Origin of the sequence: Nocardia inohanensis NBRC 100128 (assembly GCF_001612945.1) — a bacterium.
In the GTDB taxonomy this organism is placed as follows: domain Bacteria; phylum Actinomycetota; class Actinomycetes; order Mycobacteriales; family Mycobacteriaceae; genus Nocardia; species Nocardia inohanensis.
This window is the reverse complement of sequence record NZ_BDBK01000001.1, coordinates 1,245,129-1,301,771: the sequence shown is the minus strand read 5'-3', so window position 1 is coordinate 1,301,771 and position 56,643 is coordinate 1,245,129. Positions and strand designations below refer to the sequence as shown.

Below are 56,643 nucleotides of genomic sequence, written 5' to 3'. Positions count from 1 at the left end.
TCACACAACGGCAGCGACGACGGCGTCGCCTGCGACAGCCTGGATTGACGGTTCCACGCATGACCCCCCGCAGCACGGGGTCGGTGCTCATCGTCACCGAAGCCGAAGACCTGCATGGCGACGCGCTCGCCGCCACCCTGCGGAAACACCACGCGCACACCGCGATTCGCCTCGATATGCGCGACTTCCCGCGCGAGCACGGCACTTTCCGGCTCGGCCGCGACGGCACCGCCCGTTCCCTGTCCCATGTGCTGGGCCTGGACGACGTCACCTCGGTCTGGTGGCGGCGCCCCCATCCGTGTGTGGTCCCGGCGAGCGCGCGCGCCGAGGACGACGCCTACCGCCGCGCCGAATGCGACGGGTTCCTCCAGGGCCTGCTGTGGTCCATGCCGGCGCTGTGGGTCAACGATCCCGGGGCCGATCGCACCGCCAGCCGTAAGATCGTGCAGCTGGAGACGGCCCATCGCGCCGGTTTCGCGGTGCCGGAGACCCTCATCACCAATGATCCGGACGAGGCGCTGGGCTTCATCGAATCCCGGCCCGGCCCAGTGGTTTACAAGCGCACCGGTACCGGGCGCGGCGCGTTCACCGAGACGCGCATCGTGACGGCGGCGGATCTGCCCCGGTTGACGACGATCAGCGATTCGCCCACCATCTTCCAGGATTACGTGCACGCCGAATGCGATCTGCGCATCGTGTGGGTGGACGGCATCGAGTGGGTGGTGCGCATCGACTCGCAATCCGGTGTGGGGCGGGTGGATTCGCGCCTGGACACCACGGTGGCGTTCACCGCCGACCGCTTGCCCGCGTCGGTGAGCAAGTCCCTGACCACGCTGATGGGCGCGCTGGGGCTGGCTTTCGGCGTGCTGGATCTGCGGGTCGGCCGGGACGGCGAGTTCTGGTTCCTGGAGGTGAACCCGCAGGGCCAGTTCGCCTACCTGGAGATCAAGACCGGGCTGCCGATCTTCGAGAGCCTGTCGAACCTGCTGGTGTACGGCGACGGCACCGTCAACGGTCGCTGACCGGCGACGCAGCCGGGCCGGATGCTTGCGGGCGAACCGCAGCGCTACCGGCCGGAGCCGTACGAAATCGCAAGTGGTCGAGCGGCTTTCACCGCTCGACCGGCGACTATCACCCCCAGGTTATTTGCTGGTGGCCTTACCGGCTTTACGCCGATTCGCGCCACCCCGGCTCCGGAGTTGCACATGCGACTCCACTAGCACGTTGTGGATGAAGCCGTACGAACGCCCGGTTTCCCGAGCCAGCGAGCGAATACTCGCGCCCGCCTCGTACTGCTTCTTGAGCTGGGATTGCAAGCGGTCCCGAGACTTTCCGGTGACGCGCGTGCCCTTACCCAATGCGGCTTTACCCTGTGCGGGCCTGTCACTCATGACTTCCTCCGAGTCGCCGTGGGCGCCTCATTCCAGGTTAGAGACTCGAGCGGCCGTGATCAATGAATCGGTGTGATCGGAATCACGCAATCTCGACAGATCGGTCAATCCGCACCGAATTCGGCCGCGCGACAGACCGAACGGTCGAAACCTGTTGGGTATCAAACCGTCTGGAATGGCGCGTGGATCTCGTTGCGGGGCTTCGATTCCCGCGACTCGGAGGGAGCCGGACCGCGCTCAGGCCAGCTGGATGAGCTCCAGATAATCCTGCGACCAGTGATCTTCGGTGCCGTCCGGGAGCATGATGACGCGCTCGGGGTTCAGCGCCTCGGCCGCGCCGGGATCGTGCGTCACCAGCACGACAGCGCCGGCGTAGGACCGCAGCGCATCGAGGACCTGCTCGCGCGAGACCGGGTCCAGGTTGTTGGTCGGCTCGTCGAGCAGCAGCACGTTCGCCGCGGAGGACACCAGGCCGGCCAGCGCCAGACGGGTCTTCTCACCGCCGGAGAGCGTGCCCGCGGGCTGCTCCAGCTGCGGGCCGGAGAACATGAACGCGCCCAGCAGGCTGCGCAGCTCCTGCTCGCCGGCGTCGGGGGCGGCGTGGCGGATGTTCTCCCACACCGTCGCATTGTCGTCGAGGGTGTCGTGCTCCTGCGCGAAATAGCCGACCTTCAAACCGTATCCGGGTTCGATGCCGCCGGCGGTGAGCTGTTCGACACCGGCCAGCAGGCGCAGCAGCGTCGTCTTACCCGCGCCGTTGAGGCCGAGCACCACCACCCGACTGCCCTTGTCGATGGCCAGGTCCACGCCCGCGAAGATCTCCAGCGAGCCGTACATCTTGGTGAGGTTCTTGGCCATCAGCGGCGTCTTGCCGCAGGAGGCGGGCTCCGGGAAGCGGATCCGCGCCACCCGGTCCGACACGCGGATCTCGTCGACCTCCGACAGCATGCGCTCGGCTCGCTTGAGCATGTTCTGTGCCGCAACGGCTTTGGTGGCCTTGGCGCCCATCTTGGCGGCCTGCACCTTGAGCGCGCTCGCCTTCTTCTCGGCATTGGCGCGTTCGCGGCGGCGGCGCTGTTCGTCGGTGGCGCGGGCGTCGAGGTACTTGTGCCAGGTCATGTTGTAGATGTCGGCCTCGCCGCGCACCGCGTCCAGGAACCAGACCTTGTTCACCACGTCGGCCAGCAGGTCCACATCGTGCGAGATCACGATGAGCCCGCCGTCGTGGTTCTGGAGGAACCCGCGCAGCCAGGTGATGGAGTCGGCGTCGAGGTGGTTGGTGGGCTCGTCCAGCAGCAGCACGGTGTCGGATTTGCCGCCGCTGCCGTCGGAGGCCGCGAAAAGGATGCGCGCCAACTCGATTCGGCGCCGCTGACCGCCCGAGAGGGTGCGCAGCGCCTGCCCCAGCACCCGATCCGGCAGCCCCAGGCTGTTGCAGATGCGCGCCGCCTCGCTCTCGGCGACATACCCGCCCAGCGCCGAGAACCGATCCTCGAGCTGCCCGTACTTGCGGATCGCCTTGTCCCGGGCGGCCTCGTCGGCCACCTCGGCCATCAGCGCCTGCTGCTTCTCCATCTCCCGCAGCAGCGTGTCCAGTCCGCGCGCCGACAGCACCCGATCGCGCCCGAGTACGTCGAGATTGCCTTCCTTGGGATCCTGCGGCAAATACCCGATTTCCCCCGACCGGATGACCTTGCCCGCGTAAGGTTCACCCTCACCGGCCAGAATCCGCAACGTGGTGGTCTTGCCCGCGCCGTTCCGACCGACCAGCCCGATCCGGTCACCGGCCTGTACCCGCAACGCCGAACCGGGCGCCGTCAGCAGGGTGCGGACTCCGGCCCGGACCTCCAGGTCGGTCGCGGTGATCACAAAAGTCTCCTCGGTAAGAGCGGCTGCCAGGCAATAACTGAGCGATTGTGCGTCGCTGAACACACAAGAAGCACCGATTTTACTTCAACCCCCAGCGGACGCCGAGGTCAGGGGCGCAGGATCACACCCGGCCGCCGCACACCGAGCCGTCAGCGCCCCGCATCATTGAAACCGCGCCGACAGCCGGGGATGTTCCAGCACCACGCGAAACGCCCTGCTGTCACCCGAAAACGCCCGCACGCGCACCGGTCAGCGCCAGCTGGACGGCTTTCTCCGCGATCGTGCCGGTCAGCTGCTCGCGAGTTATCAAGGCACGGAAGTAGATCGGTGCGACAACGGCTTTCACCAGCTCGGCGGCATCGACGCCGGGCGGGAGTTCGCCCCGGTCCACCGCCCGCGCCACCACCGGCAGGGCCTGCCGGATGCGGTCGCGGAAGATGTGCCGCACGGCGTCCGGCGGCCGCGCGGACCCGGTGCGTTCCGCGAGCAGCACGGCCAGAACCGCCTGTCTCCCGGGGCTTTTCACCCATTCGACCAGCCCGCGCGCCAGTTCCCGCAGATCGTCTTCGATCGAACCGGTGTCGGGAATCCTCATATCCGCGGAGACGGTTTCGCCCAGGGCATCGGCGATCGACGCGTCGCGATCCGCCCCCTGGACGTCCGGTTCACCTTTCACACCGCTCTCATGCAGGTGAACGGACCGGTCATGCAAGCCCTCATGGCCCTGACCATCCTCAGCACCTCGGCCCTGGCGGTGCGGTCCACCGGCCAGGTACGGGCGCTGGCCGCCCTCGCCGTCGCCTCGTTCCTCATCACCCGTCTCGGCAATGTCCCCATCAACCAGCACATCAAGGTCTGGGCGGTGAGTGGCGCCCCGAGCGACTACGCCGAGATGCTGCGCCATTGGGAGCAGTTCCACTTCGCCCGAACCGCTTGCGCGCTGGCCGCTTTCCTGGCGGCGGTCATCGCCGTGATCCGGTCCGGGGATGCGGGCATCGGGCGCGGGGACGACTATCAGCCGGGCGAAGCCGCTGCGTGATCGGAGGACGGGCGGAGAATCGACGCCGCCACCGAATCGACATACCACTCTTCGAATTGGCTGGTGCTCCAACCGCGTTGCCGTACCAGCCAGTCGAAGTTGCGGAGGTCCATGGCCAGCCACAGGACGTCGACGACCATCTCCGACGAGTAGTCCTCGCGCAGTTCGCCGGTGGTGGCCAGTTCGGCGGCGAACATCGACATCCCGTTTCGCCGTTCGGTGACGTTCTTCTCCCAGATGGCGGCCGCGTCACGGTCCACGGCGGCCGCGCCGGCGACCGCGAGCATGACGTCGTGCTGGCGGGAAAGGGTGAGGACGAGATGGGACGCGTAACGCGCCAGCTTGGCGCGGGCGGTGCCGAGGGCCCGGATATCGGCTACGAACTGCCGCTGAGCCAGAGCGACCGGTTCGTCGTCGCCCGCGATGGTGAGATCCACCAATTCGGAGAGCAGGGTCTGCTTGTTTCCGAAGATCTTGTACACCGTCTGGACCGATACGCCCGCTTCGGCCGCGATCGCCGCGAGGGTGGTGCCGCCGTAACCGGACGCCACGAAGAGCTTTCGGGCCCCCTCAAGAACCGCCAGCCGGGTCTGTCGCGCCTGGTCCTGGCGGTGCACGGATTCATATCGCCTCTTGACAACCACTTCGGTAGTGTAATCATATATTGGATAGAGTTCTCCTCTACCGAAAGTAGGCCCTCGATGACGCGCGATTCTCTTGCCGAACGCGGCGCCCGCGTCGTATTCATTCCGCCTCCGCTGTACTACGCCGCCGCCCTGGCCGGCGGGGCGCTGCTCGACCAGGTCATCGCCCTGCCGGTCGGCGGTCGGCCCGCGACCGCGATCATCGGAGGCGTGGCGGCCGCGCTGGGATTGGCGTTCACCTTCTCCGGAGTCGCCGCGGTGATCCGCCACCGCACCACGATCGTTCCGCACCGACCGGTCGCGCATCTGATCACGACCGGCGTCTACCGCCTCTCCCGCAACCCGATGTACACCGGGCTGGCCGTCGCGGTCACCGGCTGCGCGCTACTGATGGGCACCTGGTGGCCGATACTGCTGCTACCGGTCACACTGGTACTGATCACTTTCCTGGTAATCCGGCCCGAAGAGCGTTACCTGACAGCACGATTCGACCGCGAGTACCTCGACTATCGCACTGCCGTCCGGCGCTGGATCTGACTCCGCCCCACCATGCTCATCGGTTTTCGAACTCGTCGCCGCCCGGCCGCCGCTTGTTGTACGCGTTCAATGCGCTGGCACCCAGTTTCCGGGCCGCCTGCTGTGCCTGCTTGCTGGCATCGGAGGCGGCCGCCTGCCGGGCCGCGGCCACGCCGCGCCGGCCCGCGTCCTGGGCGCGATCGAGCAGTTGCCTGGCCTGCTCGGACTCGCGCAACTGCTGCAATGCGGCCGGGTCGCCCAGTTGCGCCGCGGTGGAACGCATCGCCTGCGTGACCTGTTGCGCCTGTACGTATCCGGTCTGCGCGCGGTCGATCCCGCGCTGCACCACGGCATTGTCCTTGGCCGCCGCCCACGACCGCTCATACAGCCCGGCCGGCAGCACCACGGTTCCCGCGATCCGGTCCGACAGGGACCGGCCGCGAGCCAGCAGCACGGCGTTGACCAGCAGCACCACCACGGCGGCCAGCCACAGCACGAAGGAGAGTGCGAACTCCCCTTCCAGCAGCGCGATGCACGCCACCGAGTACAGCCCGACATCGATCACCGTGCTCACGGTGGCCCGCACCATCGAGCGCCGGATATCCAGTGCGCGTTCGGGTTCGAACCGCGGTCCTACTCGCAGATCGAGCAGCATCTGCCCCGCCGTCCGGTCCTTCCATGCCAGGCTCACGAAGCGGTACGCGCCGGCGATCAGGATCAGCGCCGCGAACGCCTCGATGACATCGGAGAGCACCTGATCGACGACGTCCCGACCGAACGCCTTCCCCGCGCCGCCCCAGTCGCCGTGCGCGCCGAGCACATCCCACGCGCCCGTCTGCGCCAGATCCGGGACGCTGGTCAGGTAGTCGGCGATCCGATAGTGCGTCACCCAGGTCAGGATCGCCGCCACGCCCAGCAGGATCGCGAAGTCGATTGCCCAGCCCGCCACCTGCCGGCCGAACGGCGCCGCTCCGAACGAATTTCGTGAATCAGCCATGGATCCGCACTCTCCCCTGTGGCCCCGGACGACCGAAAGCCGCTGCGGCCAGCCTAGATCCACCGGCGCGGGGATGGAACGGCTGTCATTCCCTCGGATGACAGCCGGGATGAGCACCCGGCCTCATCGGCTCGGTGTCACGGTGCGCCGTTCGACCTCACGCAGCAGGGCGTGAACGCGAGGGTCCGCGGTGAGGGCGGAATCCAGGACGGTATTGATCAGGCCGCGCAGCAGGGCGTAGGGCTGCCAGCCCGCGGGGGCGATGGTGCGGGCCGCGCGGCGTTCGATGCCGTCGGCGATGGTGCGGGCGGCCTGGGCGGCGGTGATGCGCAGGTTCAGCGGCCAGGGCAGCAGGTTGTCGAGGCGGCGGCCGATGTCGTTGTCGTCGAGGGTGTTCCGGGTCATGGCGGTGTCGACGATGCCGAAATAGGCGATGCCCGCCGTGGCGCTGTGCGGTGCGAGTTCCACTCGCAGGGCGCGGCCGAGTTGTTCCACACCGGCTTTGCTGATCATGTAGGGCGCGCCGCCCATGCCGGGAGCGAATGCGGCGCAGGAGGATACGACCACGACGTGGCCGCGGGCGCGGATCACGTGGTCGAGGGCGGGCTGCACGGTGTTGAAGACGCCGGTGAGGTTGATGTCGATGACCCGGTCGAAGGCGCGGGCGTCGATGGTGCGCAGGGTGGCCGGTGCGGGGACCACACCGGCGTTGGCGACCACGACGTCCAGTTGCCCGAATCGGTTGACGACCTGGTCGATGGCTGCCGACATCGCCGCGCGGTCGGCGACGTCGGCGGCGATCGCAAAAGCGCGCTCCCCCAGCTGTTTCGCGGCGGATTCGGCAGCGGCCGGGTCGATGTCGAGGACGGCGATCTCGGCTCCGCGCCGGTGCAACAGGCCGGCCAATTCGCGGCCGATGCCCTGGCCCGCGCCGGTGATGAGGACGACACGGTTCCGGATGGGGTAGGGCGGTTTCGTCATGCCCATCAGTTGCTCATTTCATAGGACGCGGCATCGAATCGCCTGGTGCGTCTGCGGTATTCGAAGCTCCAGTTGGGGTACAGCCCGGCATTGCGGCCGTCGGGGGTGGTGTAGTAGCTCTGGCAGCCGCCGGTGAGCCAGACGCTGGTGGAGCTGCGGCGCGCCATTTCGGACAAGAACGCGTCCTGGACCCGGCGGCGTAGTTCGATGCGGCGGGTTCCGTTGTCGCGCAGAGTTTTCACGGCATCCACGATGTAGGCGATCTGGGATTCGATCATGTAGATGGCGGATTGGTTACCGGCCGCGCCGAAGGGGCCGAGGGTGCAGAAGAAGTTGGGGAATCCGGCGATGGTCGCGCCGAGGTAGCTCTGCGGGTGTTCGCGGTACAGGTCGGCGATGGAGCGGCCGTGACGGCCTTTGAAGCGTTCGAAAGCGGTGGGGATGGCGGTGAAGCCGGTGCCGAAGATGATGGTGTCGACCTCGTGCTCGGTGCCGTCGCGCAGCAGGATCGAGTGCGCCCGGACCTCGGCGATGCCCTGCGTCACGACCTCGACATTGGGTTGATCCAGTGCGGGCAGGTACGCATCGGAGAAGATGGCGCGTTTGCACCCGATCACATAGTCCGGTGTCAGGGTGTCGCGCAGACGCGCATCGCGGACCTGACGTAGCAGCTGCCACCGTCCCAGCGCCTCGTAGGGGTGCCGGAAACGCTGGTCCACCAGGGAGATCAGGCCGAAGCCCTCGATCGCCGCGTACCAGCCGCCGCGGATCGCCTTCTGGGTGAGCGGGACCCGGCGCAGCAGGAATCGCTCCAGGCTGGAGGTGGCGCGGTCCAGGCGCGGCACGATCCAGGGCGCGGAGCGCTGGAACAACAGCAGGTTGCCGACCCGCGGCTGAATCTCGGGTACGAACTGCACCGCGGAGGCCCCGGTGCCGATCACCGCCACTCGTTCCCCGGTCAGGTCGTGCTCGTGGTCCCAGTGCAGGGAGTGAAAGCTCTTGCCTTGGAAGGACTCCAGGCCGGGCAGGTTCGGGTATTTCGCGTCGGCGAAGACTCCGGTCGCCGAGATCAGGATGTCGGCGGTGAGATGCCCGCCCGCATACTCGATCTCCCATACCGTTCGGTCGTCGTCCCAGTGGGCATCCAGGACCTCGGCTCCGAATCGAATGTGCCGCACCACATCGTGTTCGGTCGCCACCCGCCGCAGGTACGAAAGTATCTCGGGCTGCGTCCCGTACGTGCGCGACCAGTCCGGATTGGGCGCGAACGAGTAGCTGTACAGCTGTGACGGCACATCGCAGGCACACCCGGGGTAGGTGTTGGCCTGCCAGGTGCCGCCCAGATCGGCGGCGCGTTCCAGGATCACCAGATCGTGAAATCCGGCCTCGCGCAGCTTGATCGCGAGGCCGATGCCGCCGAATCCGGCGCCGACGACCACGATGTGGGCATGCTCGGTACTACCAGGCATCAGTCAGTTCTCCAGGGAATGATCAGAGATCGAGGACGAGGCCGTCGCCCGCGGCGCGGGACACGCAGATCAGCATCTGCTCGGCTCGTTCGGATTCGGTGAGCGCGCGATCGCGATGTTCGACGGCGCCCGCCAGCACCCGCACCTTGCAGGTACCGCAGAACCCCTGCTGGCAGGAGTATCCGATATCGGGCAGCCGCCGCCGGATCGCCGCGAGCGCGGTCTCCTCGGGTCCGACCCGGACGGTGGTCCCGCTGCGCGCGAGGGTGATGTCGAAGGCGGTCCCATCGGTCACCGGCGGCGCCGAGAACCGTTCGGTGTGCAGCGAACCGGTCGGATCCAGCCGGAACCGGCAGCGCTGCGCCGCCGCCAGCATGGGCGGAGGGCCGCAGACATACACGGCCGCACCGGGTTCCGCACTCGCGATCAGTTCGGCGATATCGCTGATCCCGTATTCGTCGTCGGGCCGGATCTCCGCGCCGGGCAGCTCGTGCAGGAACGGCATGGAGGCCCGCGATCGCCCCAGGTACACCAGCCGTCCGCGGGCCCCGGCGGCCTGCGCCATCGGCAGGATCGGCGTGATCCCGATGCCGCCCGCGAGGAACAGGTAGGACGGCGCGTCGACGAGGGCGAAGGCATTGCGCGGACCGCGAATTCGCAGCCGCTGCCCGGCCCGCACCGATTCGTGTATCTCACGTGACCCGATGCCGCCCGGGATCGCGCGCACCGCGATCCGGTACCGCCACTGGTTGGCCGGGTCGCCACAGAGCGAGTACTGCCGTTGCCGGCCCGACGGCAGGAACACATCGATATGCGCGCCGGGCCGCCATGCCGGCAGCACTCCGCCGGTCGCCGACCGCAGCGTCAGCGCGATCACGTCCGGCGCCACCCGATCGATCCGGCCGACGGTGACGAACAGTTCGAACCCGCTGTGCCGCACCGGGTTCGGCGGCGACAGCAGTCCGGCGGCGCGGCCGGAGACGAACACCCGCTTGTAGGCGTCCATCACCCCGCCGAGTACGCGCAAGCCGGCAGGCTGCTGCTCGACCACGCTCACTCTCCCGCCGCCCGTGCCGCGGGCGAATGCGCGAGATACCGCAATGCCTTGTCCATCGGGCCCAATTGCGAGGGATGGAATCCCGGCCGCAGGTACCGCGGCAATTCGCTGAAGAACACCGTCCAACTCGGAATCACCCCGCGCCGGGTGGCATCGAGGAACTGCGCGCCCCAGAACCGCCCCCTGTCGGCCGAGGGGTCCTTGCGGAACAGATGCGCCGTGGACACGATGAACAGCGGCAGCAGCGTCGCGCTGGCCAGCACCGCCGTCCGGGCCTTACGCGCGTATCCCCCATCGAGATACATGTACGCGTCGTAGACCACGCTGCGATGCTCGACCTCCTCCGCCCCGTGCCATCGCACCAGATCGAGCATGGCCGGATGCATCCCCTTGTGCTCCAGCACATCGGCATTCAGCAGCCATTCACCCAGTACAGCGGTGTAATGCTCCATCCCCGCGAACAATCCGAGCCGCTCCTTGAGCCACTGCTCGCGCGCCCGCCCGCTCAGCCCGTGATCCCCGAGAATCCGATCGACCAGCCACGCGACCCGGCTCACGTACCCCGCCACGTCCAGCCCGATCGCCTGCAAATGCTCGCGCGCCGCCTCATGACTGCCGGCATGCATGGATTCCTGCCCGATGAACCCGGTCACCTCCTCCCGCAGCCGCTCGTCCCGGATATACGGCAGCGCTTCCGAAAGCGCCTGCGCCATCGCCCGTTCCCCTTCGGGCAGCACCAGATGCATGACATTGACGATGTGGGTGGCCAGGACCTCGCCGGGAATGTAGTGCATGGGCACCGACGTGAAGTCGAACCGCACCGCTCGGGGATTGATCGCATGGGCTTCGTCGCTGTAGTGGCGCCTCGTCGCGCCGACCTTCTCAGCCATGAGCCGACCGTACAGCGCAACAAATCGCATTGCAATGTTGCAGACACAAATCAGGAGGATTTGTTGCAGAACACACCCGTGCTGCTAGCGTTGAGCCCGTGACCGCCGCCTCGAAACCCCCTGCGACCCGCACCGACGCGGCCGACGACATCGAGCACCGCATCCTCGACGCGGCCCTCGTCCAGTTCCAGAAGGTCGGCGTCAAGAAATCGACCATCGAGGATGTGGCCAAGCAGGCGGGCGTCGACCGGGTGACCGTCTACCGCCGCATCGGCTCCCGGGACGACCTCGTGCAGGCCGTGGTCCGCCGCGAAGTGGAACGCCTGTTGGGCGAGCTGGCCCCGATGCCCTCCCGCCACGCCGACATCGCAGACCTCATCGCCGAGGTCTTCACCACCGTCGTAACCCGCTGGCGCGCACACCCTCTGGTGGAACGCCTGCTCACCGTCGAACCCGAACGCGTGATCATGAAGCTCACCGCCGAGGACAACGGCACCTTCGCCCTCTCGGTAGCCGCCACCACCCAGATCCTCGCGGACGCGGCCGAGCGCGGACTGTTCACCGCCGCCGAAGACCTGCCCACCCGCACCGAAATGGCCTGCCGCGTGGTCCATTCGCTGATCCTGGTGCCGCGCGGCGCGATCGAGCTTCGAACCGATGCCGAACTGGCCGATTACGCGCGGAAATACGTCGTCCCGATAATCACCGGATAGACCGGCTCGAGACCGGCTCGAGCTCGGCCGCCTAGCCGCCGTAGTTTCGAGTGAAGTCCGCGCCGGGGTCGACAGCGGGCACCGTGTAGCCCGATGCGTCCCCGTCGATATGGGTTTCCTCGACGTAGTGCGCGGGTTCGGCGGGTAGCCGGCGCCACTTGGCGCGCGGGTCATCGGACTGCTCGGGCTGATCGTTCGACGACATGATGTCCCCCTCCGGATTCGCGTCATCCCAGACTACCCGGAGGGTGTGGCTCCGAGCGCCCGTAAAACCAAGGGCAGCAAGGCGTCTGCGGTGCGTTCGGCATCGGTGGCATCGAAGGCGTCCGGGGTCGAGGTAGTGAAGAAGAAGCGGCTCATCACGGGCCCGATCACGAGATCGCCGATCAGGTCGGGGGTTTCGACGGGGGCGATTTCGCCGCGGTCGGTAGCGCGGCGGACGGCCTCGGCCACCCGCTCGCGCACGGGCTGGAGGAATGCCCCCGCCAGCGCTTGCGCGAGGACCCCGTTGTGGGAAGCCTCGCCGATGAGGGCTCGCAGCAGCATGCCGCTCGGGCCGGTGGAGACAACCGCCTTGGCGCGCAGGATGGTTCGCAGATCACCTTCGAGGCTGCCGGTGTCGGGCGTGTCGCCGACGTGTGAGCCGTAGGTGGCGGCGGCCGCGACCACCAGGGCTTCCTTGGAGGACCAGCGGCGGTAGAGGGTGGCGGTGGAGACGCCGGCCCGGGTGGCCACGGCCGCGGTGGTGAGGCCGCCGTAGCCGGTTTCGGCGAGGACCGCGAGGGTCGCGTCCAGGATCGCTTGATCCCGCGCGGCGTCCCGGGGACGTCCGCGGCGCGCGGTGGCCTCTGCTGTCATGGCGTCAGCGTACTGCGTGGCCGGGACGGCAACGGAACCCTCATAATTACGAAACTAAATCCTTTCGTTTCGTATATGGTGGTCGGCATGACCGACATCGCAGTACTCGCCGAGACCGTGGACGCGGCGGGCACCGTTGCCCGCCTGCGCCGTACCTTCGACGATGGCCGAACCCGTCCGATCGAGTGGCGCAAGGCGCAGCTGGGCGCGTTGAAGCGCCTGCTGGTGGAGCGGGAGGACGAGTTCGCGGCCGCACTGCGAGCTGATCTCGGCAAGAGCGCCATCGAGGCGTACACCACCGAGATCGGCTTCACGATCAACGAGATCGACCATGCGGTAAAGCATCTGGATCGATGGCTGCGGCCGCGGCGCGCCCGGGTGCCGCAGGCGCTGGCCCCCGCTCGCGCCCGCACCGTGCTGGAACCGCTGGGCACGGTGCTGATCATCGCCCCGTGGAATTACCCGTTGCAGCTGGCCCTCGCACCGCTGGTCGGCGCGCTGGCCGCCGGGAACTGCGCGGTCCTCAAGCCCAGCGAACTCGCCCCGGCCACCGCGGCGGCGATCGCGAAATGGGTGCCGGAGTACCTCGACCGGGACGCGATCGCGGTTGTGGAGGGCGCGGTGCGGGAGACCACCGAACTGCTGGAACAGCGCTTCGACCACATCTTCTACACCGGCAACGGCACGGTCGGGCGCATTGTGATGACCGCCGCGGCCCGCCACCTGACGCCGGTCACCCTGGAGCTGGGCGGCAAGAGTCCCGCCGTCGTCGAACCCAGCGCCGATCTGGCGGCCACCGCGCGCCGCCTGGTCTGGGGCAAGTTCATGAACGCCGGGCAGACCTGCGTCGCGCCCGACTACGTGCTCGCCATCGGCGATACCGCGCGCGAGCTCGAACCGCTGCTCGCCCGGGCCGTGCAGGATATGTACGGCGAAAACCCGCGCCAGAGCGAGGATTACGGCCGGATCGTCAGCGAACGCCACTTCGATCGGCTCGCGGGCCTGCTGGCCGACGGCCGCATCGTCACCGGTGGCGACACCGATCGCGCGAGCCGCTACATCGCGCCGACCGTGCTCGCCGATGTGGATCCGGAGTCGCCGGTCATGCGCGAGGAGATCTTCGGCCCGATCCTGCCCATCGTGCGAGTCCGCGACCTGACCGAGGCGATCGCCTTCATCACCGCGCGCGACAAGCCGCTCGCCCTGTACGGCTTCCTCGCATCGGAGGCGTCCAAACAGCGCCTGTCCGCGGAAACATCCTCCGGCGCGCTGGCTTTCGGCGTCACGAACGCGCATCTCGCGGTGGCGGGATTGCCGTTCGGCGGAGTCGGCGAGAGTGGCATGGGCCGCTATCACGGCGCGTTCTCGATCGAAACCTTCAGTCACGCCAAGGCGGTGCTCGACAAGCCGCTGCGCCTGGATACCCTGCGCGTCGCCTATCCCCCGTTCACCGCGCTGAAGTCGCGTCTGCTGCGCCGGCTGCTGTAGTCGCGCGATCGAGACCGCCCGGACTCTTGACTTGTGGCTGCTCACAGCCCATCGTGTAATAGTTAGCGTAGCTAATCGGTAGTGAATGCCACTCCGGGCTGCGCCTTGCGATGAAGCAGGAGGGGCGGTTATGACCGAAGCTACCCGGGAGGACGCGCGCGCCGTCCGATACGCCGAGCTGCTGGCCGAATTGCTGGCCGACGAGCAACTCTCGGCGGCGCGGCCCGAACCCGAGGTAGCGGCGGCGGTTCGGCAGCCGGGATTGGGGCTGGCCGGGACGGTCGCCACGATCATGGAGCACTACGCCGACCGACCCGCCATCGGATGGCGGGCCGATGCGGTGGTGGCCGATGCCTCGGGGCGGCGAGCACGGCAGCTGCTGCCGGGGTTCGAGACCATCACCTACGGCGAGCTCTGGCGGCGTGCTGGTGAGCTCGCGGCGGCCTGGCTGCACGATCCCGAAACACCCATTCGCACCGGCGATTTCGTGGCCGTTCTCGGCTTCGCCGGGCTCGACACCACGATTCTCGATCTCGGCTGCATCCGATCGGGCGCGGTCGCGGTACCGCTTCAGGCGAGTGCCGCACCCGCGCAATGGCATTCGATCCTGGCGGAGACCGGATCCCGGGTGCTCGCGGTCAGCCTGGAGCTGCTGGATGCGGCGGTGGATTGTGTACTGGGCGGCGGACCGGTCGAGACCGTCCTGGTCTTCGACTACGAACCCGCCGACGACTACCAGTCCAAGAACTTCGACCAAGCACGGCAACGGCTTTCGGCGAGCGCGGTACGGCTCGAAACGCTCGGCGACGCGCTGGAACGCGGCCGGGCGCTGCCACCGGTCGCCACTCCGGTCACCGGCGGTGCGGAGGCGCTCGCCCTGCTCATCTACACCTCGGGCAGCACCGGCACCCCGAAGGGGGCCATGTACACCGAACGCTTGGTGACCAACATGTGGGCCGGGCCGACCGAGATCCCGGTCCCGGTGGTGAATGTCGGCTATATGCCGATGAGTCATGTGGCCGGGCGGCTGGTGCTGGCGGGTGCGCTGGCGCGCGGCGGCACCACCTACTTCACCGCCGAAAGCGATCTGTCGATGCTGTTCGCCGATATCGCGCAGGTACGGCCCACCGAGATCTTCTTCGTGCCGCGCCTGTGCGACATGGTTTTCCAGCATTATCAGCGGGAACTGCGGCGGCTGGTCGAGCACGGGACCGCACCGGCGGACGCCGAAGCCGCGGTGAAAACCGAACTGCGGCAGCGCTTCCTGGGTGGCCGGGTGGTGCGGGCGATGGTCGGCAGCGCGCCGGTGTCGGCGGAGATGAAGGCGTTCATCGAATCGGTGCTGGAGCAGGAGTTGCACGACGGCTACGGCTCGACCGAGGCCGGCGGCGGGCTCATCCTCGATGGCCAGGTGCGCCGGCCGCCGGTGCTGGATTATCGGCTGGCCGATGTGCCCGAGCTGGGCTACTTCACCACCGATCAACCGCATCCGCGCGGGGAACTCCTGGTCAAGACGACGCAGATGATTCCCGGGTACTTCAAACGGCCCGAAGTGACCGCGGAGATCTTCGATGCCGACGGGTTCTACCGGACCGGCGATATCGTGGCCGAGCTCGAACCCGACCGGCTGATCTATCTCGATCGCCGCAATAACGTGCTCAAGCTGTCGCAGGGTGAGTTCGTCGCGGTAGCCAAGCTGGAGGCGCTGTACGTCACGAGTCCGCTGATCCGGCAGATCTTCGTCTACGGCGCCAGTGAGCGGGCGTATTTGCTCGCGGTGATCGTCCCGACCGCGCGGGCACTGGAACTGGATGCGGCGGAATTGCCTGCGGCGCTGACCGATTCACTGCACGCCATCGCGAAGGACAATCAGCTGGAGTCCTACGAGGTGCCGCGCGGGTTCCTGATCGAACCGGAGCCGTTCACCGCGGCCAACGGACTGCTGTCCGGTATCGGAAAACTGCTGCGGCCCAAGCTGAAAGAGCATTTCGGCACCCGGCTGCACGCGCTCTACGACGAGCTGGAGCAACAGCAGCGCAGTGAGATGCGGGAGCTGTGGAGCGGGGCCGCCACCCGGCCCGTCGGTGAGACCGTGGTGCGGGCGGCGCGGGCGGTGCTCGGCGGCACGGTCGAACCGCCCCTCGACGCGCGCTTCATCGACCTGGGCGGGGATTCGCTGTCCGCGCTGTCGTTTTCGACCCTGTTGCAGGACTACTTCGAGGTGGAGGTGCCGGTCGGGTTGATCGTCGGCCCGGCCACCGAGCTGCGGGGGCTGGCCGAGTACATCGAGACCGAACGCCATCGCACCCGGCCCACCGCCGCCTCGGTGCACGCCGACCCGAGCGTGATCCGCGCATCGGAGTTGACCCTGGACAAGTTCATCGATGCCGAAACCCTGGACGCGGCAACATCATTGCCCGACGCCGCGCAGGAGCCGCGCACGGTGCTGCTGACCGGAGCCAACGGTTATCTGGGCCGATTCCTCTGCCTGGAATGGCTCGAACGCATGGACCAGGTCGACGGCCGGGTGATCTGCGTGGTGCGCGGCAGCGATGCCGAGGCCGCCCGCGCACGCCTGGACTCGGTCTTCGACAGCGGCGATCCGGAGCTGCTCGCGCACTACCGGGAGCTGGCCGCCCGCCGGCTGGAGGTGCTGGCCGGGGATATCGGGGAGCCGAATCTCGGTCTGAGCCAGGATGATTGGCGCCGCCTGGCCACCACCGTAGATCTCATCGTGCATCCGGCCGCGCTGGTCAACCACGTACTCCCCTACAACCAGCTCTTCGGCCCCAATGTGGTCGGCACCGCCGAGGTGATCCGGCTCGCCCTCACCGCTCGCCGCAAACCGGTCACCTATCTCTCGACGGTCGCGGTCGCCGCGCAGGTCAGCCCGGACGCCTTCGAAGAGGACGGCGATGTGCGCGAGTTCAGCGCCGTTCGCTCCGTCGACGACGGTTACGCCAATGGCTACGGCAACAGCAAATGGGCGGGCGAGGTGCTGCTGCGCGACGCCCACGACCGGTTCGGCCTGCCGGTGGCCGTCTTCCGTTCGGACATGATCCTGGCGCACAGCCGTTTCCGCGGCCAGTTCAATCTCCCCGATATGTTCACCCGCCTGATGCTCAGCCTGCTCGCCACCGGCATCGCCCCGAAATCGTTCTACGCCACCGATGCCCACGGCAACCGCCGTCCCGCGCATTACGACGGCCTGCCCGCCGACTTCACCGCCACCGCCATCACCGTGCTGGGTGCGAAATGCGCCGCCGGTTTCGCCACCTACGACGTGATCAACCCGCACCGCGACGGCATCTCCCTCGACACCTTCGTCGATTGGCTGATCGCGGCCGGTCACCCCATCGAACGCATCGACGACTACGCCGAATGGTTCGCCCGGTTCGAAACCGCCCTGCGCGCGCTCCCGGAACGCCGGCGCCGGCATTCGGTGCTGCCCCTGCTGCACGCCTACCGCCGCCCGGCAATGCCGTTACCGGGCGCGGCCCTGCCCGCCGAGCACTTCCAGGCCGCCGTGAAAGCGGCGCGGATCGGGCCCACCGGCACCATTCCGCACCTGTCGCGGGAGCTCATCGGCAAATACGTGGAGGATCTGCGCCTGCTCGATCTGCTGTGAATCCGGCGCGCGGGAAATATCCTGCGAACAGGATGTCCGGATCCCTCGGACGGTTTCGACGTTCCGGATGAAGGCGTCAACGGGACGCCCGAGCACGGAGGTGAGATCGATGAAATACATGATCCTGTCCTATGGCAGCCAGCGCGACTACGACGGCATGGCGGGCGCGGCCACGGGTGACGAGGCGTGGACGCCGGAGGATTTCGCGGCCATGACCGAGTTCATGCGCAAGTTCAGCGCCGAGCTGGAGGCGTCGGGCGAACTGGTGGACACCCAGGGGTTGCCCGCGCCGGTGCACACCCGCCGGGTCAGCGGCAGCAACCGGGCGGGGGTGCCGGTGGTGGTGACCGACGGGCCGTACGCCGAGACGCAGGAGGTGCTGGCCGGGTATTGGATCGTGGAGTGCGACAGTTTCGATCGCGCCACCGAGATCGCGATCCGGCTGGCCGATTGTCCGGCCCCGCGCGCCGTCGCCGCCCGCGCCTACGCGGATGTGCGGCCTGTCGGCGAGTGCGCGGACCAGCTGAACTCTTGATGCCCACCGCCGCCGAGGATCTGCTGCGCGCCCTCGCGCCGCAGGTGCTCGGCGCGCTGGTGCGCCGGTACGGGCACTTCGATACCGCCGAGGACGCGGTTCAGGAAGCACTGCTGGCCGCCGCCACGCAATGGCCGGAGCGCGGCATGCCGGAGGATCCGAAAGCCTGGCTGCTGACCGTGGCGGCCCGGCGGCTCACCGATATGCTGCGCGCCGAACAGGCCAGGCGGCGCCGCGAAGACACGGTGGCGCAGCAGGTTCCAGCCGATCGGTGGAGTTCGGGCGCACCGGCGGAGCGGGCCGCGGATGCCGACGACACCTTGATCCTGTTGTTCCTGTGCTGTCATCCGGCCCTGTCCCCCGCCTCGCAGATCGCACTGACGTTGCGTGCGGTCGGCGGCCTGACGACGGTGGAGATCGCGCGCGCGTTCCTGGTTCCCGAGGCCACCATGACCCGGCGCATCACCCGGGCCAAACAGGCGATCAAGGCCGCGGGCACGGCTTTTCGCATGCCCGGCCCCACCGAACGCGACGCCCGCACGGCAGCGGTGCTGCACGTGCTCTACCTGATCTTCACCGAGGGCTACGCCGCCACCACCGGCCCCGCTCTCTATCGCCGCGACCTGTCCGCCGAGGCGATCCGCTTGACCCGCATCATGTTCCGGCTGCTCCCCGAGGACGACGAGGTCGCCGGATTGCTCGCGCTCATGCTGCTCACCGATGCCCGCCGCCCCGCCCGCACCGGCCCCACCGGCGAGCTGATTCCCATGGCCGAACAGGACCGCACCCGCTGGGATACCGAACTCATCGCCGAGGGCATCGCATTGATCACCGCGGCCCTACCCCGCGGCGGCCCGCCCGGCCCATATCAACTGCAAGCCGCCATCGCCGCCGTTCACGACGAGGCGAGCCACGCCGAGGACACCGATTGGCCCCAGATCGCCGCGCTCTACACGGCGTTGACCACGCTCACCGACAATCCGGTGGTCGCCCTGAATCGCGCCGTGGCCATCGCCATGGCCGATCATCCGGCCGCCGGATTGGCTCGGCTGGCCGACCTGGCCCACGACGCCCGGCTCGCAACCGATCACCGCTTCTACGCCGTGCGAGCCCAACTTTCGGAGATGACCGGCGACCACACCGCAGCCCTCGCCGACTACCGGCGGGCAGCCGAACTCACAGGGAGCCTCCCGCAACGCCGCTATCTGACCGCCCGCGCCCAGCGCCTAGACAGCGCGTCTCCGGCCTAGCCGGTCAGCACTTGCTGCCGCGAGCGACTCGGCGCCGGCAATGCCAGGGGAAATGCGGTGCGAGTTACGCAGCGACGCGGAGTCGGCGGCCGTGTGAACCGCGGACGGTGTGCGCCCCGGCGCGGACGATCAAGCGGGTGAGGGCCGCGGCGATGCTTTCCGGCTCTTCGAGGATGACCGAATGGCCGGCGCCCTCGATCAGGACGAGGTCGGCGTAGTCGACGCCGGCGGCCATGGCGATCGAATGAGATTGCGGTGTCATCAGATCGGCGGATCCGCACAGCACCAGGGTGGGGATGCGGGAAAGCACGGCGAGCGCGGCGGTGCGGTCGTACTCGGCGAAAGCGCCGAGGAAGCTCGCCATGGTCACGATAGAGGTTTGATTGCGCATGGCGTTGGCGAGGGCCAGCACGCGTGGATTGACCTTGCGGTCACCGAATTCGGCGAGCCGGACCACCGGCGCGAACACTTTGCACGCCAGCAGTTTCGCGCGTTGCATGGTGTGCGGAGCGACACGCACTGCGGCTTGGAAGAGAGTGATCGCCGGATTGCGCAGCAACCGCCCGAACCCCGATTCGGTGAGACCGTTCGCGGCGGACGCGATCAGGGCGACCCCCAGGACCCGGGTACCGATCTCGTGCGGGTACCGGCCGGCGTAGGTCAATACCGCCATGCCGCCCATCGAATGCCCGGCCAGGATCACCGGACCGCTCGGGACGATCGCGTCGAGCACATCGTGCAGATCGTCGGCGAGCTGCTCCAGATGGTAGGTGTGCCGGGCAGCGCGGCCGGAAGCACCGTGCCCGCGATGGTCGTAGCAGACCACCCGCGCCTCGGGATATTGCCGGGTCAGCGCCTCGCGGACGTACACCCACGACTCCGTGTGCTGGCAATGCCCGTGCAACAACACGACGGTGAGCGCCGCGTCGCGGCGGCCGAATTCACGAACCGTCAGCTCCACGCCGTCCGCGGTGCGAACCGTCGTGCGCCGCCGCATCGAGTGGTCGAGGGTGCTGACGGTCATCGGATGCTCCGGGGTTCGGCGGGTTGGTGTTCTCAGTGTTCGCCACACCCGGGCCCGGCAGCAGAGCCCCGAGGAGTCGATCAACACCGCCCGAGGTGGTGCCGATCCCCACCAAGGTGTTACCCGCCCGCTACGACGGATTGTGCTCGCGCAGGGCGGCGATCCGGCCGGCGAACTCCCGCTCGTCGATCTCGCCACGCGCGAACCGCTGCGCGAGCAGCTGCTCGGCCGTCGGTCCGGGCGGCCACGGCGACCGGTCCCGGTCGCCCGCGACGAGCCGCACGACCAGCACCAGCCCGCCGATCAGCAGCGCCCAGAACACCACCATGCCAAGGCCCATCCAGGCGTATCCCCACCCGTTCATGCCGTGGTCGTACCAGAACATCACGGTCTTCCTCCTGACGATCGGTCCCCGCCGAGACGCGTTGCGGGGGTATACCGTCAGCGTGCGCCGGCGGGCCACCGCCGCGGCAGTGCCGATGGCCATCGGCGCCGATTACCAAGGGCACGCCGACCGCAGTCCCCCTGGCTCACCGGGGTTTCCGCAGACGCGACGGCAGCTGCTGATCGCCCAGATACTCGCGGATCACCGTGAACGGTGCGGCGGCCCGGGACAGGCTCGGCGCTCGCGTTTGGACCGGATGCGGTTGCGCGGCAGCGGCTTCGAACCGCCGGCCGACCTCACCCGCCCATTTGTCGATATCCGGCCAGCTCCGCAGATCCGCTACCGGCAATACGCGCAGCGGTGAAGCGGGCAGCTTATTGAGCCAGCGGTGCACACCGTCGAGGCCGTCGGGATCCCAGCGCCCGCCGAACATTCCGACGCTCACCGGATGCAGCCAGTCGTACCGCCGCAGCATCGTGTCGAGCTGACCGGTGATCTGCTCCACCGGTTGCCGCGCGTCGACCTGACCGGTGGCGAACAAGGCGACCTGCCGATGGACCAGGTCCGGGCCGAAGCGGCCCAGGAACCTGCGCGCGGCTCGCGGCCAGCGCCCGAAGTAGAACGGCGCACCGACCACGATCGCGCGATAGTCGCCGATCGAACGCACTTCGCGCATGGCGCGGCAGTCCACCTCGAAGCCCGACGCCCGCAGTTCGGCGGCGATGCGCTGGGCGACCTCCGCGGTCGAACCGTGCGGGCTTTCGTAGGCGACCAGAATCAAGCCCTTCATCATCGAATTCCTTTGCGACGGAGACTCGTACCCGCCGATGGTCGCGCGGGCGAGCGGGCGCGCGGCAGGGTCGCCGGATACCGGTCGAGGTGACTATGGGCCACGATCCGCGCCACCGCCCGGTCGGTATCTCATGCCCGGAGGGTGACGTAATGCCCTGTGAGCCGGTAGGAATGCCGCTATCAGCCCGGCGCGGCGGTGCGCACACTTCGGGTATGAACATCGACGGCGATGTGCGAACCGCCCACGTACCCGATCGCGCGACCATGGTGGAGGCGATGCGGCTGGCTGCCCGTGCGCCCTCGGTGCACAACACGCAGCCGTGGCTGTGGCGGTTCGCCGACGGGCGGCTGACCCTGACCCTGGATGCCGACCGGCTGTTGCCCTCGATCGATCCGGTGGGCCGGCAGATGGTGATCAGCTGCGGAGCGATGTTGCATCATGTGCGCACGGCTTTCGCCGGTCTGGGCTGGCATACCGACGTCGTACGGGTGCCGGATGCCAAACGTCCGGATACCTTGGCGGCGCTCACATTCCGGCCCTGGCTGTTGCCGCCGGAGTGGGTGCACGCGCGGGTGCGGGCGATCGTCGGCCGGTACAGCGACCGCCTGCCGTTCCGGGCCGCGCCGGGCCTGGACGCGCTGCTGCCCACGCTGTTCCAGAGCGCCGCCCGGCATCACACCGAACTCGATGTGCTCGCCGAATCGGCGCGCCCGCGACTGGCCGCCGCCTCCCGGGAGATCGCGGCCGTGCGCGGTCACGATCTGCTCCACGAGGCCGAGTTGCATTGGTGGGCGGGGCATTCCGGTGGCGTGGACGGTATTCCGGCGTCGGCTCTGGTGTCGGAGGCCGAATCGGCGCGCGTCGGCATCGGCCGCGCGTTCCCCACCATCGCGCCCTCCACCCGCCGCCCCGGACTCGCCGATCACGCCCGCCTGCTGATGCTCAGCACCGCGGCCGACTCGGTCCTCGACTGGCTGCGCACCGGCGAGGCGCTCTCGGAAGTGCTGCTCGAATGCACGACCGCGGGCCTGGCCACCTGCTCACTCACCCATCTCGCCGAAGTGCCCGCGGGCCGCGATCTGCTGGCCGCCTGCATCAACCGCACCGCGCTGCCACAGGTGCTGATCCGCGTCGGCACCGCACCGGCGGATCCGCACCGACCGCCACCCACACCCCGCCGGCCGATCGCTGACTTCTGCACCGGCCTGCACTGATTCCCGCATTCGACGCCACCGAGATCAGGACGTAAGGCCCTGGCGCGGAGTACCCGCGCCGCCGACGCTCGACATCATGAGATCCCTCGCCCAACATCTGCTCTGGCTGCTCCCGATGCTCTGGCTCGGCATGGTCTTGGCCATCTCGTTCCTGGAAGCGCCGCTCAAGTTCCGGGCGCCCGGCATCACCCTGCCCCTGGGTCTGGGTATCGGCCGCATCGTATTCCGCGCTTTGAACACCGTCGAGGTGATGCTCGCGGCCACCCTGCTGGCGGCCGCCGCCACGGCCGCGCCGGGCGCTGCCGCCTGGTGGTGGCTGGGCGCGGCGGCCGTCATCCTTGCCGTCCAACTCCTGGCGGTGCGCCCGCCGCTGACCCGGCGCTCCGATCGCGTACTCGCGGGTGAGGTGCTGCCGCGTTCGCACGCCCACTACTGGTATGTGGGCCTGGAAATCGCCAAAGTCATTGCCCTGCTCGGCCTCGCGCTCACGCTCGCACCGTGAATCGTGCGCCACTGCCGGCCATGGATGCGTCGATCGAGTGGACGATCAGCGGCCCGATGGGGACTTTCGGCTCTGAAGACCCGGCCCGCTCCGATGCCAGACTCCGGGAATGCCAGCACGACATGTCACGGAATCCGAATCCGTTCTGCAAATTTCGACCGGTCACCACGTCTCGGCCGGCGGACCCGAATATGCCCGCGAGAAGGTCGGGCGGGCGCTGGCCTTCGCTCCCGCACCGGTCCTCTCCGCGCGGGTGCGCCTGAGCGGGCATCGCGACCCGGCGGTCCGGAATCCGATTGTGGCCCAGGCGAATGTGCATATGGCCGGGCGCACGGTGCGGGTCCAGGTCGCCGCCCCGACCACCAGGGCGGCCGTCGATCTGCTCGAGGCCCGGTTGGAGACCAGGTTCGAGCGGCTGGCCCGGCATTGGGAGGCCGTGCGCGGTCGCTTCCCGGCGGCCGGACCGCACGAATGGCGGCGCGGCACCCCGCCACGGTCGGCACTGCCCTACTTCCCGCGGGTCACCGAACAGCGGGAAGTGGTGCGGCACAAGGCGTACGCGCTGGCCGAGGAGACCTGTGAGGAAGCCGCGTTCGATATGGAGCTGCTGGACTACGACTTCCACCTGTTCACCGAATCCGGCAGCGGTATCGACAGCGTGCTGTACCGGGAGTCCGGCGGATACCGGCTCGCGCAGTTGGAATCCCGGCCCGAAGCCGTGCTGCGGGGCAGCGTGCCCTTCACCATCAGCCCGGCCGCCGCGCCGGTGACGACGGTCGCGGGCGCGATCGAACGACTGGAATTGACCGGGTGGCCGTTCGTCTTCTTCCGCGACGGCGACCGCGGCCGCGTCCTCTACCACCGTTACGACGGGCATTACGGGCTGCTCACACCGGCGGCCTGAGGGCGCTCGCGCCGATCAGGCCGCCGCTGTTCACAACTCGCCGGCGCGGTGCTACTCCGCCGCGTCGAGGTACACCGGCAACGCGGTGTGGCCGTTGGAGATGAAGCTGCCGATCGGGGTCAGTTCGGCCGGGTCCGTGGCGAAACGGAGATTCGGGAACTTGGCGAACAGCGCGGGCAGGGCGATGGCAGCTTCCAGGCGGGCCAGCGGTGCGCCGATGCAGTGGTGCGCGCCGTGGCCGAAGGCCAGATGCTGGTCTTTGGTGGCGCGATGGATATCGAACTCGTCGGTGGTGTCGCCGTGCACCTTCGGGTCGCGGCTGGCACCGGCGTAGGACGCGAGGATGGCCTCGCCCTGGGGGATGCGATGGCCCGCGATCTCGATGTCCTCGACCGCGTAGCGCAGCGGCAGATGCGCGACCGGAGCCTGGTAGCGCAGCGCCTCCTCGATCACGTCGGACCACGGCACCTCTCCCCCGGCAACGGCTTTCAGCTGCTCGGGATGGGTGAGCAGCGCCGTCACGGCCTGATCGAGGAGGTTGACGGTGGTCTCGTGCCCGGCGTTGATGACGAGCATCAGGGTGTCGACGAGTTCGGCGTCGGTCAGCGCCGAACCGTCGTCGTCCCGCTCGGCGATGATCACGGTGGTGATGTCGTCACCGGGATTGTCGCGGCGGTAGGCCACGAGTTCACCGATCAGGCGGCCCATTTCGAGATAGTTGGCCATCGACTGCTCGGCGGTGAAGGATCCGTCGAAGAACCCGTCGACGCACTTGTGGATCGGCCCGTCGAGGTGTTCGGGAATGCCGATCAGCCCGCTGATCACCTGAATCGGCACGGGGTAGGCGAAACGCTGCCGCAGATCGACCGATTCGCCCGCCGGGGTGGCGGCCAGGTCCTCGAGCAGATCGCTGACGATCTTCTCGATGCGTTCGCGCATGGCGCCGGTGCGGCGCGCGGTGAAGGCCGGCGACACCAGCTTGCGCAGCCGGCGGTGGTCGGTTCCGTAGGCGGTGAACATGTTCTCCGCCACCACCCACGGCAGCAGCGGCCAAGTTTCGGTGATCTCGCCGTTGCGGAAGGCGTTCCAGTGCTGCCGCGGATCCTTCGACACGCGCGGATCGGCCAGCAGACTCTTGAGAATTGCCTGGTCGGTGACCGACCACGCGATCACGCCGCCGGGCAGCTCGACCGGCGTGACGGGTCCGCGTTCGCGAATTCGGGCCGATTCACCTTGGATGTCCGCACCGGAGGTGTCCAGTACGAGGGGTGTCTGTTCCATCTTGTAGCGCTCCTCTATACCGCGCGGGCTGGCGCGGAGCTTGCGGGGAAGACCACCGGCAGCGCCACCATGGCCCGGTGGAACGGCCCGGGCCGCCACGAGATCTCGCTCTTCGCCACACCCAGCCGCAGGTCGGGCAGGATATCCAGGAGCTGATCGATCGCGTTCTGCACCACCACGTACGCCACCGACCGCGCGGGGCAGGCGTGCGGGCCCGCGCTCCAGGCCAGATGCGAGCGATTGCCGGTACGGTCGCCGCCGGCGATGGCCGGGTCGTTGTTGCAGGCCGCCAGGCTGATCAGGACGGGCTGGTGCGCGGGCAGCCAGGCATTGTCGATCAGGATGGGCTGGCGCGGAAAGCTGATGGAGAAGTTGGCCATCGGCGGATCGTTGAAGAGCACTTCGTCGAGCGCGTCGCGGGTGGAGAGACTGCCGCCGAGCACATCGCCGCCGAAGCGATCGTCGGTGAGCATGAGCAGCAGCGTATTGCTGATCAGGTTCTGCATCGGCTCGATGCCCGCGCCGTAGAAGCTGACCAGCTGATACAGCATCTCCTCGTCGGTGAGCGCCGAGGAGTGGTGCGCCATCCGGGAGGTCACGTCGTCACCGGGCTGGGCGCGCCGCAGTGCGATCAGCTCCAGCAGCGCCTCGCTGAGCGTCTGCATGCCCCAGGCGGCGTTGACGGTGTCGAAGAGCGCGGCCATGCCGGTGGCGACGCGATGCCCCAATTCCGCCGAGCAGCCGACCATTTCATTGAGTACCTGGAACACCAGCGGCAGCGCGTACTGCGACACCAGGTCCGCGGAGCCCTCGGTGGCGAAGGCTTCGATGAGCGGGGCGGCGATCCGCTCGACCGTGGAATGCACCGCGTGCAAATCGATTCCGTCGATGGCCGCGGAGTACGCGCCCCGGTAGCGGGCGTGCGCGGCGCCGGAATTGCGCAGCGCGTTCGGGTACCACTGCATCATCGGCCGGACCGGCGAGTCCTCCGGAATGGTCTGCTGCCAGGCGCGCGGATCGGCCGGGAAATGGTCCGGATCATTGAGGATGCGCAGCGCCGTCTGGTAGTCGATGACCAGCGTGGCGGGCACGTCCGGCGCCAGCTCGATGGGCACCATGGACCCGTACCGGCGGCGCATCTCCCGATAGGCGGCGTGCGGGTCGGCGGCGAATTCCTCGGTGCCCAGCAGGATTCGGGGACCCTCCACGGAGTTCGGCGAAGCGTGTCGCACCGGGCAGCCGCCCAGTGCCGGTCCGGCGGACATCTGCGTGTTCATCCCCTGGGTCAACTGCCAACCTCACAATCCTTGTCCGACAGCCGGTTTCGAAGGCGGCGCGGCGGCGAGCGAACCCGGCCGGCGCGCTGCACCTCGGCGGCGGGGGCCAGATTAGCAGCACGCGGGCGGGTCGCCCACCTTTGCGGAAGGATTGCAGGTCACCGGACCGACTGGTTTACCGGAACCAGTTGCGTTGAGCCCGTGGGTATCACGCGCGTTCAGGCGGCGGGATCGGGCTCCGGCTCCGGCTCGGCGGGCGCCGGCGCGGTAGCGAGATCGATCTGCTCACTGACATAACGGAATACGACCGCGATGACCGCCACCACCGGCACCGCCAGGAACGCGCCCACGATCCCGTACAGCGAACCGCCGACGGTGATGGCCAGCAGCACGACCACCGCGTGCAACTGCATACTGCGGCTCTGCAATACCGGTTGCAGCACATTGCCTTCCAGTTGCTGCACCACCACGATGATGGCCAGCACGATGAGCGCGGTGGTGAGCCCCTTGGCCACCAGCGCGACCAGTACCGCCAGCGCGCCCGCCACGAACGCACCGACGATGGGCACGAAGCCGCCGAGGAAGGTCAGCACCGTCAGCACCGAGGCCAGCGGCACCCCTAGGATCACCAGCCCGCCGCCGATCAGCACCGCGTCGATCAAACTGACCAGCGCCTGGGTGCGGATGAAGCCGCCGAGGGTGACCCAGATCCGATTGAGCACCTCTTCGATATGGCGGCCGCTCGGGCTGCCGAGGTGGGTGTGCAGCCACGGCAGCAGCTTCGGCCCGTCCTTGACGAAGAAGAACGCCAGCATGAGCACCAGGAACAGGGTGACGATCGCCGAGGTGGCGGTGCTGACGCCGGTGAACACGCCGGTGGCGATGCGTTCGGCGCTGGACTGCAACCGGGTCACGATGGCATCGACCGCCGAATCCAATTGCTCCTGGCGGATGTTCAGCGGCGGCCCCTGCAACCAATCGCGGACCTGATTGACGCCCTTGGTGGATTGCGCCGCCAGATCCGGCGCCTGGTCCACCACCGACGGCACGATCAGCGCGATCACCCCGGCCAGGATGCCGAGCAGCCCGAGCGTGGTGATGGAGGCGGCCAGCGCGGGCCGCAACCCGTGCTGGGTCAGCCAGCGGGTCGGCGGCCACAGCACCGTGGCCACGACCAGTGCCAAGGCCATGGGCAGCACCGCGACCCAGAACTTGGCCAGCAGATAGTCCAGGACCCAGGCGCCGGCCGCGATGGCGACCAGGCAGAGCGACCACTTTGCGAGCCACAGCATTCCGCGCCCGATGACCGCGCCACGGTCGGGCGGTGCGGGATTGCCGGTCCGGTCGGTATCCGTTTGCTTCGACGGCTCGCTCACGCCCCCAGTCTGGCATGACACACCGCGGAACCGGGCGAAGGCGACTTCTGAAACACGGGTACCGTGAGCGGGTGGCCACCCAAGTGTTTGCCAATTGGTAACCCTCATATGAAACAACGAACGCCGAAGCGCAGGGCCGTTCGATGAGAGGTGGGCTGTACCCGATGCCGCAACCGCAGGCCGATATCTCCCCCGACGCGTCCCCGCTGTTGCGGGCCGCGCTGGCGCCCCCGGCCCGCACCCTGGTCGACATCCTCACCGCGACCACGTCGGCCTACCCCGATGCCCCGGCCATCGACGACGGCGAGATCGTCCTCACCTATGCCGAGCTGCGCACCGAAATCGACCGGGTGGTGAGCGCGCTCACCGCCGCCGGGGTGCGCCGCGGCGACCGCGTCGGCGTCCGCATGCCGTCGGGCACCCGCGCCCTCTACATCACCATCCTCGCCGTCCTGCACGCCGGCGCCGCCTACGTCCCCGTCGACGCCGACGACCCGGACGAGCGCGCCCGCCTGGTCTTCGGCGAGGCGAAGGTCACCGCGATGGTGACCGCGGACGGTATCGAAACCCCGCGCGCCGCAGCGGCTCCGGGCTCGGCGGAGAGCACGGCAAGCCTGGCGGCCGAGTTCGATTCGCTCGACGTGGCCGCCGCCACACGCGACGCGCGGCTGCCCGACACCGGCGATGACGCGTGGATCATCTTCACCTCCGGCTCGACCGGCACGCCGAAAGGTGTTGCGGTCACGCATCTGAACGCGGCGGCGTTCGTGGATGCCGAGGCGGAGCTGTTCTTGCGGCAGGCTCCGATCGGGCCCGGGGATCGGGTGCTGGCCGGCTTGTCGGTCGCGTTCGATGCCTCGTGCGAGGAGATGTGGCTGGCGTGGCGGCACGGGGCGTGCCTGGTGCCCGCGCCGCGCGCGCTGGTTCGGACCGGCGCGGATCTGGGGCCGTGGCTCATCCGGCGGGAGATCAGCATCGTCTCCACGGTGCCGACGCTGGCGGCGACCTGGCCCGCCGAGGCGCTGGAAGCGGTGCGGCTGCTCATCTTCGGCGGCGAGGCGGTACCGCCGGAGCTGGCGGAGCGGCTGGCGGGCAATCAGGATTCCGAGCGCGAGGTGTGGAACACCTACGGGCCGACCGAGGCGACCGTGGTCGCCTGCGCGGCGCTGCTGGACGGCAGCTTCCCGATCCGGATCGGGCTGCCGCTGGACGGCTGGGATCTCACCGTCATCGATGCCGGCGGAAATCCGGTGGGCGAGGGCGAATCCGGTGAGCTGGTGATCGGCGGCGTCGGGCTGGCGCGCTATCTGGATCCGGCCAAGGATGCCGAGAAGTACGCGCCGCTGCCGTCGGTGGGGTGGGAACGGGCCTATCGCAGTGGCGATCTGGTGCGCAACGACAGCGCGGGCCTGGTGTTCCTGGGGCGTGCCGACGATCAGATCAAGCTCGGCGGGCGTCGTATCGAATTGGGCGAGATCGACAATGCGCTCCAGCATCTGCCGGGTGTGACGGGCGCGGCCGCCGCCATCCGAAGCACCAAGGCGGGCAACAAGATCCTGGTCGGATACCTGACCGGACCCGAAGCCGGGTACGACCTGGCCGCCGCCAGAGCGATCCTGGCGGAACAACTTCCGGCTCCGCTGGTCCCCCGCCTCGCTGTCGTCGCCGATATGCCCACCCGGACTTCGGGCAAGGTGGACCGCGATGCCCTACCGTGGCCGCTGCCCAAGGCAACCGCGGCGACCGCCGAAGCCGGGCTCTCGCCGACCGAGCAATGGGTTGCCGGACTCTGGGATTCGATTCTCGGGGCCGAGGTCAACGACCCGAACGCCGACTTCTTCGACCTCGGCGGCGGCTCTCTGGCCGCGGCGCAGCTGGTGACGGCATTGCGCGAGCGTCAGCCCACCATCGCGGTCGCCGACCTCTACGACCATCCCCGCCTGGGCGCCCTCGCCGCCTTCATGGACGCGAGCGCGCCGAGCGTGGCGGTGCAGGAACGGCGGGTGGCTCCGGTTCCGTTGCCCGCCCAGGTGTTCCAGGTGCTCGCCACCATTCCGCTCACCACGCTCACCGGTTTGCAGTGGCTGACCTGGCTGGCCATCGTCGGCAATATCGCCGCCTGGTCGGGCTCGCTGCCGTGGCTGCCGCACCTGTCGTGGTGGTGGACGCTGCTGGCGTTCGTACTGTTCATCTCCCCGCCCGGCCGCATGGCATTGTGCGTGGCCGGTTCCCGATTGCTGCTCAGCACCGTCGAAGCGGGCAGCCATCCGCGCGGCGGATCCGTGCATCTGCGGCTCTGGGCGGCGGTCCGGCTCTCGGAGGCCAGCGGTGCCGAGAACCTCTCCGGCGCACCGTGGATGGTCCCGTTCGCGCGGGCGCTGGGCGCACGCGTCGGCAAGGGCGTCGACCTGCACACCCTGCCGCCGGTGACCGGCCTGCTGGAACTCGGCGACGGATGCAGCGTCGAACCCGAAGTGGACCTGTCCGGCTACTGGATCGACGGCGACACTGTCCACATCGGACCGATCGTCATCGGCCCGGGAGCCGTGGTCGGCGCACGTTCGATCCTGCTGCCCGGCACCCGAATCGGCCGCAATGCCGAGATCGCTCCCGGCTCCGCGGTCTCGGGGAAGGTGAAGGCCGAACAGGAATGGGCCGGCTCCCCCGCCGTGAAAGTCGGTAAGGCCCAGCACCGCTGGCCCGCCTGGACGCCCGCCCGCGCCCCGCACTGGGTCGCCATCTTCGGCATCAGCTCCATGCTGCTGGCCGCCGTCCCCATCCTGGGCTTGGGTTCCGGCGGCGCGCTCATCGCCTGGTGGATTCGCGACACCACCACCCTCACCGCCGGTCTCGGGCGCGCCTTCGCCATCCTGCCGGTGGCCATGCTGGTGAGCCTGGGTGTGTACGCGGTGGTCACCATCGTGCTGGTGCGACTGCTGAGCATCGGCCTGGTCGAAGGCCATCATCCGGTGCGCAGCCGTGCGGGCTGGCAGGCCTGGGCCACCGAACGCCTGCTGGATTCGGCCCGCACCTTCCTGTTCCCGCTCTACGCCAGCCTGCTCACCCCGGGCTGGCTGCGCCTGCTGGGCGCGAAGATCGGCAAGAGCGTGGAAGCCTCCACCGTGCTGCTGCTGCCGAAATTCACCACCGTCGCCGACGGCGCGTTCCTGGCCGACGACACCATGGTCGCCAGTTACGAATTGGGCGGCGGCTGGCTGCGCATCGGCGAATCCAAGGTCGGCAAGCGCGCTTTCCTCGGCAATTCCGGTATGACCGCGCCCGGTCGCCGCGTGCCCAAGAACGGCCTGGTGGCGGTGCTTTCGGCCGCGCCATCCAAGTCCAAGGCCGGATCGTCGTGGCTGGGCAGCCCGCCGATCCGCCTGCGCCGTGCCGCCGAAACCACCGACACCGCCCGCACTTTCGATCCGCCGTGGCGGTTGAAGGTGGCGCGCGCGGTGGTGGAGACCTGCCGGCTGATCCCCGTCATGGTGACCTTCGGCATCGGACTGGGCGTGCTGTTCACCCTGGCCTGGCTGGCCCAGACCCTCGGGCATCTGGCGACCGCGCTGCTCAGCGGTCTGGTGCTGCTGGCCGCCGGGGCGATCGCCGGCGCCACCTCGGTGATCGCGAAATGGCTGCTCGTGGGGCGTATCCGCGCCGAGGAGCATCCGCTGTGGAGTTCGTTCGTGTGGCGCAACGAGGTCGCCGACACCTTCGTCGAACACGTCGCCGCACCCTGGTTCGCGCGCGCCGCGACGGGTACGCCGGTACTGAACCTCTGGCTGCGCGGGCTCGGCGCGAAGATCGGCCGCGGGGTATGGTGCGAATCCTATTGGCTGCCGGAGGCCGACCTGGTGACCCTCGGCGACGGCGCGACCGTGGAACGGGGGTGTGTGGTGCAGACGCATCTCTTCCACGACCGGATCATGGCCATGGACACCGTGACCCTCGGCGCGGGAGCCACTTTGGGCCCGCACTGTGTGGCGCTGCCGGCCGCGAGCATCGGCGCGGGCGCGACCATCGGCCCGGCGTCGCTGGTCATGCGCGGCGATACGGTGCCGCCCTCGAGCCGCTGGTGGGGCAATCCCATCGCACCGTGGACCGATCGCGCGGAGGTGAGCCGCTGATGCCGGGCAAGGGTGCCGACACGCCCATCGACGACTACCTGCCGCAGAACGGGAACCGCGGCTACCGGGTCTCGCGCTACGACCTGGAGCTGGTCTACAAGGTGGCGGCGAACCGGCTGGCCGCGCGCGCCGAGATCACCGCGGTCACCACCGAGGTGCGCGATCGCTTCGCGCTGGACCTGTCCCAATCCCTGGCGGTATCCAAGGTTTTCGTCAACGGCGTCAAGGCCGCGCGCTTCACCCATCAGCGCGGCAAGCTGACCGTCACCCCGCAGCAGCGGATTCCGGCGGGCGGCGTGCTGGCGCTGGTCGTGCAGTACGCGGGCCCGCCCAAGCCGATTCGCGGATTGTGGGGCGAGGTCGGCTGGGAGGAGCTGACCGACGGCGCGCTGGTGGCCAGTCAGCCCAATGGCGCGGCCTCCTGGTTCCCGTGCGACGACCACCCGAGTTCCAAAGCCAGCTACCGGATTTCGATCACCACCGATTCGCCGTACTACGCGCTGGCCAACGGCACCCTCATGCGCAAGCAGACCAAGGCCAGCCAAACCACCTGGGTGTACGAGCAATCCGAGCCGATGGCCAGCTATCTGGCGACCATTCAGATCGGGCAATATCGTAAGCAGCGGATCGACGCGCCGCGCGGATCGGTGCCGATGCAGGCGATTCTGCCGCCGCGGCTGCGCGTCGAGTTCGAGCACGACTTCGCCCGGCAGCCGCGCATGATGGAGGTGTTCACCGAGAAGTTCGGGCCGTACCCGTTCGAGGGATACACCGTGGTGGTCACCGACGACGAGCTCGAAATCCCCATCGAGGCACAGGGCATCTCGACCTTCGGCGCGAATCACTGTGACGGGCATCGGGGTTCGGAGCGGCTGGTCGCACACGAGCTGGCGCACCAGTGGTTCGGCAACAGCCTCACCATCCGGCGCTGGCGCGATATCTGGCTGCACGAGGGCTTCGCCTGCTACGCGGAGTGGATCTGGTCCGAGGCGTCCGGCGGGCCCAGCGCGGATCAGCAGGCCCGCGCGGCGCACGCCGTCCTCGCCCGTCTCCCCCAGGATCTGACGCTCGCCGATCCCGGTCCGAAGTTCATGTTCGACGATCGCGTCTACAAGCGCGGCGCGCTGACCTTGCACGCCCTGCGTCTCGAACTGGGTGATCGCGCCTTCTTCGATCTGCTGCGCGAATGGACCGCCCGCTACCGGCACGCCTCGGTCACCACCGACGAATTCACCGATCTGGCCGGGCATTACAGTGCCGGATCGCTGCGCCCGCTCTGGGACGGCTGGCTCTACGCGCGGCCGCTGCCCCCGCTCCCGCGGGAACACCGGCCCTCACGTCCGGCCTAGGAGTTCGCGGACTCCGCACGGACCGTGGCCCGCGCGGCTTCCCCGCCGCGAACCCCGGCCGATCAGCCCTGGCTGTCGAGCACCTCGCGCAGCCTGCGGCCGAAGGCTTCCGGTTGACCGGCGTAACCGTACTCGCCACCCATGAAACCGCCGTGATGGCTGGGGAATACGGTGGCCTGCTGTCCGATCAGTTCGGCTGTGGCCGCCGCGGTGCGCGCGCAGAAGGTGCCCGCGGATTCCTCGCCCACCGCGATGACCACGCGGGTGGGTGCGGCGGTCAGGGCGGCGGCGTCGGGCCGGTAGCCGCTGACCGCCCAGGAGTGGTCGGAGAGCAGCGGATCGTCACGCTTGCCGTCGTCCTCGGTGGGCAGGCCGAACATGGCCGGATCGGGTGCGGGCTGGGCGAAGTAGTCGTCGGTGTACTCGCCCTGCCACGAGGTCATGGCGATGAAGTCCGCCATGCCCGCCCCGAAGCCCTTGGCCTCGTAGGCTTCCCGGGTGCCGGCGCGCGCCCGTTCAGCGGCCGCGGCATCGGGCAGCACGGGGATGATCGGCGGTTCGTGCGCGACCAGCGTGCGCACATCGCCCGGGTGCGCGGTAACCAGCGCCAGCCCGGTGACCGCGCCGCCGCTGCTGCCGAACACCTCCACCGGTCCCGCTCCGAGCGCCGCGATCAGCGCGTGCAGATCCTCGGCCTGGCCCTGCGGCGTGTTCTCGACCTTGCCGTCCCTGCGCTCGCTGCGACCGAGCCCGCGCGGGTCGTAGGTGACCACGGTGCGATCCGGGAACTGGGCCACCAGGGCGGCGAACCCTTCGGCGCACATCGGCTGCCCGATCAGCAGCAACGGCGGGCGGCCGTCGGCGGTGGGCAGCGGTCCGTGCACGTCGTACACGAGATCGGCATCCGGCAGTTCGAGGGTATGGGTCGTCATATCCGTACCGACGCCCCGTCGGCGCCGAATTCATCGGTGCGTCCACTGATCCGGATGCGCGATCCCGCCAGCAGTCCCGAATAGGTGCGCCGCCCGTGCTCGCGCTCCACCCGCGTGGTGATCTCGGTCAGTCCGAGCGCCGCCGCCCAAGCCAGCAATTGCTCGTGCGCCCCCGCCGGATACCCTCCCGGTTCCACCCGCCCCCGGAACTCCACCTCCGCACCCTCGGAGTCCGGCAGCGCGAACACCCCGCGATTCCACACCCACACCAGCGGCGGCAAAGCCATCCCGGCCTCGCTCTCGGCCCGCGCGTTCACCGCACCGGAGACCGCGTCGGCCGCTTCCCTGGTGAGCAGGACCGTATCCGCGTCAGTGATTGAACCCGTCATGCCTCCCACCATCACATCACCGACCCCGGAATGCCTGTCACCGCACGGTGCGCGTGTCGGAAACGGATCTATCAGTGCGACCGCCCAGTTCCCACCACCCTCATTTCACAACGGCGCGAATCACCCTGGTACGCAAGGGCAATTCGAATTCCCCGCCACCGGTCTCCGGCCGGCTCCGCAAACAAGACCGGATCCGATCCAGCACCTCGGCCTGCTCCACATCCGGAATCACCACCGTATGCGAATAGGTTCCGATTGTGGCAGTGCGGTTTTCGGCGGTCCGCGACTGCGAGTGCGCGAACTCGTTCGACTCGAACGGGAAAAGCAGCGGATGCTGCGGCAATTCCCCGTCATTCGAGTTCCGGCTCGAGGCCGACGTATGCGACAGCCGATCCAACTCGGCAACCCTGCGCGAGTTGCTCGCGGCCGCGGGTGGAGCCGCGGAATTCCTGGCGCAGTCGCAGGATCAGTCCGGTGATGCCGCGGCCCCGTGGCTGACCCTATTTGCCGCTGGTGGTGCGGAATTCACCAGCCACGCCGCGGGGGTAGGGTTCCGGCGTGGCGAAGATCGGGTTTCTCGGGTTGGGCCGAATGGGTGCGGGCATGGCGGGGCGGTTGATGGACGCGGGGCATGACGTGACCGTGTTCAATCGGTCGGCGGGGAAGGCCGCGGATCTGGCGGCGCGGGGGGCGGTGGTGGCGGAGTCACCGTGGGCGGCTGCGCGGGGCGCGGAGATGATCATCTCGATGGTGGCCGATGATGCCGCTTCCGAGGCGGTTTGGCTCGGTGCCGAGGGGGCGCTGGCGGGGGCAGAGTCGGGAGCCTTTGCCGTCGAATGCTCGACATTGTCGCGTCCGTGGGTGCTGGAGTTGGCGAAACACGCTGCGGCGCGGGAACTTCGATATCTCGATTGCCCCGTGACCGGCTTGCCGGCGGCGGCTGCGGCGGGTGAACTGGTGCTTTTCGTCGGCGGCGGGACCGAAGACCTCGCGGACGCTCGGCCGCTGCTGGCACCGCTGTGCACCAGGGTCGTCCGGTTCGGCGAGGTAGGGGCGGGGACGGCGTACAAGCTGGTGCAGAACCTTCTCGGCTCCATCCAGATCGCGGCGACGGCCGAGGCGTTGCGTACCGCCGAGCTGGCGGGGCTGGATCTGCCGACGGTGGTGGATACGCTTTCGCGCAGTGTGGCGGCCAGCCCGACGGTCATTCGCGTCGCCGATGGCATGCTCGCGGGCGGTCACGATCGGGATATCGCGTTCACGGGCGCTCTGCGGTTGAAGGACACGCGCATCGGCGTCGAATCGGCCGAGAGTGTCGGGGCTCCGATCGCCTTGGGGCATACCGCACTCGATATCTTCGCGCGGCTCGTGCAGAGCGGTGCCGGGGAGCTGAGTGAGAACAAGGTCATCGATCTGCTGCGGGAGTGAAGGGTTCGAAGCAGCTCAGCTCCGATAGCGCGGTGAGCTGGTCGAGATAGTGGTCGAGTGATTCGTGGCGGACCCGCGGCTGCACGATGGTCGCCCCGGCCGCCGCCAGCGCGCCGATCACATCCGCTGCCCGGGCGGGCTCGGATATCGGGTCGATCGATTGCGCCGTGCCGACCACCACCTCGAAATCCTTTGCCGCGGGCTGGTATCGGGACAGCCTGTCACGCAGGAGTTCGGGCGTGACGCCGGCCGGGATCCAGCCGTCACCGAGCGCGGTTGCCCGGCGTACGGCCGCGTCGCTGGATCCGCCGACCCAGATCGGCATGCGCTCCTGCACGGCGTGCGGGTCCACGACCAAACCCTCGAATCGGTAGTAGCGGCCCGAGAATTCCGGCACTCGCTGCCCCAGCGCCGCCCGCAAGGCCGTGATCGACTCGTCGGCGCGACGCCCGCGATCGGTGAACGGCGCACCGAGCAACTCGAATTCCTCGCGGGCCGTGCCGACGCCGACACCCAGCACCACGCGGCCCGCACTGATCACATCGAGGGTTCCGTAGCGTTTCGCGATCGCCAGCGGATGGTGATACCCGAGCACTAAAACACTGGGGCACAACCGAATTCGCGTCGTGCGCGCCGCCAGGTACGACAGCGTGGACAGCGGGTCCCAATAGCGTGTACCGCGCGATCCGCCCAGCATGGCCGATTCGGAGTGCGCCGCGACCGCGACATGCTCGCTACAGGTGAGATGGTCGAAGCCGAGCCGATCGGCGGTCTCGGCGATCCGGGCGATCTCGGCGATACCTGCCGTCCGCTCCCATTCGGGGGTGCGGCCGGGGATCTCCAGCACCACGGGAGTGCTGATGCCCATGCGGATTCTCATGCGGTGCCTTCGGGTGCGGAATGGGTGGCCAGGAAGTCGTCGACGATGCGTTCGCAGTCGGCGCGGGTGGTGGGACGCAATTCCACCAGACGCAGGAAGACGATGGGGCCGAGCAGCTGGGCGAGTCCCAGTGTGCGGTCGAAGTCGCCGAGTTCGACGCGGGCGGCGGGGCTGTCCAGGACCCGGTCGAAGGGTTGGCGGTAGCGTTCGATCACGCGGGCGCGCAGGGAATCGGGGGCAGTGGACCGGCCGGTGTCCGGGCCGCCGGTGCTGCCCAGGCCCAGCCAGGCGAGCGTGGTGACATGCACCGGCACCTGGTCGATGACCGCGGCCTGGCGCAGCAGTAGATCGATCAGCTGGCGGCGCACCGAATCCCCCGGATCCGGCGGTTCGATCTGCGGCAGCAGGCGTTCGAAAGCGGCAGCGATCAAACCGGCGCTGTTGCCGAAATTTCGGTACAGCGTGGTCCGGGCGACCTTCGACACGGTGGTGACCGCCTCCACAGTCACCGCCTGCACCCCGCCGGAGATCAGCAATTGCGTTGCGGCATCCAGCAATCGGTCGCGTGAACGCCGCCGGCGCGGGTCGATGCGCTCGTCCTCGTCGCCGCGCGCGGAATCGTTCATCCGAGCATCATGCCGCATCCAAAACCTTTCGTGATCAAGGGTATTCGAGTTACGCTACCGGCGGTAGCGTTGCGCTACTTTCAGTAGCGTTTCCTGGAGGTCCGATGACGGCCCCGCACACCGACATTCACTCCGCGCCGCCCTCGGCTCGCGCGCTGCGCTGGACGTTGACGGTGTCCTGTGCGGCGGTCGCCCTGGTGATCGCGTCGATGGCGGCGCTCTATACCGCGCTGCCGCAGATCGCCGTGTCGACCGGTGCGACGCAGGCGCAATTGACCTGGGTGGTGGATGGTTACACGCTTGCCCTGGCCTGCCTGGTGCTGCCGGGCGGGGCGCTCGGGGATCGGTACGGGCGGCGTGGAGTGCTGATCGCGGGGTTGGTGGTCTTCTGTCTGGGCGCGGCGCTGCCGTTGCTCTTACGGGATCCGTTGTGGCTGATCGCGGCCCGCGCGGTGTCCGGAGCCGGGGCGGCGCTGGTCATGCCCTCCACGCTGTCGATGCTGACGGCGGGGTTCCCGGAGCACTTGCGCAGCAGGGCGATCGGACTCTGGGCGGGGGTGGCGGGCGCGGGTGGCGGTGCGGGGCTGCTGGGTTCCGGGCTGATCATGCAGCGCTGGGATTGGCCCGCCATCTTCATCGGGCTGGCCGCCGGTGCCGCGGTGCTGGCGGTCGCGGCCGTCCGCATCCCCGAGTCGCGCGACTACACCCGCCCGCGTATCGATTTCGCGGGCGCGGCGACCTCCGCGGCGGCGGTCGGATTGTTCGTCGCCGCGATCACCGAAGCGCCGCACCGGAGCTGGCTCGATCCGCTGACGCTCGGCTTGTGCGGTGGCGCGTCGGTCGCGCTCGGGCTGTTCGTGCTCGCCGAACTGCGGGTGAGCCATCCGCTGCTGCCCATTCGATTGTTCGCGCGGCGCGGTTTCTCCAGCGGAATCGTCTCGCTGACACTGCAATTCCTGGTCACCTTCGGGGTGTTCCTGCTGCTGGTCCAGCATCTGCAACTGATTCTCGGCTATTCGCCGCTGAAGTCGGCGGCGGCGCTCATCCCGATGATGCTGCCCGTGGTCACGCTCGCCATCGTCGCGCCGTGGCTCACCGATCGGCTCGGGCTGCGGTTGATGACCTGCACCGGAATGTCGATCCTCGCCGCCGGATTGGCGCTGATGACCCGCATCACCGTGCACACCGGTTACCTCGGCGTGCTGTGGCCCATGCTGATCAGCGGTATCGGGCTGGGGTTGTGCGCGACTCCGGCCACCGCCGCCATCGTCGCCGACACGCCCGTCGAGAAGCACGGTGTCGCCGCCGCGGTGAACGATGCCACCCGCGAGATCGGCGCGGCCATCGGCATCGCGCTCGCGGGCAGTCTGTTAGCCGCCGGTTATCGCGACCGGATTCGGCCCGCCCTGCCGCGACTGCCCGAAGCGGTCCGCGAACCGGTCGCTGATTCGCTGGCCGCCGCGCTCGCCGTCGCCGACCACGCCGGACCCGCGGCCCGGCCGCTCGCCGATTTCGCCAAAGAGTCCTTCGTGCACGGAAACACCCGAGCGACCCTGGTCCTGGCGGTAATCGCCGCCGCCGGCGCGGTGCTCGCACTGGCCGCGCCCGGCCGTCCGAGACGCGATCTCGATCACCCGTTTGACTTGCGGAGCCACAAGTCGGCTAGACTCGGCGACGACCAAGATATTTGATCATGGATGTGACATGGTCACATCCAGCGTCGTAGATCGCTACCATTTCGCAAGCAGCCCCAACTGCGCGGCAAGCTTTCCTTACGGCGATCGATTTTGCCCATCGGCAATCTCGCCATCCGTGCCCCCGGCGCGGACGTGAAGTCCGCAGCACGGCTCGGGCACCACCCGATGCCCGAAAGGCACCGCTACACCTATGAATTCCACACCTGCCACCTTCGCGTCCCTCGGTGTGAAGGAGCCGCTCGTGCGTGCGCTCGACGCCGCCGGGATCACCGCTCCCTTCCCCATCCAGGCCGACACCCTGCCCGATTCGCTGAACGGGCGCGATGTGCTCGGACGCGGCAAGACCGGCAGCGGTAAGACGCTCGCCTTCTCCATTCCCATGGTCGATCGGCTGGCCGGTGAGCTGGCCGGCCGGCGCGTGCCGAATCGCCCGGTCGGGCTGATTCTCGCGCCGACTCGTGAGCTCGCGACCCAGATCGCGGCCGCCATCGAACCGCTGGCCGGGGCCTACCGGATGACCGTCACCACCATTTTCGGCGGGGTTTCCCAGCATCGTCAGGTGCAGGCGCTCAAGCGCGGCGTCGATATCGTCGTCGCCTGCCCGGGCCGCCTCGAGGACCTGATGAAGCAGGGCCTGATCAGCTTGGACGCGGTCGAGGTCACCGTCATCGACGAGGCCGACCACATGGCCGACCTGGGCTTCCTGCCCGCCGTTACCCGTATTCTGGCCGCCACGCCCGAGCACGGTCAGCGGCTGCTGTTCTCCGCCACGCTCGACAACGGCGTGAACAAGCTCGTGAAACGCTTCCTCCCGCAAGCGGTTCTGCACTCCGTGGACGAGGCCAACTCGCCCGTCGCCGCCATGACCCATCACGTATTCGAGGTCAAGGGCGCGGACGTCAAGCGGGCGGTGGTGGAGCGTCTGGCTTCGGGCACCGGCCGCCGAATCCTGTTCACCCGCACCAAGCATCAGGCGCGCAAGCTCGCCAAGCAGCTCACCACCTCCGGCATCCCCGCGGTCGACCTGCACGGCAACCTCTCCCAGCCCGCCCGTGACCGCAACCTGGCCATCTTCTCCGAAGGTTCGGCCAAGGTCCTGGTCGCCACCGACGTCGCCGCCCGCGGCGTGCACGTCGACGGCGTCGAACTGGTCGTGCACGTCGACCCGCCCGCCGAGCACAAGGCCTACCTGCACCGCTCCGGCCGCACCGCGCGCGCCGGCAGCGCCGGTGACGTCATCACCCTGATCCTCCCCGATCAGCGCGGCGACCTCACCGCCCTCATGCGCAAGGCCAAGATCGACGTCAAGCCGCAGACGGTGACCGCCGCCTCCCCCGCCGTCATCGCCCTGGTCGGCACCGTCGCCCCCCTGGTCGCCCAAACCGACTTCCGCCCCGAGCCCACCTCGGACGACCACCACCGCGCCGCCGGCGCCCGCCGCCCCCGCAATCGCGGTGCGGCCCAGGGCCAATCGCGCACCCGCCAGCCCGCGCACAGCCCCGCCGGCGCCCCCACCGCCCGCAAGCGTCCCGCCCGCGGCACCCAGTCCGCGGCCACCGCGGAACCGCGCAAGTCCAACGGCCACAACGGCTCCGGCACCGGCCGCAAGAACGCCGACGCGGGCAACGGCCGCACCGGCGGCGCCCGTGACAACGCCCGCACCACCGGCGCCTCCGGCGGCTCGACCCGCGGCGCCTCCGCCGGCGGCCGCACCTCCGGCCGCGGTTCGGCGGCCCCGGCCGGCAGCACCGGCGGCCTCGCAGGCTTCTCCCGCACCGGCGGCGGTAACCGCCGTCGCGGCTGATCCACCCGAATAGCGAAAGGCCCGGAAACATCCCCGCTTCCGGGCCTTTTACCTGTCATCGATAAGTTTTGAATAAACATCGAATTCTCCGAACTCGCGAGAGCCTAAGCAGCACAATCGATTCCGCGATTCCCGCCGTACGACTATCCTCAGCGAATGCGATGGGGAGTAATTACGGCCGCCGCGGCGATCGTCGTAACAATGTCGGCCGGTTGCACCGACTCGGGGACCGAAACCACGCCCTCCCAGCCGAAGCCGAGCACTCCCCGTGTGGAGCTACTGCTGACGGCATCGGACTTCCCGGCCGGAACCCAAACGGAAACCGATCCTCCGGACTCCCCCGACGAGACAACCAGCGGAACCCACGAGTCCGTCACGCCCGCTGCCTGTACCGAGAACGCCCGGAATCCGCTGGAAGGCATCGCCGACAACAGCATGTCCATACTGGGTGCCACCGACGATACCCACAACGTGATCTACGTCGAAGCGGTCATCGACTCCACCGTGAATATCGCGAAGATCAAAGACCGACTCCTCCGCCAATGCGCGAACGTGAAGGTCCACGACAAAAACAGCGACTACGAGTACAAATTCACCGAGGTCCCCCTGCCCACCGCCCTGAAAACCACCCAAGCCGTCGCCTACAGCACCGGCGGCAGCTCCTCCACCACCATCAAATTGGATGCCATCGCCACCCTCCGGGGCATGACCGTCTACCTCTCCGCCGTCACCCTGGACTCCGAAATCGACAAACAAGCCTTCGACAAGATCTTCACCGCCGCCGTCGACAAAGTAGCCACTGCGAAATAGCTCGCATACGACGGCGCACGATCGCGTGCCATAACGTGGACAGGTGGGATTCTCCGATGAACGGCCTCGACACCGGTGATGACGACATGGTGCACAGCGGGTTGACAGCTCTACTCGCTCGACTGAACCTCACCTGAAGCCGAGGATTTCCTAGCTGCTCGACACGCAAAATCGAGTCGATGGTGCTACTTTCATTAGCACCATGCTGTGGCAGATCGACCAGACATCGAGGGTGTCGCTGCAAGACCAGATTGCAGCGTGCGTCCGGCGTGCGGTCAGCACCGGTGAGTTGTCCGTCAACGAACAGCTCCCGCCCGCAACGGAATTGGCGCTCGCGCTCGCTGTCGACCGCAACACCGTCCTGGCTGCCTACCGGCGGCTACGGGGAGAGGGGGTGGTGGATTTCCGGCGCGGGCGCGGAGTTCGCGTGACCGCGAAGGCGCCCTCCGCGGCTCCGATGGAACAGGCCGCCCGTCAACTGATCGACTGCGCACGCGCGAACGGTTACAGCAAGGCCGAGGTTCTCGGCATGATCGAGGAGCTGATGTAATGCCCGTGTCGACGGTCTACACCTGCCGCGTCACGAACTGGATGATGCTGGGGTTCAACGGCTTGACCTCAGCGGTGACGATGTACAACGTCGTAATGGTGACCGGAGGCTGGCTCCTCGTCGTCAACGCCATCGTCCTACCCATCGCGTTCGTAAAAGCCGTGCTGGAAGCAAGCCAGCGCGTCAGCGCCAACCCCACCGGCCTGACCGTCCGCTGCGGCCTGTTCGGTCACCCGCGATTCACGATTACCCGAGCGAACATCACCCACGCCGAAATCACATTTCTGCCGTTCACGGCCCGGAGTTCCCAGGGCGTGTTCTGGCTGCGAAAGCGCGGCTGGTTCCTGACCCCGAGAAGTGGCCCCGCACTACGCCTGCGCCTGACGAGCGGCCGCGCGGTCACGGTCTCGGTAGCCGATCCCGCTGCCGCCATGTGGGCAATGGGAATCGCCCCCTATCCCGTTGCGCACCAACCTGATCAGCGCCTCGACAAGCCCACCTTCGGCCGCACCTACGGAGTAGGAATGGTCGCGCCCCGATGCCCGCGCTGCGCTCAACCCTGGGGCCGATTCTCACCCGCACGCACCCGCGTCACCGTCACCCACGACATCTACATCTGCTCGGCCTGCACCATCGACGAAGCCGTTCGCGCAGTCGCCGGTCACGCCGCCCTCGAACCCGCAGCTTGGCCGATAGCCGAACGCATCGACCCCCGAAGCTACTGCTGACATACACCAACGTGAGCGGATTACGCTGGCAGCGTGTACGTTCCGTGCTCCGCCTACCGTCGCACTCCGCTGGAGCGTTCCGACCCCGACCTGTCCTGGCATCGCGACGATCAATGGTTCTTCGCCGCAGGCGCCTGCCACATCCTCACTTACGCCTTCCTGCACACCCATCCGCGCGGTTACCTCCCGACAGGGCTCTGGGCTGTCGGTGAAACCGACCCCGCTCACGTCTACATCAGCGATGGAACATGGGCGTTCGACCATTGCGGCTGGACTCTCGAGGCCGAATTGCTGGCCGTCACCCGCGCCTGCGAACCCGCATCCGACTATCGGGCCAGGCGTCTCCGCATGGGGCTGGATGAATTCTGTGCCCGCCATTGGCATCGCACCCGCGCCGAGTACCTGCATGACCCCTGGGCACGTGCGATCGCCTACATCGCTCGCGTGGGTGGTCCGGCGCGTTAGGCCAGGCTGTGCCAATGTGGTTGGAGAACAACAGCTTCAGGAGGATTCGTGCCGTTGATCGCAGCAGCTTTGTGTCCACAATCGCCGATGTTGATACCCGAGGTGGCGGGGGTCGAGGGGGCGGAGTGGGACGGTTTGCGCAGGGGTTGTGTCGAATCGGTTCGGCGGCTGAGATTTCCGAAGATCGGGGATGAGACCGAGCGGGTGTTTTATCAAAGAGTTTGCCTATCAATCGGTTTCGTACGATGCGTCACCGCAGGAGTGCTCGGCGCTGGGTCGTGAGTTGGCCGCACAGGGTGAACGAGTCGTGATGCTGGTGGTTGGGGAGGGTATCGGCGGCGGTCATTTCGCCGGTGCTGACGTGGCTCAGGCGGCGACGCATAACCGCGGGCTTGCACGGTGTCTCGCCAGTGCCGATGTCCACGGCATCGGTCGGCTCGGGTCCGACTCGGCGTGGACCGCGAGCGCCTCCGGACGTGCACCGTGGCAGGTACTTGCCGGGGCTGCGGAAGGCTCGCGGTTCACGGGAGAGCTGCTGTCCGATGCAAGGTCCAGCGAGGCGGGGCGCTTCGTGGCGAGCTGGTCTCGGGCGGGGTGACCGAAAACCTCTGCCGGGCTAGGTGATCAGGGTCAGGCCGGTCAGCCAGGCCAGGGTGGTGAGCATGCCGGTGATGGCGAGGCCGCGGCCTCGTTCGCCGGTGTCTCGGATTTGGAGGAGGGCGAGGGGGCCTAGGAGTAGGGGGAGGCAGCAGAAGCCTATGAAGCCGGTTATCAGGGTTGTGAGGGCCAGGATGTTCAGGTTTCGGGGGGCGGTGGGGTGGGGGGTGGTCATCGCGGGAACCTTTCCTGTGCCGCACGAAATGGGGTGCGGGGGCCCGGGGTTGGGGCTACATCGGGAGGGGTTACCTGGAAATGCGGGTCGAATCGTATTGCGGCGCAGATTGTTCGAATGGGAGGGGTCAGGTGGTGGCGGTGCGCCAGTGTGCTGTCGCGCGGCCGATGTCGGTGATCGGGGGTTCGTGGTAGAGCCATTCGCGGGCGAGGGTGTGCCAGTTGTTGGTGGTGTGGAGTTGGCCGAGGGCGGCGAAGGTGAAGAGGTCGGCGCGGCGGGAGAAGACGTGTTCGGGGGGTAGGAGTTGGTTGCGCATGCCGCGGTGTTCGGAGGCTCGGGGGTCCATGGCGAGGATTACCGCGCCGGTGGCCAGTTCGGGGGTGATGGTGAGGGGTTCGTCGAGGAAGTGCCAGCCGGTGGCGGCCCAGACGTATTCGAGGCATTCGAGGGGGGTGACGGTGGCGGGGTCGAGGATGCCGCGGGCCGACCAGTGGGTGTGGAGGTCGTCGGCGCGGAGTTCGCAGGCGGCGCGCAGGCCGGTGCGTTCGAATTCGACGTCTACGGGGTCCATTCGGGTGTAGAGGCCGAAGTCGACGAAGGCGAGTTTGCCGTCCGCGGCGAGGAGGATGTTGCCGGGGTGGGGGTCGCCGCAGAATTCGTAGTCGGTGAAGAGGGGCGTGATGTAGAAGCGGTAGATGATTTCGCCGATGGCGTTGCGGTCGGCGTCGGGTAGCGTGCGGATCTGTTCGAAGGGGCGGCCGTCGATGTAGTCGGTGACCAGGACATGGTGTGTGCAGTACTGCTGGATGCTGTCGGGGACGGTCAGGAACGGGTGTCCGCGGTAGCGGGCCGCGATCCGATGCTGGGTGGAAGCCTCACGCACATAGTCGAGTTCGCCGCCGATATTGCGGGAGATCTCCTCCAGTACCGATGCGTCCCCGGCGCTGGGCAGGATATTGCGGAGCAGTCCGCTGAGCATGGCGAGGTTGCGCATGTCGGCGTGTACGGCCGCGTCCACGCCGGGATACTTCACCTTCACCGCGACCGGGCGGCCGTCCCGCAGCCGGGCCCGATACACCTGCCCGATGGAGGCCGCCGCGACCGGCGTCTCGTCGAAATCGGCGAATACCCGTGCCAGCGGCCCCAGATCGGCTTCGATGACCTGCCGCATGCGCGCGAACTCCACGACGGGCGCGCGGTCGCGCAGTTCGGCCAGCTTGTCCCGGAACATTTCCCGGTGTTCGGCCGGCACCAGATCCAGGTCGAGCACGGACAGCATCTGCCCGAGCTTCATGGCCGCGCCCTTCATACTGCCCAGCACGGTGACCAGTTGCTGGGCCGCCTGCATGGCCGAGCGTTGCGCCAGGATCCGCCGCGCCTGTTCGGTGCGCCCCACCATCGCCAGCCGGGTGCCGGCCTCGCGCACCGCCTGCCCGGCGGCGAGCCGGCCCAGTCGCGTTCCGCGCGCGATCCGGCCCGTGGGCACCCGCCCGCTCATGCCAACCTCCTGTGACCTTGTAGCGCACGAAGATACAGCACACGTAACGGCGAGTAACAGCTAAGCTGAGCATTGCTCATCTTCACTTCGGCAAGGAGGCTGTGGTGCCGACGAAGGCTGTCCGCCAACGCCGACGACCCACCCAGGAACGCTCCAAGGCGACCCGGGAACACATTCTCGACACCGCCGCCCGCCTGTTCGGTGAGCGCGGCATCGCCGACACCTCCACCAACCGGATCGCGGCCGAGGCGGGGGTCAGTATCGGCACGCTGTACCGCTATTTCGCCGATCGCAGCGTCATCGTGGACGAACTGCTGGGCCGCATGCTGGCGAATATCGAACGCAACTTCACCCATTGGGTGTCGGGGGTTTCGGCGTCCCACGGCAATATGCCGACCCGCCAGATCATCACCGAGCTGTTGCAACTGTTCACCGATGAACTGGTCGCCAACGCGCGCCTGGTGCGAGCGCTGGTGGCGGGCGTGCAGTTCTACAGCAGCGGCCTGCCCGAATTCGAACCGCGCCTGCGCCTGCTGGTGAAGGTGCTGCTCATCCAGCTCCTCGGCCCGGGCCACGATCACCGCTACGACGTGATGACCTTCGTCCTGATCAATACCGGTTTCGCGAGCGTGCTGCGGGCCTCGGCGCTCGAGGTGGACAGCCGCGAGCGCGCGGAGGCGATCGAGACCACGGCGCGGATGATCAGCGCCTGGATCGAGGCCGAAGCCCGGGAACTGCGAGCCGGTTAGAGCGACCCGCCGCCGCCCACCACCCACGGGTTGAAGGTGCACTGCAACTGGCTGAACTTGGCCGGATCCAGCGCCCGCAACGCGATGGACAGCGCCCGCGGCGAGTACATCATGGTGAGGTGGTCGGACACGTCCTGCTCGCAACCGTCTTGCAGCAGAATATTGTTCACGTGCGCGCCCGGCCCCGCGGTGAGGAAGGTCAGCTCCATCGGATTGGTGATCTCGTCGTAGCGGGTGCCGACGACCGTGTAGTCGATCCCGGGCACGGTGTCACCCTTGGCATTGAGCTGGTTGATGAAGTCCGAGCCGATGGTCTGCTGAATTCCGGCGTGCCCCACGAAGATCTCGACCAGCCCGAGCACATCGATCCCGAGATTGTTGATGGCCCGTCCCAGCGCCCCGATCCCGTCGAGCGAGGTGCCGTGGTTGGTCGCCCCGAAGGTGATCATGTTGTGCACCTTGGCCGCACCGCCCTCGTACTTGGTGTACCAGCCCGACATCGGCCCGCCCTGCGAGTGCGCCACGATATCGACCTGCCCGGCCCCGGTGGCGGCGAGCACGCGATCGACGAAGGCGGACAGCTGTTTCGCCGAATCCTGGATGTATCCGGTGCCCATGGTGCCGGGCAGGATCGACCCCAGCCCGCCGCCCTGGATCAGGTCGGAGCGACCGTAGTTGAGGGTGAAGGTGCAGAACCCGGCGTCCTTGATGGGCTGGCCCATATAGGCGAATCCGTTGTAGGCGTTCATCCAGGTGCCGTGCACCAGCACCACCGGCCGCGGATGTTCGGCCGTCGGCTTGCAGTTCCAATCGTTCGCGCCGGGCGGGGTGGCATCCGGATTAGCCACGCCATAGCCGAAGGCCGCCACCCACGACGTCATGCTCGGCCCGTACCCCACGGTGTCGGAGGACCGGCCGCCCGAGGATCCGGAGCTGGACCCCGAACCCCCGTAGCAGTCACCGGATCCGTTCCCCGAGCCGGCGCCGCTGCCGGAGGTGCAGGCGGATCCGGTGCCCGCCACGGGTTCCCCGCGCTGCACACCCGCCGCGATGTAATCGGCCAATTGCTGTTCGGTGGGCGCCGCGTCCGGCGCCGCTTCGGCCCCGGAACAGGCGAATCCGAGCGCCAGCATCGACGCTCCCGCCAGCACCGATGCCCGGACGCGCTTCCTTCTTCTCATTCGAATCTCCTAAGTTCACAGAATTCGAATCCGGTGCCGCACAGAACTTCCGGTACCGAATTCGCGCTCACGCTAGAGGCGGCACGAGACGCGGATAGGCACTCACGCGGATCACTGGAACCGATCACCACCACCGCATGCGCGTTCGGTGAACGATGACAACGCCACCGCGAGAACCCGATTCACAAATTCCCGCCCCGTCCCGCCGTGAAATCTCCAGTTATCGCAGCGAATTCCGGTAATCCCCGCCCGCCCGGGCATGATCGAAATCTGCGGCACCGCATCTTTCGTGAGGAGAACCCATGACACACGGAATCCTGGGCGCGGACCAGGCTCGGGCGCTGGTCGGTCACCGCTACCGTTGCGCTCGCCCGTTCCGGGTGGAGCGCGGCCGGATCCGCGAATTCGCCCGTGCGGTACAGGCTTTCCATCCCGCGCACTGGGAGGAGGCGGCCGCGGCGCGACTGGGTTTCGACGCGGTGATCGCGCCTCCGGCCTTCGCGGCGCTGGTGTGGCGGCAGGCGCGCCGCGAAATCCTGGACGAACTGATCAGCGGTTACCGCGTGGACCGGGTGGTGCACGTGGACCAGACCCTCGATATCGGCCGGCCGCTGCTCGCCGGTGACGAGCTCACCTGCGATGTATTCTTCGAATCGTTCCGGCAGTTCAGGTCTTTCGACGTCATCACCGTGACCGGCGTGCTCTCCGACCGGGACGGCGTTCCCGTGCAGACCATTTCGACCGCGCTGCTGGCCAGTGTCGGGCCGACGCCGCCCGCGAACACCGCCCAGCCGGACGATCCGTCAGTCCCCGGAATCCCGGCAGCACCCCGTCTGCACCGTCTGCCTCGTACCCGTATCGAGCCGGACCGCCTCACCGAGGGTGCGGAACTCCCCCGCGCCCGCACCACCGTGACCGCCCGCGACATCACCGATTACGCCCGCGTCGTGGGCGATTCGCTCGACAGCCTGCCCGGCCGCGCACTGCCGGCCGACCCGCCCGGTCCGATCGCCCCGGGCATGCTGATGCTCGCCCTGGCCACCGGATACCTCACGTCGTGGACGCACGATCCGGCGGCGATCACCAAACTGCGGGCCGAATTCGCCCATCAGGTGCACTATCTGGCGGTCCCGCGCACCGAGGTCGCCGAACTCGAGTTCCGGGGCCGTGTCCTCACCGTCGACCCGGCGGCCCGCACCGCGACCGTCGCCCTCGACGCCCGCTCCCAAGGCCGCAAACTGTTCGGATATGCCAGCGCCGAAGTGGCTTTCGCACCACCTTTCACGCTGGACTCTTGTGCTCGTTGAAGGTGCGCGCGATGAGCGCGGAACGCAATTGCCACAGTCCCATGGTCGCGGTCGGATCCAATCCGGTGAGCTGACTGATCTTCTTCAGCCGGTAATCCACGGTATTGGCGTGGATATGCATGAGCCGAGCCGTGCGCTGCCGATTCAGATTGTTCCCGATATGGCATTGCAGCGTCTCGAGCAATTCCGGATGATCCGCCAGCGGCTCCAGTAACGAGCCCAGAGTTTCGCGCCCCGGCCCCGGCCGGGTCAGCTGGTACTCCAACGCCATATCGGTGAATCGATAAAGCCCCGGAACACATTCCAGCCGCTGCACCATATCGAGCAGTTCGTGGGCGCGATCGGCCGCATCCGGCACTTCGGCGGGCGTCGCGAGCACCGCGGCCGCGGTGACGGGCACGTGCGCGGCGGCCGACAGCTGCGTCACCAGCGACCCCAGCCGCTCGTCGGACACCACGGCGGTCGGCACCAGCACGGTGCCGCCGTCGACACTGAGCAGGGCGAGCGCGGATTCCCCACAGCGCGTGGCGAGTTCGGCCTGCACCCGGCGCAGTTTGCGGCGCGCGACCACCTTGCCGTCCAGCATGGGATGCCGTTCATCGGGATGCTGGGGAATCGCCAGCGCCAGCACCGCGTACTCGGCGGCGATATCGATCCCGCATTCGCGCGCCATGGTGGAGGTGGACTTCCCGCCGAGCAGCGCCGAGGTGAGCGTGTGCACGGCCGTGTGATGCTCCCCCACCACCGCCTTGTGCTCGCGCACATACGCGCGCGCCACCGTGGCGCTGATGGTGTCCAGCATGCTCACCACCAGTTTCGCGCCGTCGACGATGCTGTCGTAATCGCGCACCGTCGCCGTCGACACCACCCGGTCCAGCCCGACCTGGAACCCTTCGTGAATCGAGTGCAGCACGATGTCGATGGGCACGCCCTCGCGCGCCCAGCCCGCCGCCGCATCGGCCAGCTTCCCGGTCTTCTCCGGAATGTCGCCACCGTCGAGCATGCTCACCGCGAGCTCCAGGCACACCCGCGTCACCGTCGTGACGTCACCGGCGATCAGGTCCCCGGGCAGTGTGCGGCATGGAATGACCTTGTCGACGAAGTGCCCCACCAGCTGCCGCGATACCGCCCGCACATCTTGCAGGGGCGTGGACATCGGGCGGCCGGAGACGGTCAATCCCACACGTGATGCTCCGTCAGTCGTCATCGTCGACTCCTCGCGATCTATCGCACCAATCGGTGAAATCGAACTCTAAAGTGGTCGTTCGCTCACCTTCTACTCGTTTCGCACGATCTCGCGGAGCGCCTCGAATAGCACGATCTACCTGCGCGTTCGCCCGGACCTCCCGGTCCTCCGCTGAGCGCGGCGGCGGTAATCCGAGAAAGCCGCTCACTTTCGTGCAGCGGTTGCGGGCTCCGACGAACATGCCGCTATCGTCGGAGCGACAATGGGATTCCGAATCTCGGGATGTGCGGAACGGAAGCAGCGATGACCGAAGCGAGTTCGACAATGCAGTCCGCGGCCGGAACTCGCCTCAATCGCAAGGGGCGCGAGACCAGGCAGCGGCTGCTGGACATCGCCATCGGCTGTCTCGCGCAAGGCTCCGGGGAACCGTTGTCCGCCAACCGGGTTGCCCGCGAGGCCGGGGTCAGCTGGGGCACTTTGAAGCATCAGTTCGGCGATATCGACGGCTTGTGGGCGGCCGTGCTCATCGAGTTGACCGATCGCACCGGAGCGAACAGTCCCGAAATCTGGCCGGCGGTGAGCGGGTCGATCCGGGAGCGGGTGTGGGAGGTGGTCGAGGCCATCTGGACCATTCTCGACAGCCCGGAGGGGCGAGCGGTCGAGACGCTGCGGGGCGGTCTGCCCAATGGTCAGCAGGAGCGGCTCGAGCTCTACCCGCGGACCGCGGCGGCGATGGCGGGTTACGAGGATGCCTGGCTGCGGGCTTTCGAGTACTTCCTGGCGGACCTGTCCATCGCTCCGGCGAAGGTGCGCCACGTGCAGGCGCTGATCCCGATGGCCATGCGCGGCATCAATAACGAGCGCCGGCTCTCCTCCCCCGCCGAACTGACCGAAGCCCGCCACTGCCTCGTCGACGCGATAGCCCTTTACCTGCAATGACTTACATTCTTTGAGAACCCTCGTTGACAATTGCGGAGGGGAGGTCCACTGTTACCCCCAGCTTTCGCAATTCAGTGAGGAGTGATCCATGTCTCCGTCCCCCGATGATCAGGGCATGCGCCTGCAACGCAGCAGCCGTGACACCGCCGCCCTGATCCCGCGCCTCACCGCATGGCTGGCCACCCAGCTGCCCGACGGGGCCGGACCGGAGCTCACGCTGGGATCCGGTATCGACAGCAACGGCATGTCGGCGGAGACGTTGACCCTCACCCTGCGCTGGCGGGAGAGCGGAGATCCGCAGGCCGCCGACCTGATCGCCCGGATGGTGCCCGCGCCCGGCGACTTCCCCGTCTACGAGAACTACGATCTGCCGGCGCAATTCGACGTGATGCGCACCGTGGCCGAAGGCGGCGAAGTACCGGTCCCCCGGGTCCGTTTCCTCGAACCGACCGGCGACGTGCTGGGCACGCCGTTTCTGCTGATGGACCGCGTCGAGGGTCTGGTGCCGCCCGATGTCATGCCCTACACCTTCGGCGGCAACTGGCTCTTCGACGCGACCCCCGAACAGCAGCGCCGGGTACAGGACAGCACCATCGAAATGCTCGCGAAGCTGCACGGAATCCCGGACGCGGCAAACACTTTCGCATTCCTCGAACCGCAACAGCCCGGTTCCGGATTGCTGGAGAAGAACCTGAATCGCGCCCGCGCCTGGTACGAGTTCGCGGCCCGCGACATCGGTCCGTCGCCGTTGGTGGAGCGAATCCTGAAGTGGCTCACCGACAATATCCCCGAGACCGATACGACCGTGCTGTCGTGGGGCGATGCGCGCCTCGGCAACTGCATGTACCGGGATTTCGAACCGGTCGCGGTGCTGGACTGGGAGATGGCGACCATCGGTCCCCGCGAACTCGACGTGGCTTGGATTACCTTCGGGCACCGCGTCTTTCACGCGATCGCCGAGAACTTCGGATTCCCCGGCATGCCGGACTTCATGCGCGTCGACGACGTGGTGGCGGCCTACGCGCGGCATTCGGGCGTACAGCTGGCCGACCTCACCTGGTACACGATGTACGCCGCTTTGAACTACAGCATCGTCTTCCTGCGCGCTGGTGGCCGCCAAATCCATTTCGGCGAGATGGCACGGCCGGACGATATCGAGGTGCTGCTGCATCACCGCGCGATCGTCGAAGAACTGCTCGCCGATCTCGGCGCCTGACCTGCACCGTTCCGAAAACTACCGGGGAAGAACCACTCTCGTGACCGATCGATTGAACGAACTCGCCTACTACTGCATCACCCGGCACCCCGCCGATGCCCGCGTCCTGCTGCCCGAGGCCCGCGACGCGGAGCGCCTCGGCCTCGGCTCGTGCATGATCGGCGAGCGCATGACCGTCAAGGACTCCGCGGTCCTGTCCGGCGGCCTGGCCGGCTGCACCACCGACCTCGGCATCGCCGCCGCCGCAACGAATCACCACACCCGGCATCCGATGGTGACCGCCACCATGGGCTCGACCATGCAGGCCATCACCGAGGGCCGCTACGCCATGGCCTTCGGGCGCGGCATGGCGGCGAACTGGAAGGCGATCGGCCTGCCGCCGGTCACCGAAGCCCAGCTGCGCGATTTCGTCGGCATCCTGCGCCGGCTCTGGGCGGGCGAGACCATCCTGAATCATGATGGCCCCGCCGGGAAATGGCCCGTCCTCTACCACCAGAACGGCCTCGACGACGCACCCCCGATCGGCTTCGTCGCGGTCGGCCCGAAGACTCTCGAACTCGCCGGCGAGATCGGTGACTTCGTCGTGCTGCACACCTTCTTCTCGGACGAGGCCACCGCCAATTCCGTTGCCGCGGTGCGCCGCGGCGCCGAACGCGCGGGTAAGGATCCCGACAGCGTCCGCATCTGGTCCTGCCTGGCCACGGCCAGTGACGCGCTCTCACCGGAGGACCAGCTGCGCCGCCGCACCGGCCGCCTGGTCACCTATCTTCAGGCTTACGCCGACATCTTGATCAGCGCCAACGGCTGGGATCCGCAGGTGTGGGAGCGAATCCGCGCCACCCAGCTCTTCCAGGACGCCGCCGCGGCGGGCCCCATCGACGCCTCCGCCTCGGTCGAAGTCCTGGAGCAGTTCGATGCCCTGATCCCCGACGAATGGCTCGCCTCGGCCGCCTACGGCACGCCGAAACAGTGCGTCGAGAAGATCTCCCGCGAATACGACCTCGGCTGCCATTCGGTGATCATGCACGGGGCGAGCCCGCACGAACTCGCCTCGGTGGTGGACGCCTACCGCGCCAACCGCCCCACCCTGCCCCGCGCCGTGGCCGCCAACCCGGGCAAGTTCGCCTGAAACATCGCCTGTCTCAATCACACAAGGCGTGGGTGAGCAGGCCGCCGATGTCCGCGGTGCGGGGGCTGCCGGTGAAAGAATAGGTGACCGCTCGCCCGGCGGCCGCGCCGGAGACGGCCGTGAAGCCTTCGACGCCGCCGACATGGCCGACGAATTTCGTGCCGCACGGGAGTTCGGTGTAGCCGACACCGAGACCGTAGAACATGCCGTCGCCGTTGCCCATGTCCACACCGTCGAGCATCCGGTGCAGTTCGGATCGCGGCAGCAGGTCGCCCGCGGTGAGGGCGGTGTAGAAACGGTTCAGGTCCGCGCCGGTGCTCACCAGCGCGCCCGAAGTCCACGGGAGGGACGGCTCCATGCGGGTGGTGTCGGTGCGGACGCCGTCGATGCTGCTGTAACCGGTGAGATGCGGTGTGCGCAGCCCGGTTTCGCCGGTCGCCGGAAGATAGGTGTGGGACAGGGCGAGCGGAGTGAGGATGCGCGCCTGCAATTCGTCGGAATATGCTCGCCCGGTGACCTTTTCGATGAGCATGCCAGCGACGATGTAGTTGATGTTCGAGTATGCGAAGCCGGTGCCCGGGGCGAACCGGGCGGGGCTTCGCAGCGCGATGGCAATCTCCTGGGCGGGTGTGTAGGTCCGGCCGGACAACGCCGCCTGATATTCGCTGGTCTCCGGGGATGCGGCCGGTTCGGGCAATCCGCTGCGGTGGCCCAGGATGTGACCGACGGTGATGGCGCGGCCGTCGATGCCCTCACCGATCAGCAGTCCGGGCAGGTAGGTGTCGATCGGCTGGTCCAGGTCGATGCGGTGTTCGGCCGCCAGTTGCAAGACGATCGTTGCGGTGAAGGTCTTGGTGATGCTGCCGACCCGCACGTATTCGGGCACGTCGGCGCGGACCGGAGTACCCGATGCGAGATCGGCGGCACCGGCGGTCAGCACCGTGTCGCCGCCGGCATCGGTGAGGGTCGCCAGCGCGCCGACCGCGCCCGAGCGGACCAGCTCGTCCAGGTCGCCCCGCACCTTTGCGCCGCGCATGCTTGCGGGCGCCGGTGCGGGCTCGGCCGGAGCGGCCGGGCAGGCGGATACGAGCAGGACGGCGGTGAAGACCGGGAAGGCGAGGGCTCTCAGACGCATGAGCCGACCGTAGGAATCCCACGCCCACAAGCACATTGGACTGTGGTACTACACCGCATCGACCTGAAGTATCAGTGCAATCGGACCGGGAGCGCGGCCAGGCCGCGGATGATCGGGTTGGGGTACCAGCGGAGCTCCGATTCCGGCACGGCCAGATGGAGATTCGGGTAGCGCTCGAGGAGGGCGGTAAACGCGATCGCGCCTTCCAAGCGGGCCAGCGGCGCGCCGAGACAGAAGTGGATGCCGTGCCCGAAGGCCAGGTGCGCGGTGTGGTTCTGTTCGGGAGCGAAATCGGCGGGCGCGGGGTACTGATCGGGGTCGCGGTTGGCGGCGGCCAGGGCGATGTAGACGAGTTCACCGGCGGGAATCACGGTGTCGCCGACGGCAATCGGCTCCGTGGTGTAGCGCGTGGTGGCGAGGTTGACCGGGCCGTCGAGGCGGAGGAATTCCTCGATCGCCGCGGGGATGGCGGCGGGGTCGGCGCGGAGCCGGTCCCAGCGGGCGCGATCGCGCAGCAGTGCCAGGGTGCCGTTGCCGATCAGATTCACCGTCGTCTCGTGGCCCGCGACCAGCAGCAGCAATGCCATGCCGATGAGTTCGGATTCGTCGAGCCGGGCTTCGTCGTCGGCTACGAGGATCGAGAGCAGATCGTCGCCCGGATGGGACCGCTTGTGTTGCAGCATCTTCCGCAGGAACTCGACCATCTCGTATCCCGCGCGAGCGCGGTCGGCCTCGGGGGTCAGCGAGCCGACGAGGATCTTGGTCCATTCGCGGAACGCCTCATGGTCGTCGATGGCGACATCGAGCAGATCGCAGATGACGGCGACCGGCAGCGGGACGGCGAACGCGTCCAGGAGATCGACCTCGTCCGCGGCGGCCATGCCGGTCAGGAGTTCATCGGCGGTGCGCTCGATGAGCGGGCGCAGCGCCGCTATCCGCCGGGCGGTGAAGGCTTTGCTCACCACTTTGCGCAGCCGGGTGTGGTCGGGCGCGTCGAAGTTGAGCATGTGCCGCATACCCGGATCGGGCGGCGAATATGGTTGCGGCGCACCGCGTTTGTCGGGCACCAGCTTGCTCAGGTAATCGATGTCCTTGCACAGGCGCGGATCGGTGAGCAGGGCCCGGCCCTCGGTGTAGCCGAAGACGAGCCAGCGGTTCAGCCCGTCCCCGAAATCGACGCACCGGACCGGGCCCTCCTGCCGCCATTGCCGGTAATAGGCGTGCGGGTCCGCGAAGAACCCTTCGTCGAGGCGCTCACTCATGGCTCGACGTTACCTCGCGGCAGCGGATTCGATTGGCGGACTTACCGTCTCAGATCGCGGCCCGGACCTTGTGGCCCCGGACCCGGTTCAGGGTCAGCCGCCACAGCGCGGTGGCCACATCGAGCGGAACGCGCGGGGAGGCCGCCACTTTCGTCATCTCCAGGCGGGCCTTGCGGAGCAGTTCGGCCGGGGCCTTGTCGGGGTGGCCGGTGTCGAACGGCGGCTGCGGATCGTATTCGATGGCCAGCTGAATCAGCTGGGCGGCCTCGACGCCCGCGATCTCACCGGCCAGCCACAACCCCAGATCGATCCCGGCCGATACGCCCGCGGCGGTGACGATCTT

54 protein-coding genes (2 of these 54 running past the window's edge) are annotated in these 56,643 nt (G+C 68.2%); 26 read left to right on the top strand and 28 right to left on the bottom strand.

Going from position 1 to position 56,643, the window contains the following annotated elements; all coding sequences use genetic code 11:
- Positions 1-48 carry the end of a hypothetical protein gene (locus NI1_RS06375; RefSeq protein ID WP_067814876.1) on the top strand. Its footprint begins 414 nt before the window's first position, so 48 of the gene's 462 nt are visible here — the last part of the coding sequence; the start codon falls outside the window, past its left edge; it ends in the stop codon at positions 46-48.
- Between the two features lie 11 nt (positions 49-59).
- Complete coding sequence (locus NI1_RS06370) at positions 60-1,022, top strand: MvdC/MvdD family ATP grasp protein (protein ID WP_067814874.1); 963 nt, start codon at positions 60-62, stop codon at positions 1,020-1,022.
- Between the two features lie 120 nt (positions 1,023-1,142).
- Here the strand turns inward: NI1_RS06370 and NI1_RS36990 are convergent, their stop codons facing one another.
- From NI1_RS36990 to NI1_RS06360, 3 genes are all read right to left on the bottom strand, one after another.
- Positions 1,143-1,391 carry a helix-turn-helix domain-containing protein gene (locus tag NI1_RS36990; protein WP_084522599.1) on the bottom strand — a complete coding sequence of 83 codons (249 nt, stop codon included), beginning with the start codon at positions 1,389-1,391 and terminating at the stop codon, positions 1,143-1,145.
- 237 nt (positions 1,392-1,628) lie between these two features.
- Positions 1,629-3,260: an ABC-F family ATP-binding cassette domain-containing protein gene (locus NI1_RS06365; protein WP_067814871.1), complete on the bottom strand. Its 1,632-nt coding sequence runs from the start codon at positions 3,258-3,260 to the stop codon at positions 1,629-1,631.
- Positions 3,261-3,480: 220 nt separating this feature from the next.
- Positions 3,481-3,936, bottom strand: coding sequence for a TetR-like C-terminal domain-containing protein (locus NI1_RS06360; RefSeq protein WP_067814868.1), 456 nt, complete (start codon positions 3,934-3,936; stop codon positions 3,481-3,483).
- 9 nt (positions 3,937-3,945) lie between these two features.
- Between NI1_RS06360 and NI1_RS06355 the strand changes: the two genes are divergently transcribed.
- Positions 3,946-4,299 carry an anthrone oxygenase family protein gene (locus NI1_RS06355; protein ID WP_067814866.1) on the top strand — a complete coding sequence of 118 codons (354 nt, stop codon included), beginning with the start codon at positions 3,946-3,948 and terminating at the stop codon, positions 4,297-4,299.
- Here NI1_RS06355 and NI1_RS06350 read toward each other — a convergent pair.
- On the bottom strand, positions 4,275-4,943 hold the full coding sequence (locus tag NI1_RS06350; RefSeq protein WP_067814865.1) for a TetR/AcrR family transcriptional regulator: 669 nt from the start codon (positions 4,941-4,943) through the stop codon (positions 4,275-4,277). The genes NI1_RS06355 and NI1_RS06350 overlap by 25 nt on opposite strands.
- Positions 4,944-5,000: 57 nt before the next feature.
- Here NI1_RS06350 and NI1_RS06345 point away from each other — a divergent pair, with 57 nt between their 5' ends.
- Entirely contained in the window at positions 5,001-5,480 is a 480-nt protein-coding gene (locus NI1_RS06345) for a methyltransferase family protein (protein WP_067814863.1), read from the top strand.
- Positions 5,481-5,496: 16 nt separating this feature from the next.
- On the opposite strand, the gene NI1_RS06340 is transcribed toward NI1_RS06345, so the two are convergent.
- The 5 genes from NI1_RS06340 to NI1_RS06320 form a co-directional block, all read right to left on the bottom strand.
- Positions 5,497-6,456 carry an RDD family protein gene (locus tag NI1_RS06340; protein WP_067814861.1) on the bottom strand — a complete coding sequence of 320 codons (960 nt, stop codon included), beginning with the start codon at positions 6,454-6,456 and terminating at the stop codon, positions 5,497-5,499.
- Positions 6,457-6,579: 123 nt separating this feature from the next.
- Positions 6,580-7,443: an SDR family oxidoreductase gene (locus tag NI1_RS06335; protein ID WP_084522595.1), complete on the bottom strand. Its 864-nt coding sequence runs from the start codon at positions 7,441-7,443 to the stop codon at positions 6,580-6,582.
- Complete coding sequence (locus tag NI1_RS06330; protein ID WP_067814858.1) at positions 7,443-8,906, bottom strand: flavin-containing monooxygenase; 1,464 nt, start codon at positions 8,904-8,906, stop codon at positions 7,443-7,445. The genes NI1_RS06335 and NI1_RS06330 overlap by 1 nt, the downstream gene beginning before the upstream one ends.
- A gap of 22 nt (positions 8,907-8,928) precedes the next feature.
- The gene (locus NI1_RS06325) at positions 8,929-9,912 is read right to left on the bottom strand and encodes a PDR/VanB family oxidoreductase (protein ID WP_084522735.1); all 984 of its coding nucleotides are present in this window, start codon (positions 9,910-9,912) and stop codon (positions 8,929-8,931) included.
- A 47-nt stretch (positions 9,913-9,959) separates the two neighbouring features.
- Positions 9,960-10,853: a metal-dependent hydrolase gene (locus NI1_RS06320; RefSeq protein WP_067815517.1), complete on the bottom strand. Its 894-nt coding sequence runs from the start codon at positions 10,851-10,853 to the stop codon at positions 9,960-9,962.
- 98 nt (positions 10,854-10,951) lie between these two features.
- Here NI1_RS06320 and NI1_RS06315 point away from each other — a divergent pair, with 98 nt between their 5' ends.
- Positions 10,952-11,566 (top strand): TetR/AcrR family transcriptional regulator, encoded by a 615-nt coding sequence (locus NI1_RS06315; RefSeq protein WP_067814854.1) that lies wholly within the window; start codon positions 10,952-10,954, stop codon positions 11,564-11,566.
- Positions 11,567-11,597: 31 nt separating this feature from the next.
- Here NI1_RS06315 and NI1_RS37775 read toward each other — a convergent pair whose 3' ends face one another.
- Together NI1_RS37775 and NI1_RS06310 are read right to left on the bottom strand one after the other, a co-directional pair.
- Positions 11,598-11,771, bottom strand: coding sequence for a hypothetical protein (locus NI1_RS37775; RefSeq protein ID WP_157534953.1), 174 nt, complete (start codon positions 11,769-11,771; stop codon positions 11,598-11,600).
- A 32-nt stretch (positions 11,772-11,803) separates the two neighbouring features.
- A complete protein-coding gene (locus NI1_RS06310) occupies positions 11,804-12,424 on the bottom strand; it encodes a TetR/AcrR family transcriptional regulator (RefSeq protein ID WP_067814852.1) in 621 nt (206 codons plus the stop codon).
- Between the two features lie 87 nt (positions 12,425-12,511).
- On the opposite strand from NI1_RS06310, the gene NI1_RS06305 reads away from it, so the two are divergent.
- The 4 genes from NI1_RS06305 (at position 12,512) to NI1_RS06290 (ending at position 19,325) form a co-directional block, all read left to right on the top strand.
- Entirely contained in the window at positions 12,512-13,912 is a 1,401-nt protein-coding gene (locus tag NI1_RS06305) for an aldehyde dehydrogenase family protein (protein ID WP_218026685.1), read from the top strand.
- A 130-nt stretch (positions 13,913-14,042) separates the two neighbouring features.
- Complete coding sequence (gene car / locus NI1_RS06300) at positions 14,043-17,540, top strand: carboxylic acid reductase (protein WP_067814847.1); 3,498 nt, start codon at positions 14,043-14,045, stop codon at positions 17,538-17,540.
- A gap of 109 nt (positions 17,541-17,649) precedes the next feature.
- Entirely contained in the window at positions 17,650-18,075 is a 426-nt protein-coding gene (locus NI1_RS06295) for a YciI family protein (protein WP_067814844.1), read from the top strand.
- Positions 18,075-19,325 carry an RNA polymerase sigma factor gene (locus tag NI1_RS06290; RefSeq protein WP_067814842.1) on the top strand — a complete coding sequence of 417 codons (1,251 nt, stop codon included), beginning with the start codon at positions 18,075-18,077 and terminating at the stop codon, positions 19,323-19,325. Before NI1_RS06295 ends, NI1_RS06290 begins: the two co-directional genes overlap by 1 nt.
- 64 nt (positions 19,326-19,389) lie before the next feature.
- Here the strand turns inward: NI1_RS06290 and NI1_RS06285 are convergent, their stop codons facing one another.
- The 3 genes from NI1_RS06285 to NI1_RS06275 form a co-directional block, all read right to left on the bottom strand.
- Positions 19,390-20,349, bottom strand: a complete 960-nt coding sequence (locus NI1_RS06285) for an alpha/beta fold hydrolase (protein WP_067814839.1) — start codon at positions 20,347-20,349, stop codon at positions 19,390-19,392.
- Between the two features lie 130 nt (positions 20,350-20,479).
- Positions 20,480-20,734, bottom strand: coding sequence for an SHOCT domain-containing protein (locus tag NI1_RS06280; protein ID WP_439957226.1), 255 nt, complete (start codon positions 20,732-20,734; stop codon positions 20,480-20,482).
- 145 nt (positions 20,735-20,879) lie between these two features.
- A complete protein-coding gene (locus tag NI1_RS06275) occupies positions 20,880-21,524 on the bottom strand; it encodes a flavodoxin domain-containing protein (protein WP_169815543.1) in 645 nt (214 codons plus the stop codon).
- A gap of 215 nt (positions 21,525-21,739) precedes the next feature.
- On the opposite strand from NI1_RS06275, the gene NI1_RS06270 reads away from it, so the two are divergent.
- From NI1_RS06270 to NI1_RS06260, 3 genes are all read left to right on the top strand, one after another.
- Positions 21,740-22,741, top strand: coding sequence for an Acg family FMN-binding oxidoreductase (locus tag NI1_RS06270; RefSeq protein ID WP_067814831.1), 1,002 nt, complete (start codon positions 21,740-21,742; stop codon positions 22,739-22,741).
- 76 nt (positions 22,742-22,817) lie between these two features.
- Positions 22,818-23,243, top strand: a complete 426-nt coding sequence (locus NI1_RS06265) for a hypothetical protein (protein WP_067814828.1) — start codon at positions 22,818-22,820, stop codon at positions 23,241-23,243.
- A gap of 109 nt (positions 23,244-23,352) precedes the next feature.
- A complete protein-coding gene (locus tag NI1_RS06260) occupies positions 23,353-24,147 on the top strand; it encodes a ribosome hibernation promotion factor (RefSeq protein ID WP_067814826.1) in 795 nt (264 codons plus the stop codon).
- 51 nt (positions 24,148-24,198) lie between these two features.
- On the opposite strand, the gene NI1_RS06255 is transcribed toward NI1_RS06260, so the two are convergent.
- The 3 genes from NI1_RS06255 to NI1_RS06245 all read right to left on the bottom strand — a co-directional run bounded on the left by NI1_RS06255 (position 24,199) and on the right by NI1_RS06245 (position 28,081).
- Positions 24,199-25,428: a cytochrome P450 family protein gene (locus NI1_RS06255; protein ID WP_067814823.1), complete on the bottom strand. Its 1,230-nt coding sequence runs from the start codon at positions 25,426-25,428 to the stop codon at positions 24,199-24,201.
- Positions 25,429-25,442: 14 nt separating this feature from the next.
- Positions 25,443-26,705 (bottom strand): cytochrome P450 family protein, encoded by a 1,263-nt coding sequence (locus NI1_RS06250; protein ID WP_084522731.1) that lies wholly within the window; start codon positions 26,703-26,705, stop codon positions 25,443-25,445.
- Positions 26,706-26,923: 218 nt separating this feature from the next.
- On the bottom strand, positions 26,924-28,081 hold the full coding sequence (locus NI1_RS06245) for an AI-2E family transporter (RefSeq protein ID WP_067814821.1): 1,158 nt from the start codon (positions 28,079-28,081) through the stop codon (positions 26,924-26,926).
- 164 nt (positions 28,082-28,245) lie between these two features.
- Between NI1_RS06245 and NI1_RS06240 the strand changes: the two genes are divergently transcribed.
- On the top strand, positions 28,246-32,208 hold the full coding sequence (locus tag NI1_RS06240; RefSeq protein ID WP_067814817.1) for a Pls/PosA family non-ribosomal peptide synthetase: 3,963 nt from the start codon (positions 28,246-28,248) through the stop codon (positions 32,206-32,208).
- Entirely contained in the window at positions 32,208-33,557 is a 1,350-nt protein-coding gene (locus NI1_RS06235) for a M1 family metallopeptidase (protein ID WP_067814815.1), read from the top strand. Before NI1_RS06240 ends, NI1_RS06235 begins: the two co-directional genes overlap by 1 nt.
- A 62-nt stretch (positions 33,558-33,619) precedes the next feature.
- Here the strand turns inward: NI1_RS06235 and NI1_RS06230 are convergent, their stop codons facing one another.
- Entirely contained in the window at positions 33,620-34,489 is an 870-nt protein-coding gene (locus NI1_RS06230; RefSeq protein ID WP_067814814.1) for an alpha/beta fold hydrolase, read from the bottom strand.
- Positions 34,486-34,878, bottom strand: coding sequence for a hypothetical protein (locus tag NI1_RS06225; protein ID WP_067814812.1), 393 nt, complete (start codon positions 34,876-34,878; stop codon positions 34,486-34,488). The genes NI1_RS06230 and NI1_RS06225 overlap by 4 nt, the downstream gene beginning before the upstream one ends.
- 558 nt (positions 34,879-35,436) lie before the next feature.
- On the opposite strand from NI1_RS06225, the gene NI1_RS06215 reads away from it, so the two are divergent.
- On the top strand, positions 35,437-36,306 hold the full coding sequence (locus tag NI1_RS06215; RefSeq protein WP_084522591.1) for an NAD(P)-dependent oxidoreductase: 870 nt from the start codon (positions 35,437-35,439) through the stop codon (positions 36,304-36,306).
- Here NI1_RS06215 and NI1_RS06210 read toward each other — a convergent pair.
- On the bottom strand, positions 36,284-37,186 hold the full coding sequence (locus tag NI1_RS06210) for a TIGR03619 family F420-dependent LLM class oxidoreductase (protein ID WP_067814807.1): 903 nt from the start codon (positions 37,184-37,186) through the stop codon (positions 36,284-36,286). The genes NI1_RS06215 and NI1_RS06210 overlap by 23 nt on opposite strands.
- Positions 37,183-37,812, bottom strand: coding sequence for a TetR/AcrR family transcriptional regulator (locus tag NI1_RS06205; protein WP_067814806.1), 630 nt, complete (start codon positions 37,810-37,812; stop codon positions 37,183-37,185). Before NI1_RS06205 ends, NI1_RS06210 begins: the two co-directional genes overlap by 4 nt.
- 104 nt (positions 37,813-37,916) lie before the next feature.
- On the opposite strand from NI1_RS06205, the gene NI1_RS06200 reads away from it, so the two are divergent.
- The 6 genes from NI1_RS06200 to NI1_RS06175 all read left to right on the top strand — a co-directional run bounded on the left by NI1_RS06200 (position 37,917) and on the right by NI1_RS06175 (position 43,866).
- Entirely contained in the window at positions 37,917-39,503 is a 1,587-nt protein-coding gene (locus NI1_RS06200; RefSeq protein ID WP_067814804.1) for an MFS transporter, read from the top strand.
- 196 nt (positions 39,504-39,699) lie between these two features.
- Complete coding sequence (locus tag NI1_RS06195; RefSeq protein ID WP_067814802.1) at positions 39,700-41,313, top strand: DEAD/DEAH box helicase; 1,614 nt, start codon at positions 39,700-39,702, stop codon at positions 41,311-41,313.
- A 156-nt stretch (positions 41,314-41,469) separates the two neighbouring features.
- A complete protein-coding gene (locus NI1_RS06190) occupies positions 41,470-42,123 on the top strand; it encodes a hypothetical protein (RefSeq protein WP_157534952.1) in 654 nt (217 codons plus the stop codon).
- Between the two features lie 202 nt (positions 42,124-42,325).
- A complete protein-coding gene (locus NI1_RS06185) occupies positions 42,326-42,673 on the top strand; it encodes a GntR family transcriptional regulator (protein ID WP_067814798.1) in 348 nt (115 codons plus the stop codon).
- On the top strand, positions 42,673-43,401 hold the full coding sequence (locus tag NI1_RS06180; RefSeq protein ID WP_067814796.1) for a hypothetical protein: 729 nt from the start codon (positions 42,673-42,675) through the stop codon (positions 43,399-43,401). Before NI1_RS06185 ends, NI1_RS06180 begins: the two co-directional genes overlap by 1 nt.
- A gap of 33 nt (positions 43,402-43,434) precedes the next feature.
- Entirely contained in the window at positions 43,435-43,866 is a 432-nt protein-coding gene (locus tag NI1_RS06175) for a hypothetical protein (RefSeq protein WP_067814794.1), read from the top strand.
- Positions 43,867-44,482: 616 nt separating this feature from the next.
- Here the strand turns inward: NI1_RS06175 and NI1_RS06170 are convergent.
- Entirely contained in the window at positions 44,483-44,698 is a 216-nt protein-coding gene (locus tag NI1_RS06170; RefSeq protein ID WP_067814792.1) for a DUF4190 domain-containing protein, read from the bottom strand.
- Between the two features lie 127 nt (positions 44,699-44,825).
- The gene (locus NI1_RS06165; RefSeq protein ID WP_067814790.1) at positions 44,826-46,196 is read right to left on the bottom strand and encodes an ABC1 kinase family protein; all 1,371 of its coding nucleotides are present in this window, start codon (positions 46,194-46,196) and stop codon (positions 44,826-44,828) included.
- A gap of 104 nt (positions 46,197-46,300) precedes the next feature.
- Between NI1_RS06165 and NI1_RS06160 the strand changes: the two genes are divergently transcribed.
- Complete coding sequence (locus NI1_RS06160) at positions 46,301-46,945, top strand: TetR/AcrR family transcriptional regulator (RefSeq protein ID WP_067815508.1); 645 nt, start codon at positions 46,301-46,303, stop codon at positions 46,943-46,945.
- On the opposite strand, the gene NI1_RS06155 is transcribed toward NI1_RS06160, so the two are convergent.
- Entirely contained in the window at positions 46,942-48,126 is a 1,185-nt protein-coding gene (locus NI1_RS06155) for an esterase/lipase family protein (RefSeq protein WP_067814788.1), read from the bottom strand. The genes NI1_RS06160 and NI1_RS06155 overlap by 4 nt on opposite strands.
- A gap of 302 nt (positions 48,127-48,428) precedes the next feature.
- Here NI1_RS06155 and NI1_RS06150 point away from each other — a divergent pair, with 302 nt between their 5' ends.
- Positions 48,429-49,433, top strand: a complete 1,005-nt coding sequence (locus NI1_RS06150) for an FAS1-like dehydratase domain-containing protein (protein WP_067814785.1) — start codon at positions 48,429-48,431, stop codon at positions 49,431-49,433.
- On the opposite strand, the gene NI1_RS06145 is transcribed toward NI1_RS06150, so the two are convergent.
- Positions 49,408-50,640, bottom strand: a complete 1,233-nt coding sequence (locus NI1_RS06145; RefSeq protein WP_067814783.1) for a PucR family transcriptional regulator — start codon at positions 50,638-50,640, stop codon at positions 49,408-49,410. The genes NI1_RS06150 and NI1_RS06145 overlap by 26 nt on opposite strands.
- Positions 50,641-50,922: 282 nt before the next feature.
- On the opposite strand from NI1_RS06145, the gene NI1_RS06140 reads away from it, so the two are divergent.
- The 3 genes from NI1_RS06140 to NI1_RS06130 all read left to right on the top strand — a co-directional run bounded on the left by NI1_RS06140 (position 50,923) and on the right by NI1_RS06130 (position 53,903).
- The gene (locus NI1_RS06140; RefSeq protein WP_067814781.1) at positions 50,923-51,558 is read left to right on the top strand and encodes a TetR/AcrR family transcriptional regulator; all 636 of its coding nucleotides are present in this window, start codon (positions 50,923-50,925) and stop codon (positions 51,556-51,558) included.
- A gap of 88 nt (positions 51,559-51,646) precedes the next feature.
- Positions 51,647-52,774: a phosphotransferase family protein gene (locus NI1_RS06135; protein WP_067814779.1), complete on the top strand. Its 1,128-nt coding sequence runs from the start codon at positions 51,647-51,649 to the stop codon at positions 52,772-52,774.
- Positions 52,775-52,814: 40 nt separating this feature from the next.
- Positions 52,815-53,903 carry a TIGR03857 family LLM class F420-dependent oxidoreductase gene (locus NI1_RS06130; protein WP_067814777.1) on the top strand — a complete coding sequence of 363 codons (1,089 nt, stop codon included), beginning with the start codon at positions 52,815-52,817 and terminating at the stop codon, positions 53,901-53,903.
- Positions 53,904-53,916: 13 nt separating this feature from the next.
- Here NI1_RS06130 and NI1_RS06125 read toward each other — a convergent pair whose 3' ends face one another.
- The 3 genes from NI1_RS06125 to NI1_RS06115 form a co-directional block, all read right to left on the bottom strand.
- A complete protein-coding gene (locus NI1_RS06125) occupies positions 53,917-55,038 on the bottom strand; it encodes a serine hydrolase domain-containing protein (RefSeq protein WP_245663087.1) in 1,122 nt (373 codons plus the stop codon).
- A gap of 71 nt (positions 55,039-55,109) precedes the next feature.
- Complete coding sequence (locus tag NI1_RS06120) at positions 55,110-56,300, bottom strand: cytochrome P450 family protein (RefSeq protein WP_067814773.1); 1,191 nt, start codon at positions 56,298-56,300, stop codon at positions 55,110-55,112.
- Between the two features lie 49 nt (positions 56,301-56,349).
- Positions 56,350-56,643 carry the final stretch of a DJ-1/PfpI family protein gene (locus NI1_RS06115; protein WP_067814771.1) on the bottom strand. Its footprint extends 441 nt past the window's final position, so 294 of the gene's 735 nt are visible here — the last part of the coding sequence; its start codon lies off the right edge, out of view; it ends in the stop codon at positions 56,350-56,352.

Coding starts and splice junctions, on each gene's coding strand:
- NI1_RS06370 (WP_067814874.1), top strand. CDS start 60: ATGACCCCCCGCAGCACGGGGTCGGTGCTCATCGTCACCGAAGCCGAA.
- NI1_RS36990 (WP_084522599.1), bottom strand. CDS start 1,391: ATGAGTGACAGGCCCGCACAGGGTAAAGCCGCATTGGGTAAGGGCACG.
- NI1_RS06355 (WP_067814866.1), top strand. CDS start 3,946: ATGCAGGTGAACGGACCGGTCATGCAAGCCCTCATGGCCCTGACCATC.
- NI1_RS06345 (WP_067814863.1), top strand. CDS start 5,001: ATGACGCGCGATTCTCTTGCCGAACGCGGCGCCCGCGTCGTATTCATT.
- NI1_RS06340 (WP_067814861.1), bottom strand. CDS start 6,456: ATGGCTGATTCACGAAATTCGTTCGGAGCGGCGCCGTTCGGCCGGCAG.
- NI1_RS06335 (WP_084522595.1), bottom strand. CDS start 7,443: ATGGGCATGACGAAACCGCCCTACCCCATCCGGAACCGTGTCGTCCTC.
- NI1_RS06330 (WP_067814858.1), bottom strand. CDS start 8,906: ATGCCTGGTAGTACCGAGCATGCCCACATCGTGGTCGTCGGCGCCGGA.
- NI1_RS06325 (WP_084522735.1), bottom strand. CDS start 9,912: ATGGACGCCTACAAGCGGGTGTTCGTCTCCGGCCGCGCCGCCGGACTG.
- NI1_RS06320 (WP_067815517.1), bottom strand. CDS start 10,853: ATGGCTGAGAAGGTCGGCGCGACGAGGCGCCACTACAGCGACGAAGCC.
- NI1_RS37775 (WP_157534953.1), bottom strand. CDS start 11,771: ATGTCGTCGAACGATCAGCCCGAGCAGTCCGATGACCCGCGCGCCAAG.
- NI1_RS06310 (WP_067814852.1), bottom strand. CDS start 12,424: ATGACAGCAGAGGCCACCGCGCGCCGCGGACGTCCCCGGGACGCCGCG.
- NI1_RS06305 (WP_218026685.1), top strand. CDS start 12,512: ATGACCGACATCGCAGTACTCGCCGAGACCGTGGACGCGGCGGGCACC.
- car (WP_067814847.1), top strand. CDS start 14,043: ATGACCGAAGCTACCCGGGAGGACGCGCGCGCCGTCCGATACGCCGAG.
- NI1_RS06295 (WP_067814844.1), top strand. CDS start 17,650: ATGAAATACATGATCCTGTCCTATGGCAGCCAGCGCGACTACGACGGC.
- NI1_RS06290 (WP_067814842.1), top strand. CDS start 18,075: ATGCCCACCGCCGCCGAGGATCTGCTGCGCGCCCTCGCGCCGCAGGTG.
- NI1_RS06285 (WP_067814839.1), bottom strand. CDS start 20,349: ATGACCGTCAGCACCCTCGACCACTCGATGCGGCGGCGCACGACGGTT.
- NI1_RS06280 (WP_439957226.1), bottom strand. CDS start 20,734: ATGTTCTGGTACGACCACGGCATGAACGGGTGGGGATACGCCTGGATG.
- NI1_RS06275 (WP_169815543.1), bottom strand. CDS start 21,524: ATGAAGGGCTTGATTCTGGTCGCCTACGAAAGCCCGCACGGTTCGACC.
- NI1_RS06270 (WP_067814831.1), top strand. CDS start 21,740: ATGAACATCGACGGCGATGTGCGAACCGCCCACGTACCCGATCGCGCG.
- NI1_RS06265 (WP_067814828.1), top strand. CDS start 22,818: ATGAGATCCCTCGCCCAACATCTGCTCTGGCTGCTCCCGATGCTCTGG.
- NI1_RS06260 (WP_067814826.1), top strand. CDS start 23,353: ATGCCAGCACGACATGTCACGGAATCCGAATCCGTTCTGCAAATTTCG.
- NI1_RS06255 (WP_067814823.1), bottom strand. CDS start 25,428: ATGGAACAGACACCCCTCGTACTGGACACCTCCGGTGCGGACATCCAA.
- NI1_RS06250 (WP_084522731.1), bottom strand. CDS start 26,705: ATGAACACGCAGATGTCCGCCGGACCGGCACTGGGCGGCTGCCCGGTG.
- NI1_RS06240 (WP_067814817.1), top strand. CDS start 28,246: ATGCCGCAACCGCAGGCCGATATCTCCCCCGACGCGTCCCCGCTGTTG.
- NI1_RS06235 (WP_067814815.1), top strand. CDS start 32,208: ATGCCGGGCAAGGGTGCCGACACGCCCATCGACGACTACCTGCCGCAG.
- NI1_RS06230 (WP_067814814.1), bottom strand. CDS start 34,489: ATGACGACCCATACCCTCGAACTGCCGGATGCCGATCTCGTGTACGAC.
- NI1_RS06225 (WP_067814812.1), bottom strand. CDS start 34,878: ATGACGGGTTCAATCACTGACGCGGATACGGTCCTGCTCACCAGGGAA.
- NI1_RS06210 (WP_067814807.1), bottom strand. CDS start 37,186: ATGAGAATCCGCATGGGCATCAGCACTCCCGTGGTGCTGGAGATCCCC.
- NI1_RS06205 (WP_067814806.1), bottom strand. CDS start 37,812: ATGAACGATTCCGCGCGCGGCGACGAGGACGAGCGCATCGACCCGCGC.
- NI1_RS06200 (WP_067814804.1), top strand. CDS start 37,917: ATGACGGCCCCGCACACCGACATTCACTCCGCGCCGCCCTCGGCTCGC.
- NI1_RS06195 (WP_067814802.1), top strand. CDS start 39,700: ATGAATTCCACACCTGCCACCTTCGCGTCCCTCGGTGTGAAGGAGCCG.
- NI1_RS06190 (WP_157534952.1), top strand. CDS start 41,470: ATGCGATGGGGAGTAATTACGGCCGCCGCGGCGATCGTCGTAACAATG.
- NI1_RS06185 (WP_067814798.1), top strand. CDS start 42,326: ATGCTGTGGCAGATCGACCAGACATCGAGGGTGTCGCTGCAAGACCAG.
- NI1_RS06180 (WP_067814796.1), top strand. CDS start 42,673: ATGCCCGTGTCGACGGTCTACACCTGCCGCGTCACGAACTGGATGATG.
- NI1_RS06170 (WP_067814792.1), bottom strand. CDS start 44,698: ATGACCACCCCCCACCCCACCGCCCCCCGAAACCTGAACATCCTGGCC.
- NI1_RS06165 (WP_067814790.1), bottom strand. CDS start 46,196: ATGAGCGGGCGGGTGCCCACGGGCCGGATCGCGCGCGGAACGCGACTG.
- NI1_RS06155 (WP_067814788.1), bottom strand. CDS start 48,126: ATGAGAAGAAGGAAGCGCGTCCGGGCATCGGTGCTGGCGGGAGCGTCG.
- NI1_RS06150 (WP_067814785.1), top strand. CDS start 48,429: ATGACACACGGAATCCTGGGCGCGGACCAGGCTCGGGCGCTGGTCGGT.
- NI1_RS06145 (WP_067814783.1), bottom strand. CDS start 50,640: ATGACGACTGACGGAGCATCACGTGTGGGATTGACCGTCTCCGGCCGC.
- NI1_RS06140 (WP_067814781.1), top strand. CDS start 50,923: ATGACCGAAGCGAGTTCGACAATGCAGTCCGCGGCCGGAACTCGCCTC.
- NI1_RS06135 (WP_067814779.1), top strand. CDS start 51,647: ATGTCTCCGTCCCCCGATGATCAGGGCATGCGCCTGCAACGCAGCAGC.
- NI1_RS06125 (WP_245663087.1), bottom strand. CDS start 55,038: ATGCGTCTGAGAGCCCTCGCCTTCCCGGTCTTCACCGCCGTCCTGCTC.
- NI1_RS06120 (WP_067814773.1), bottom strand. CDS start 56,300: ATGAGTGAGCGCCTCGACGAAGGGTTCTTCGCGGACCCGCACGCCTAT.